57 protein-coding genes, 1 pseudogene, 1 riboswitch and 1 other annotated feature (2 of these 60 running past the window's edge) are annotated in these 57,671 nt (G+C 47.3%); of the genes and pseudogenes, 46 read left to right on the top strand and 12 right to left on the bottom strand.

Annotation, left to right across the window (positions count from 1 at the left end; genetic code table 11):
• Positions 1–418, top strand: partial view of a threonine--tRNA ligase gene (thrS, locus tag MHI30_RS15470; protein WP_020452538.1) — the final stretch only. The gene continues 1,514 nt to the left of window position 1, outside the view; 418 of the gene's 1,932 nt are visible here — the last part of the coding sequence; its start codon lies off the left edge, out of view; the stop codon is at positions 416–418.
• Positions 419–449: 31 nt separating this feature from the next.
• Here thrS and MHI30_RS15465 read toward each other — a convergent pair whose 3' ends face one another.
• The gene (locus MHI30_RS15465) at positions 450–1,262 is read right to left on the bottom strand and encodes an HAD family hydrolase (RefSeq protein WP_075751973.1); all 813 of its coding nucleotides are present in this window, start codon (positions 1,260–1,262) and stop codon (positions 450–452) included.
• Between the two features lie 259 nt (positions 1,263–1,521).
• Here MHI30_RS15465 and MHI30_RS15460 point away from each other — a divergent pair, with 259 nt between their 5' ends.
• The 3 genes from MHI30_RS15460 to MHI30_RS15450 all read left to right on the top strand — a co-directional run bounded on the left by MHI30_RS15460 (position 1,522) and on the right by MHI30_RS15450 (position 4,357).
• The gene (locus tag MHI30_RS15460; RefSeq protein ID WP_020452536.1) at positions 1,522–1,749 is read left to right on the top strand and encodes a DUF3923 family protein; all 228 of its coding nucleotides are present in this window, start codon (positions 1,522–1,524) and stop codon (positions 1,747–1,749) included.
• A gap of 126 nt (positions 1,750–1,875) precedes the next feature.
• Positions 1,876–3,657 (top strand): sensor histidine kinase, encoded by a 1,782-nt coding sequence (locus tag MHI30_RS15455; protein WP_075751974.1) that lies wholly within the window; start codon positions 1,876–1,878, stop codon positions 3,655–3,657.
• The gene (locus MHI30_RS15450) at positions 3,635–4,357 is read left to right on the top strand and encodes a LytTR family DNA-binding domain-containing protein (RefSeq protein ID WP_075751975.1); all 723 of its coding nucleotides are present in this window, start codon (positions 3,635–3,637) and stop codon (positions 4,355–4,357) included. The genes MHI30_RS15455 and MHI30_RS15450 overlap by 23 nt, the downstream gene beginning before the upstream one ends.
• A gap of 50 nt (positions 4,358–4,407) precedes the next feature.
• Here the strand turns inward: MHI30_RS15450 and MHI30_RS15445 are convergent, their stop codons facing one another.
• Complete coding sequence (locus tag MHI30_RS15445) at positions 4,408–5,958, bottom strand: alkaline phosphatase D family protein (RefSeq protein ID WP_075751976.1); 1,551 nt, start codon at positions 5,956–5,958, stop codon at positions 4,408–4,410.
• Positions 5,959–6,198: 240 nt separating this feature from the next.
• Between MHI30_RS15445 and lrgA the strand changes: the two genes are divergently transcribed.
• From lrgA to MHI30_RS15415, 6 genes are all read left to right on the top strand, one after another.
• Complete coding sequence (gene lrgA, locus MHI30_RS15440) at positions 6,199–6,612, top strand: antiholin-like murein hydrolase modulator LrgA (protein ID WP_075751977.1); 414 nt, start codon at positions 6,199–6,201, stop codon at positions 6,610–6,612.
• A 23-nt stretch (positions 6,613–6,635) separates the two neighbouring features.
• Entirely contained in the window at positions 6,636–7,319 is a 684-nt protein-coding gene (lrgB, locus tag MHI30_RS15435) for an antiholin-like protein LrgB (protein ID WP_075751978.1), read from the top strand.
• A 135-nt stretch (positions 7,320–7,454) separates the two neighbouring features.
• Positions 7,455–7,587 (top strand) — a sequence feature (ribosomal protein L20 leader region).
• A gap of 67 nt (positions 7,588–7,654) precedes the next feature.
• Entirely contained in the window at positions 7,655–8,173 is a 519-nt protein-coding gene (infC, locus tag MHI30_RS15430; protein WP_116523372.1) for a translation initiation factor IF-3, read from the top strand.
• 17 nt (positions 8,174–8,190) lie between these two features.
• A complete protein-coding gene (gene rpmI, locus MHI30_RS15425) occupies positions 8,191–8,391 on the top strand; it encodes a 50S ribosomal protein L35 (protein ID WP_003184267.1) in 201 nt (66 codons plus the stop codon).
• 32 nt (positions 8,392–8,423) lie between these two features.
• A complete protein-coding gene (gene rplT / locus MHI30_RS15420; RefSeq protein ID WP_003184266.1) occupies positions 8,424–8,783 on the top strand; it encodes a 50S ribosomal protein L20 in 360 nt (119 codons plus the stop codon).
• A gap of 124 nt (positions 8,784–8,907) precedes the next feature.
• The gene (locus MHI30_RS15415; RefSeq protein ID WP_075751979.1) at positions 8,908–9,171 is read left to right on the top strand and encodes a DUF1294 domain-containing protein; all 264 of its coding nucleotides are present in this window, start codon (positions 8,908–8,910) and stop codon (positions 9,169–9,171) included.
• Positions 9,172–9,186: 15 nt separating this feature from the next.
• Here MHI30_RS15415 and MHI30_RS15410 read toward each other — a convergent pair whose 3' ends face one another.
• Entirely contained in the window at positions 9,187–9,588 is a 402-nt protein-coding gene (locus MHI30_RS15410) for a sigma-w pathway protein ysdB (protein ID WP_075751980.1), read from the bottom strand.
• Positions 9,589–9,761: 173 nt separating this feature from the next.
• On the opposite strand from MHI30_RS15410, the gene MHI30_RS15405 reads away from it, so the two are divergent.
• The 11 genes and pseudogenes from MHI30_RS15405 (at position 9,762) to MHI30_RS15355 (ending at position 22,365) form a co-directional block, all read left to right on the top strand.
• Positions 9,762–10,847: a M42 family metallopeptidase gene (locus tag MHI30_RS15405; protein WP_020452527.1), complete on the top strand. Its 1,086-nt coding sequence runs from the start codon at positions 9,762–9,764 to the stop codon at positions 10,845–10,847.
• A 217-nt stretch (positions 10,848–11,064) separates the two neighbouring features.
• Complete coding sequence (locus MHI30_RS15400; protein WP_229078735.1) at positions 11,065–11,961, top strand: glycoside hydrolase family 43 protein; 897 nt, start codon at positions 11,065–11,067, stop codon at positions 11,959–11,961.
• Between the two features lie 260 nt (positions 11,962–12,221).
• A pseudogene (gene araA, locus MHI30_RS15395) lies at positions 12,222–13,704 on the top strand (L-arabinose isomerase).
• Positions 13,705–13,718: 14 nt separating this feature from the next.
• Complete coding sequence (gene araB / locus MHI30_RS15390; RefSeq protein ID WP_075751982.1) at positions 13,719–15,410, top strand: ribulokinase; 1,692 nt, start codon at positions 13,719–13,721, stop codon at positions 15,408–15,410.
• A gap of 15 nt (positions 15,411–15,425) precedes the next feature.
• Positions 15,426–16,112: an L-ribulose-5-phosphate 4-epimerase gene (gene araD, locus MHI30_RS15385; protein WP_075751983.1), complete on the top strand. Its 687-nt coding sequence runs from the start codon at positions 15,426–15,428 to the stop codon at positions 16,110–16,112.
• Between the two features lie 16 nt (positions 16,113–16,128).
• Positions 16,129–17,334, top strand: coding sequence for a sn-glycerol-1-phosphate dehydrogenase (locus MHI30_RS15380; RefSeq protein WP_075751984.1), 1,206 nt, complete (start codon positions 16,129–16,131; stop codon positions 17,332–17,334).
• A 23-nt stretch (positions 17,335–17,357) separates the two neighbouring features.
• Positions 17,358–18,635 (top strand): ABC transporter substrate-binding protein, encoded by a 1,278-nt coding sequence (locus tag MHI30_RS15375; RefSeq protein ID WP_142238594.1) that lies wholly within the window; start codon positions 17,358–17,360, stop codon positions 18,633–18,635.
• 30 nt (positions 18,636–18,665) lie between these two features.
• Entirely contained in the window at positions 18,666–19,610 is a 945-nt protein-coding gene (locus MHI30_RS15370) for a sugar ABC transporter permease (RefSeq protein WP_011198183.1), read from the top strand.
• Positions 19,610–20,452: a carbohydrate ABC transporter permease gene (locus MHI30_RS15365; RefSeq protein ID WP_009329343.1), complete on the top strand. Its 843-nt coding sequence runs from the start codon at positions 19,610–19,612 to the stop codon at positions 20,450–20,452. Before MHI30_RS15370 ends, MHI30_RS15365 begins: the two co-directional genes overlap by 1 nt.
• A gap of 35 nt (positions 20,453–20,487) precedes the next feature.
• Entirely contained in the window at positions 20,488–21,996 is a 1,509-nt protein-coding gene (locus MHI30_RS15360) for an alpha-N-arabinofuranosidase (protein WP_075751986.1), read from the top strand.
• A 93-nt stretch (positions 21,997–22,089) separates the two neighbouring features.
• Positions 22,090–22,365, top strand: coding sequence for a hypothetical protein (locus MHI30_RS15355; RefSeq protein WP_075751987.1), 276 nt, complete (start codon positions 22,090–22,092; stop codon positions 22,363–22,365).
• Positions 22,366–22,480: 115 nt separating this feature from the next.
• Here the strand turns inward: MHI30_RS15355 and MHI30_RS15350 are convergent, their stop codons facing one another.
• From MHI30_RS15350 to MHI30_RS15340, 3 genes are read right to left on the bottom strand one after another with little or no spacing between them, the layout of a single operon-like run.
• Positions 22,481–23,929, bottom strand: a complete 1,449-nt coding sequence (locus MHI30_RS15350; protein ID WP_075751988.1) for a PH domain-containing protein — start codon at positions 23,927–23,929, stop codon at positions 22,481–22,483.
• Entirely contained in the window at positions 23,916–24,395 is a 480-nt protein-coding gene (locus MHI30_RS15345; protein WP_075751989.1) for a PH domain-containing protein, read from the bottom strand. The genes MHI30_RS15350 and MHI30_RS15345 overlap by 14 nt, the downstream gene beginning before the upstream one ends.
• Before the next feature lie 10 nt (positions 24,396–24,405).
• Positions 24,406–24,999, bottom strand: a complete 594-nt coding sequence (locus MHI30_RS15340) for a TetR/AcrR family transcriptional regulator (protein ID WP_075751990.1) — start codon at positions 24,997–24,999, stop codon at positions 24,406–24,408.
• Between the two features lie 199 nt (positions 25,000–25,198).
• Between MHI30_RS15340 and cstA the strand changes: the two genes are divergently transcribed.
• Positions 25,199–26,995, top strand: coding sequence for a carbon starvation protein CstA (gene cstA, locus MHI30_RS15335; protein WP_075751991.1), 1,797 nt, complete (start codon positions 25,199–25,201; stop codon positions 26,993–26,995).
• A gap of 29 nt (positions 26,996–27,024) precedes the next feature.
• Here cstA and sspI read toward each other — a convergent pair whose 3' ends face one another.
• Positions 27,025–27,237, bottom strand: a complete 213-nt coding sequence (sspI, locus tag MHI30_RS15330) for a small acid-soluble spore protein SspI (RefSeq protein ID WP_023855460.1) — start codon at positions 27,235–27,237, stop codon at positions 27,025–27,027.
• A gap of 116 nt (positions 27,238–27,353) precedes the next feature.
• Between sspI and MHI30_RS15325 the strand changes: the two genes are divergently transcribed.
• From MHI30_RS15325 to pheT, 3 genes are all read left to right on the top strand, one after another.
• Complete coding sequence (locus MHI30_RS15325) at positions 27,354–28,100, top strand: RNA methyltransferase (RefSeq protein ID WP_075751992.1); 747 nt, start codon at positions 27,354–27,356, stop codon at positions 28,098–28,100.
• Positions 28,101–28,464: 364 nt separating this feature from the next.
• Positions 28,465–29,499, top strand: coding sequence for a phenylalanine--tRNA ligase subunit alpha (gene pheS, locus MHI30_RS15320; RefSeq protein WP_075751993.1), 1,035 nt, complete (start codon positions 28,465–28,467; stop codon positions 29,497–29,499).
• Positions 29,500–29,514: 15 nt separating this feature from the next.
• Positions 29,515–31,929, top strand: coding sequence for a phenylalanine--tRNA ligase subunit beta (gene pheT, locus MHI30_RS15315; RefSeq protein WP_075751994.1), 2,415 nt, complete (start codon positions 29,515–29,517; stop codon positions 31,927–31,929).
• A gap of 82 nt (positions 31,930–32,011) precedes the next feature.
• On the opposite strand, the gene MHI30_RS15310 is transcribed toward pheT, so the two are convergent.
• The 3 genes from MHI30_RS15310 to MHI30_RS15300 form a co-directional block, all read right to left on the bottom strand.
• On the bottom strand, positions 32,012–32,812 hold the full coding sequence (locus MHI30_RS15310; RefSeq protein ID WP_075751995.1) for a zinc-dependent metalloprotease: 801 nt from the start codon (positions 32,810–32,812) through the stop codon (positions 32,012–32,014).
• Between the two features lie 1,220 nt (positions 32,813–34,032).
• Complete coding sequence (locus tag MHI30_RS15305) at positions 34,033–34,407, bottom strand: MaoC/PaaZ C-terminal domain-containing protein (RefSeq protein WP_075751996.1); 375 nt, start codon at positions 34,405–34,407, stop codon at positions 34,033–34,035.
• A 140-nt stretch (positions 34,408–34,547) separates the two neighbouring features.
• Complete coding sequence (locus MHI30_RS15300) at positions 34,548–35,099, bottom strand: tautomerase enzyme (protein ID WP_237562593.1); 552 nt, start codon at positions 35,097–35,099, stop codon at positions 34,548–34,550.
• 178 nt (positions 35,100–35,277) lie between these two features.
• On the opposite strand from MHI30_RS15300, the gene MHI30_RS15295 reads away from it, so the two are divergent.
• A complete protein-coding gene (locus MHI30_RS15295; RefSeq protein ID WP_075751997.1) occupies positions 35,278–35,832 on the top strand; it encodes a PadR family transcriptional regulator in 555 nt (184 codons plus the stop codon).
• Positions 35,833–36,030: 198 nt separating this feature from the next.
• Here the strand turns inward: MHI30_RS15295 and rnhC are convergent, their stop codons facing one another.
• Complete coding sequence (gene rnhC / locus MHI30_RS15290; protein ID WP_075751998.1) at positions 36,031–36,972, bottom strand: ribonuclease HIII; 942 nt, start codon at positions 36,970–36,972, stop codon at positions 36,031–36,033.
• Between the two features lie 151 nt (positions 36,973–37,123).
• Between rnhC and zapA the strand changes: the two genes are divergently transcribed.
• The 13 genes from zapA to MHI30_RS15225 all read left to right on the top strand — a co-directional run bounded on the left by zapA (position 37,124) and on the right by MHI30_RS15225 (position 51,889).
• Positions 37,124–37,381: a cell division protein ZapA gene (gene zapA, locus MHI30_RS15285; RefSeq protein ID WP_020452506.1), complete on the top strand. Its 258-nt coding sequence runs from the start codon at positions 37,124–37,126 to the stop codon at positions 37,379–37,381.
• Positions 37,382–37,389: 8 nt separating this feature from the next.
• Positions 37,390–37,926, top strand: a complete 537-nt coding sequence (locus MHI30_RS15280) for a CvpA family protein (protein WP_075752499.1) — start codon at positions 37,390–37,392, stop codon at positions 37,924–37,926.
• Positions 37,927–38,069: 143 nt separating this feature from the next.
• The gene (polX, locus tag MHI30_RS15275) at positions 38,070–39,785 is read left to right on the top strand and encodes a DNA polymerase/3'-5' exonuclease PolX (RefSeq protein WP_075751999.1); all 1,716 of its coding nucleotides are present in this window, start codon (positions 38,070–38,072) and stop codon (positions 39,783–39,785) included.
• A gap of 16 nt (positions 39,786–39,801) precedes the next feature.
• Entirely contained in the window at positions 39,802–42,159 is a 2,358-nt protein-coding gene (locus tag MHI30_RS15270) for an endonuclease MutS2 (RefSeq protein WP_075752000.1), read from the top strand.
• A gap of 18 nt (positions 42,160–42,177) precedes the next feature.
• Complete coding sequence (locus MHI30_RS15265) at positions 42,178–42,582, top strand: DUF350 domain-containing protein (protein WP_003184198.1); 405 nt, start codon at positions 42,178–42,180, stop codon at positions 42,580–42,582.
• Between the two features lie 209 nt (positions 42,583–42,791).
• Positions 42,792–44,471: an AMP-binding protein gene (locus MHI30_RS15260; RefSeq protein ID WP_075752001.1), complete on the top strand. Its 1,680-nt coding sequence runs from the start codon at positions 42,792–42,794 to the stop codon at positions 44,469–44,471.
• A gap of 141 nt (positions 44,472–44,612) precedes the next feature.
• Entirely contained in the window at positions 44,613–45,215 is a 603-nt protein-coding gene (locus tag MHI30_RS15255; protein WP_003184196.1) for a TetR/AcrR family transcriptional regulator, read from the top strand.
• Positions 45,216–45,217: 2 nt separating this feature from the next.
• Complete coding sequence (locus MHI30_RS15250) at positions 45,218–45,994, top strand: enoyl-CoA hydratase (RefSeq protein ID WP_009329335.1); 777 nt, start codon at positions 45,218–45,220, stop codon at positions 45,992–45,994.
• A 31-nt stretch (positions 45,995–46,025) separates the two neighbouring features.
• Positions 46,026–46,799, top strand: a complete 774-nt coding sequence (locus MHI30_RS15245) for an electron transfer flavoprotein subunit beta/FixA family protein (RefSeq protein ID WP_003184191.1) — start codon at positions 46,026–46,028, stop codon at positions 46,797–46,799.
• 49 nt (positions 46,800–46,848) lie between these two features.
• On the top strand, positions 46,849–47,826 hold the full coding sequence (locus MHI30_RS15240) for an electron transfer flavoprotein subunit alpha/FixB family protein (protein WP_075752002.1): 978 nt from the start codon (positions 46,849–46,851) through the stop codon (positions 47,824–47,826).
• Positions 47,827–48,036: 210 nt separating this feature from the next.
• On the top strand, positions 48,037–48,351 hold the full coding sequence (gene trxA / locus MHI30_RS15235) for a thioredoxin (protein WP_003184189.1): 315 nt from the start codon (positions 48,037–48,039) through the stop codon (positions 48,349–48,351).
• A gap of 142 nt (positions 48,352–48,493) precedes the next feature.
• A complete protein-coding gene (gene uvrC / locus MHI30_RS15230; RefSeq protein WP_016885566.1) occupies positions 48,494–50,266 on the top strand; it encodes an excinuclease ABC subunit UvrC in 1,773 nt (590 codons plus the stop codon).
• A 64-nt stretch (positions 50,267–50,330) separates the two neighbouring features.
• Positions 50,331–50,510, top strand: a riboswitch (Lysine riboswitch).
• 149 nt (positions 50,511–50,659) lie between these two features.
• The gene (locus MHI30_RS15225) at positions 50,660–51,889 is read left to right on the top strand and encodes an aspartate kinase (RefSeq protein ID WP_003184185.1); all 1,230 of its coding nucleotides are present in this window, start codon (positions 50,660–50,662) and stop codon (positions 51,887–51,889) included.
• Between the two features lie 44 nt (positions 51,890–51,933).
• Here MHI30_RS15225 and MHI30_RS15220 read toward each other — a convergent pair whose 3' ends face one another.
• The gene (locus MHI30_RS15220; RefSeq protein WP_003184184.1) at positions 51,934–52,377 is read right to left on the bottom strand and encodes a YslB family protein; all 444 of its coding nucleotides are present in this window, start codon (positions 52,375–52,377) and stop codon (positions 51,934–51,936) included.
• A 301-nt stretch (positions 52,378–52,678) separates the two neighbouring features.
• On the opposite strand from MHI30_RS15220, the gene MHI30_RS15215 reads away from it, so the two are divergent.
• The 7 genes from MHI30_RS15215 to MHI30_RS15185 form a co-directional block, all read left to right on the top strand.
• Positions 52,679–53,287, top strand: coding sequence for a succinate dehydrogenase cytochrome b558 subunit (locus tag MHI30_RS15215; protein WP_075752003.1), 609 nt, complete (start codon positions 52,679–52,681; stop codon positions 53,285–53,287).
• Between the two features lie 33 nt (positions 53,288–53,320).
• Complete coding sequence (sdhA, locus tag MHI30_RS15210; RefSeq protein WP_020452492.1) at positions 53,321–55,084, top strand: succinate dehydrogenase flavoprotein subunit; 1,764 nt, start codon at positions 53,321–53,323, stop codon at positions 55,082–55,084.
• The gene (gene sdhB / locus MHI30_RS15205) at positions 55,081–55,845 is read left to right on the top strand and encodes a succinate dehydrogenase iron-sulfur subunit (RefSeq protein ID WP_075752004.1); all 765 of its coding nucleotides are present in this window, start codon (positions 55,081–55,083) and stop codon (positions 55,843–55,845) included. Before sdhA ends, sdhB begins: the two co-directional genes overlap by 4 nt.
• 63 nt (positions 55,846–55,908) lie before the next feature.
• Positions 55,909–56,379 (top strand): thioesterase family protein, encoded by a 471-nt coding sequence (locus tag MHI30_RS15200; protein WP_075752005.1) that lies wholly within the window; start codon positions 55,909–55,911, stop codon positions 56,377–56,379.
• A gap of 17 nt (positions 56,380–56,396) precedes the next feature.
• On the top strand, positions 56,397–57,095 hold the full coding sequence (locus tag MHI30_RS15195; protein ID WP_075752006.1) for an SDR family NAD(P)-dependent oxidoreductase: 699 nt from the start codon (positions 56,397–56,399) through the stop codon (positions 57,093–57,095).
• 175 nt (positions 57,096–57,270) lie between these two features.
• Positions 57,271–57,495 carry a spore germination transcription factor GerE gene (gene gerE / locus MHI30_RS15190; RefSeq protein WP_003184172.1) on the top strand — a complete coding sequence of 75 codons (225 nt, stop codon included), beginning with the start codon at positions 57,271–57,273 and terminating at the stop codon, positions 57,493–57,495.
• 163 nt (positions 57,496–57,658) lie between these two features.
• A protein-coding gene (locus MHI30_RS15185; RefSeq protein WP_003184148.1) for a MarR family transcriptional regulator crosses the window boundary here: on the top strand, positions 57,659–57,671 show its start. Its footprint extends 431 nt past the window's final position; the window shows 13 of its 444 coding nt (coding positions 1–13); its start codon is at positions 57,659–57,661; the stop codon falls past the right edge of the window.

Here is a 57,671-nt window from a genome sequence, read left to right as displayed (position 1 = left end):
TGTCGGAGAAGACGGAAAACCTCATCGTCCGGTCGTCATTCACAGAGGTGTCGTTTCCACAATGGAACGTTTTGTCGCTTTCTTAATTGAGGAGCATAAAGGCGCATTGCCGACATGGCTTGCCCCTGTTCAGTTCCAGGTCATCCCTGTATCGCCGTCCGTGCATCTTGACTACGCCAAAAAAGTTCAGGAGCGCCTGCAGCGTGAAGGGCTTCGCGTTGAAGTCGATATCCGTGACGAGAAAATCGGCTATAAAATCCGTGAAGCGCAGATGCAAAAAATCCCGTACATGCTTGTCGTCGGCGACCAGGAAGTTGAAAACGAAGCCGTCAACGTCCGCAAATACGGAGAGCAAAAATCAGAAACGGTTGCGTTTGCAGACTTCATTAAAAAAGCCGTTGCAGAAGCAAAGAAATAAACGAGAAAAAAGCATGATTCCCGCTCGGGAGTCATGCTTTTTTGCTTAGCTTGTCCGCTGTTTTTCCGCGGAGGATATCGAACAGTTCGCTCAAATGGCTGATTTCGTGATCAGGTGTAAGGTCAGTTTCATTCTTTTTGCCTTTGCGGTTGACCCAGACGGTTTGAATGCCTGCTCTGGAAGCCCCGAGAATGTCGGTGTTCAAGTTGTCTCCGACCATCACGGCATCATCCTTTGTTATGCCGAGGAGACTGAGGCAGTGTTCAAATATGCTTGGATCAGGCTTTCCTTTTCCGAATTCACCGGAAATGACGATTTCATTAAAATAAGGAGCAAGTTCAGGTACGCCTGCCAACTTCTCTTTCTGCAGGCTCGGATCGCCGTTTGTCAGCAAGAGAAGCTCTGCTTTTCCTTTCAGTTCATCTAAAACGGCAAATGTTTCTTCATACACGAAAGGGTTCTTTCGGCGCACTGCGGCGAAATATTCGCCGAGTTCTTCCCCGAAGGCGGGATCGTCGATATCAAACGCCTTCAATCCGTTTGTCCATGCGTTTTTTCTGTATTCAGGAACAATTTTGTTCAGTTTTTGAAAGCCTTCGCTGATCGGCTCGCTGAAGTTTGACCACAGGCCTTCAAATGGGTTGATGCCGATCATGACGGTGTATGGATATGTTTCATAAGACGTGTAAAGCTTTCGCGCTGCTTCGCGGACGGCTGCTTCAAATTCTTCCGCATGGAGTCCGTATTTTTCTTCAGCTTTAAGACACGTTTTGGAAAATGCTGTGCTGACGCTTTTTTCATCCCAGAGCAATGTATCGTCTAAATCAAAAAATACGGCTTTCATGATCTTCTCCTCTGCCATTAATTTATAGAATTCTCTTATTTATTTTACAATAGATCAAAGGGATGTGAAAGAAATGAATTTAAGAATGTGATGTAATGCAGTGTCAAAGTGTGAAAGCTTCTCGAATATGATAGAATGAAACGGGTTTCTATTGTTTGGAAATGCAGGGGATTTTTAAGATGCATCTTATGGTCATGATAACGGGCTCATATGCGGACGGAAGAAGCGGATACAGTGTAGAAATGGAAGGAATGGTTTTGTGAAAAAACGATGGATATTTTGGTGGATTTGCAACATATTTTGGATGGCCGTTTTTGTAATGGGGACGGCTCTCGTGTGGCTGAGAGATGTTGATGGCGCCGGTGTTACTCAAACGCCTGAGCTTAAATTAATAGCTTTTATCGTTTTATTGATTGCATTTATATTTCCATTCATTATTCAAGTTGTGTGGCTGATTGTTAATTTGAAAACGGGTAGCAGCAAATAAGGAAATGGCGGCAAACAATTGCTGCCTTTTTTATTTTGTAAAGCATGCCGCGTCAAAGTGTGAATAAAGAGAGGTATGATAGAATAAGAGCAGATTCCGATTCAGAAAGAAAGCAAGGGGAAGTACATGATTCAACTCATGATCATGATGCTGGAGAGAGTGGGGATCATCGTCATCCTGGGCTTTATGTTGGCCCATATGAAGGTGTTCCGTCAGTACCTTCAGCATCCGGAAGGGTATAAGGGAAAAGGGGTTCTCATCTTCATTTTTTCCCTGTTCAGCATCATCAGCAACTATACGGGCATTGAAATCCGGGAACATAAGATTTTGAACAATGATTGGATTTTTGCGATCGATCCGTCAAGCTCGATTGCCAATACGAGAATTCTCGGTGTCGAAATCGGCGGCCTGATCGGAGGGCCGTTTGTCGGAGCGGGTGTCGGGCTATTGTCAGGCATTCACCGTTTTTCACTGGGAGGGACGACGGCTTTGAGCTGTGCGGTTTCTTCACTGCTGGCTGGCGTCATTGCGGGTTATATCGGCAGCTTTTTCAGGAAACGGCATCAGATGGTGACACCAAGGGTAGCCGCTCTGGCGGGTATTTGTATGGAGGGTCTGCAGATGCTGATGATTCTCGTGCTTGCAAAACCGCAGGCTGAGGCTTTGGCGCTCGTCCAGATGATTGGCATTCCGATGATGATTGTCAACGGGACGGGCAGCTTTATTTTTCTATCGATCATTCAGTCTATTATCCGCAAAGAGGAACAGGCGCGGGCCGTTCAGACCCATAAGGTGTTTTCGATAGCGGATCAGACGCTTCCTTTTTTCCGCCGGGGACTGAATGAGGATTCCTGCAAAAGCGCCGCTCTCATTATTCACCGGATGACAGGGACCGATGCCGTATCGATTACGGACAGAGAGAACATTCTCGCTCATGTCGGAGATGGAGCAGATCATCATATTCCTTCAAAAAATCTGATCACCGGTTTATCGAAAAAAGTCATTCAAACCGGAAAGGTCATGAAAGTGAAGTCGCGCGATGAAATCGAGTGTGCGCACCGTTCCTGTCCGCTGCAGGCGGCGATCGTACTGCCGCTCTTCTCCAACCGCGAAACGATTGGCACGCTGAAGCTGTACTTTAAGCATCCGTCCGGTCTTAACCGCGTGACGGAAGAGCTCGCCGAAGGGCTTGCCATGCTTTTTTCCACTCAGCTAGAACTCGGTGAGGCTGAGCTGCAAAGCAAGCTTTTGAAAGATGCCGAAATCAAGGCACTTCAAGCGCAGGTCAATCCGCACTTTTTATTTAATGCCATCCATACGATTTCTGCTCTGTGCAGAACAGATCCGGAAAAAACGCGGAAACTCCTTCTGCAGCTGAGCGTTTATTTTCGTTCCAATCTGCAGGGAGCCAGGCAGCTGATGATTCCGCTCTCAAAAGAGCTGAATCACCTGGAAGCCTATTTATCATTGGAGCAGGCCCGGTTCCCTGGCAAGTATCATATTGATTTTCATATCGAGGACGGCCTTGAAAGCATGGAAATTCCTCCATTTATATTGCAGCTGCTCGTTGAAAACGCACTTCGCCATGCATTCCCGAGAAAACAAAAGGTATGCACGGTAAAAGTATGCGCTGTGAGAGTGCAGGACGGCGTTTTGATGAAGGTGTCAGACAACGGCAGGGGAATTGATCCAGAGCTGCTTGGACAGCTGGGACAGGCGCCCGCACCTTCAAAAGAAGGGAACGGGACGGCGCTTTACAATGTGAATCAGCGGCTTACCGGTTTGTTCGGGCACCAGGCTGCCCTCAAGCTTGCCAGCGAACCTTATAGAGGAACAGAGATATCCTTTAAGATTCCTTTTCAAACCGAAAGAGAGGGGAACAGAGATGCTCAAAGTATTAATCGTTGATGATGAAATGTTTGCGCGAGACGAGCTGAGATATTTATTAGAGCAGACCGAAGAAGTGGATACGGTCGATGAGGCTGAACATATCGAAGAAGCGTTTGACAAAATGGCGGATCACAAACCCGATATTCTTTTCTTGGACATCGATTTGTCTGGGGAGAACGGTTTTGACATTGCAAAGCGGCTGAAAAAAATGTCGGCGCCTCCGGCTGTCGTTTTTGCGACCGCTTATGATGAATATGCGCTGAAAGCATTTGAAGTGGATGCGGTCGATTATTTGACAAAGCCGTTTGATGAGGAGCGAATCAGACAGACGATCCAAAAATATAAAAGGATGCGCCCCGGCCATCAGGAGGGGCAGCGGCTTGCGAGCCGCCACAGGCTGGCTCTCAGCATTGACGAAGCGATCGTCATTCTCGATCCGGACGAAATCGTATACGCCGGGTTAGAAGACGGACACGTCACAGTGAAAACCTTTGATCAGGCATACACGGTTCACGATACATTAGTCGTTCTCGAACAAAAGCTTTCACAGACGGCGTTGATCAGGGTGCATAGAAGCTTTCTCGCAAATATGGATCATATTAAAGAAGTCAAACCCTGGTTCAATTCGACATACAACCTCCTGATGAAAGACGGCTCCACGATTCCTGTTAGCCGTACATACGCGAAAGAGTTGAAAAAACGGCTGCATATGGTGTGAAAAATGATCAGCGGCGGTGAAAGACTGAATTCGTCATTCACCGCCGTTTTTTAGCGCTGGAGCCCGGGCCGTCCCGCTTCAACGGCGAACGTGGCATAAGTTGAGACTGGGGCGCCGGGCCGTGTGATATAAGGAAGAACCTGAAAGTCGGCTTCGAGCTGCCGGGGCGTCAAGCGGCAGCGAACATAGCCGCGCTGCGCATTGTACAGTTTGACATGCGGGTTTCCGAGCCAGATTGGCGCCAATGAATCGGTCTCGCTGCCGTCAGCGTCTGAAGATATCGAAGTTGTGATCAGCTCGGTTCCGATTGTCGCTGAACCCGCATCGTCGAAGTTTTCCTTTAAGTCGGCGGCGGCATGTCTGTGAATATCTCCTGTCAGCACAACGGGGTTTTGGATGCCGTATGCCTTGTATGCGGAAATAAGCCTATCGCGGCAAGCGGGAAAACCGTCCCACTGGTCTGTGCTGTACTCAACTCCAGGGCCTGTATCGCGGTCGATTTGAGCCAGCACGACTTGCTGGACTAAAAAGTTCCACACCGTGTCAGACCGGCTCAAGCAGTTAAAAAGCCAGCGCTCCTGGTCAAATCCAAGTATGGAGCGTGACGGCTCAAGCCGTTCGGCCTCATTTGCCGGAAAATTATTGCGGTACTGCCGGGTGTCCAGAACATTGAATTCAGCCAGGTTTCCATAGCGAAACCGCCTGTACATCAGCATGTCATGCCCATTTGGAATCGATGTGCTGCGGATCGGGATATTTTCGTAGAAAGCTTGGTACGCCGCTGCGCGCTGCCGGAGAAAATCGTCCGGAGACGTGTTGTATTGCGAATGGATGCCGGCATAATTGTTTTCGACCTCATGGTCATCCATCGTCACAACCCAGGGAGCCAGCGCATGAATGGCCTGGAGGTCCGGATCTGTCTTAAAAAGAGAATATCTGAGTCTGTATTGGCTGAGTGTGACGGTTTTTGCGTTATGGGCAGCGGATAAAGTCACATCGCGGAAAAGATTTTTAGCATTAATGGCATATTCGTAAATATAGTCTCCGAGGAAAAAAACAACGTCCGGATGGTCTTCGGCCATATGCCGGTAAGCTGTAAAATATCCGTGGTACCAAGCTTGGCACGAGGCGAGAGCGAACGACATTCCCTTGATGTCGGCGTCCGGGGAAGGCGCTGTTTTTGTACGGCCTGTCCGGCTGATTTCCCGTCCCGCTTTAAACCGGTACCAATAATAGCTTCCCGGCTTTAAGCCGTGCACTTCCACATGAACGGAGTGGGCGAGCTCAGCGAGCGCAGAGGCCGTTCCGCGCTTCACCACTTTGCGAAAATGTTCATCTTCAGCTACTTCCCACTGAACAGGGACGGCTCTGCCGGGCATTCCCCCTAAACCGTCTTCGGCAAGCGGATCGGGGGCAAGCCTCGTCCAAATGACAACCCCGTCGGGATGCGGGTCACCCGAAGCCACCCCAAGCTTGAATGGATAATCTGCAAATCGGGGCGCGCCGGCGGCGATCGAAGCGTCTTCAGGCATCAGGCCGCGTCTTGCCAAAGACGCGAATTCGCCAGCCGGAACAAAGCGCCCTCCTCTTGAATGGTTCATGAGTCAGAGCCTCCTCATCAATCGTTTTCTCATTAACCACTATACGATCTGTTTTGCTCCATTAGCACATTCTGGAATTTAAATAATTGTGAAGAATGTGCAAAGCCTGAAGAATGATTTGCATTTCGGCGTCCCGTTTCTGCAATTGAAGGGCCGTATCCGGCAAGTTATTTTGAAAACGCTTTTTTGGCCGGGGCCTTTTTATATAATGAACCCAACACAGCCAAAGAGGTGAACGAAATGAAGGGTAAAAAAGAATATGGCTTTTTAACTCAGGCATTTATTTTTGCTGTTATTATGTTTGTTTCAAACGGAATCGCCGCGGTTCTGCCCATCCCGATTCCTCCGTCTGTCATCGGCTTGGTGATGTTGTTTGCATTGCTGTGTGCGAACGTGCTGAAGCTGGAACAAGTCGAATCGCTCGGCACGGCGCTCACTTCGCTGATCGGTTTTTTATTCGTTCCGTCGGGAATATCAGTGATGAACTCGCTCGGTGTCATGGAGAAATACGGATTGCCGATCGTCCTTGTGATATTCCTGGCTACCGTCATTCTGCTCGCAGCGACAGGCTTGTTTTCACAGTTCATTCTGTCTGCCGGCAAAAAGGACCGTCGGGACACCCGGGTTGAACCAGCCAAAAAAACAGCTTCTTGACTCAATAGGAGGTTATTAACGCTATGACACCTTATTTCGGTATCGTCGTTTCACTGGCCGCATTTGGCATCGGCACTTTTTTATTTAAAAAATCAAATGGTTTTTTCTTGTTCACGCCTTTGTTTGTCGCGATGATTCTTGGGATCGCGTTTTTAAAAATCGGCGGTTTTTCATATGAGGACTACAAGAGCGGCGGAGACATCATTAAGTTCTTTTTGGAGCCCGCCACGATTGCGTTCGCCATTCCTTTATACAAACAGGCGGAAAGCTTGAAAAAATATTGGCTGCAAATCCTTGGCGCCATTATTGCGGGCTCTGTCTGCTCGGTTGCTGTCGTCTATCTGATCGCAAACGCGCTCCACCTTGACGGAGCCGTCATGAAAAGCATGCTGCCCCAGGCCGCCACGACGGCGATTGCGCTGCCTTTATCAAAAGGGATCGGCGGCATTCAAGATATCACGGCCTTCGCCGTCATCTTTAACGCAGTGATCGTCTATGCGCTCGGCGCGCTTTTTTTGAAAATCTTCAAAGTGCAGCATCCGATCGCCAAAGGGTTGGCGCTCGGAACATCGGGACATGCCCTCGGCGTCGCCGTTGGAATTGAAATGGGGGAAGTCGAAGCGGCAATGGCGAGTATTGCAGTTGTCGTCGTCGGCGTCGTGACCGTGTTTGTCGTTCCGTTATGTGTCCAAATGATCGGCGGATAGAACCGGTGAAAGAAAAATAAAAAAATAGCATTGCTATTTCAAATGTGTCCTGATATAATAGCAAATGTTGTGATAAATTTTATATCTTGACTTGCAGGATTTGTTTATGTAAGATGGATAATGAATTGAATATATATCAACAAGCAGAAGCACCCGCTTCTCACCTGATTGACACATTCTTGTAGTTGGCAGGTTAAACGTACATTTCTTATTTTTCTATGCAATGTTCGCAGTGTGGGTGTTTCGATGCCCGCACTTTTTGTTTGCCTGTGGAATGCAAAGAAACGGTCAAAATGAGTTGTGAAATCAATTCAAAGATTCTATGGAGGTGGCTCATTATTAGCAAAGATCAATTGGTTAATGAGGGTATCCGTGCGCGTGAAGTTCGTTTGATCGGACAAAATGGCGATCAGCTTGGGATCAAATCCCGCCAGGAAGCACTGGAAATTGCGGGTCGCGCAAATCTTGACCTTGTGTTGGTTGCAGCGAATGCAAAACCGCCTGTATGCCGGATCATGGACTACGGAAAGTACAGATTCGAGCAGCAGAAGAAGGAAAAGGAAGCACGCAAAAATCAAAAAATCATTAACTTAAAAGAAGTTCGGCTGAGCCCTGGTATTGAAGAACACGATTTCAATACAAAGCTTCGCAACGCCATCAAGTTCCTTGAAAAAGGGGACAAAGTGAAAGCGTCCATCCGCTTTAAAGGCCGTGCGATCACGCATAAAGAAATCGGACAGCGCGTGCTGGACCGTTTCTCAGAAGCCTGCGCGGAAGTGGCGACTGTTGAAACGAAGCCGAAAATGGACGGCCGCAGCATGTTCTTGGTGCTCGCGCCTAAAACTGAAAAGTAATTAAGGAGGAAACATCCATGCCAAAAATGAAAACTCACCGCGGATCTGCGAAACGTTTTAAAAAGACAGGTTCCGGGAAACTGAAACGTTCTCATGCATATACAAGTCACTTGTTCGCAAATAAATCTCAAAAACAAAAGCGCAAACTTCGCAAAAGCGCAGTCGTAAGCGCCGGCGATTTCAAACGCATCAAGCAGCAGCTTGCCAACATTAAGTAATTCGGAAAAGGTATAATTAGGAGGGAAATCTAATGCCAAGAGTAAAAGGCGGAACTGTTACACGCAAACGTCGTAAAAAGGTTCTCAAATTAGCAAAAGGTTATTTTGGTTCAAAACATACATTATATAAAGTAGCTAACCAGCAGGTTATGAAATCAGGAAACTACGCTTTCCGCGACCGTCGTCAGAAAAAGCGCGATTTCCGCAAACTGTGGATCACTCGTATCAATGCTGCAGCACGCATGAACGGTCTTTCTTACAGCCGTTTGATGCACGGTCTTAAGCTTTCCGGTATCGAAGTAAACCGTAAAATGCTTGCTGACCTTGCTGTAAACGATTTGAACGCATTCAATCAGCTTGCAGACGCTGCTAAAGCGCAATTGAATAAATAATTGAAAAAAGGCCGGAACCCGGCCTTTTTCTTTTGTTGTTAGAAGCTTCTCGCGCGGGATGTGAAACGGTTCGGGAGGCCGGCCGCGAGCAGCCCAAACCGCGAAACAAGGAGAAATGAACAATATGACTCTCATATGGATTTACGCGATCCTCATAAACGGATACGGCTTTTTCTTAATGAAAGCAGACAAGCAAAAAGCGGTCACTGGGAAATGGAGGGTATCTGAGCGCCGCATCTGGCTCGTTGCGGCCGCTTTCGGATCCGCAGGCGTCTGGTTCGGGATGATGCGGTTCAGACATAAGACAAAACACCTTTCCTTCAGGCTTGGCATTCCTTTTTTGCTGGTCGTCCAAGCCGTTTTGACCTATTGTTATATGATGAATTAAAAAAGCAGACGAGGCTTATTGCTCTTCTGCTTTTTTGTTTCTCCACTTTTGAATGTTCGAATCCCAGTCGATTTTGCAATCGGGATAGTGCGCTTTAATGTTTTCTTCCAATTCCGCGAAGTCTTCTTCCGTGAAAGAGCCGAGTTTTTCTTCAGGTGCTTCCGTCCATACAAAAATCGTATGGATGAACAGCGGATGGTCTTTTGAAGGAATGTGTTTTTCTCCTTCGAAAAGCACGCCTTTAAATGTCAGCTTGAGATTTTTGCGTGCATTTTTCTGTTCGTCCAAAAAATAAAAGTGTTCTTTGGCCTGTGCTGATTTCAGCCTTCTGTCCGGGCTCCCCAAAAATTGAACGGCCCTGTACACGACGTAAACCAATAGCGCCAGCAAAGCCAGTCTCAATATGATGACAATCATGTTAAAACAGAACCTCCCTTGAACATAATTTTGAGTATATCCCAATATATACGAACCAGTTCCCGCAAGGTTTCATTTTTTAACCAAAAAAGCTGTACAGAATATTGGTCGTATTGAAAAGGGATGTTTCTGTATAATAGTAAATGAGGGTTAATTAAGGAGGCTGTATAGAGATGGCAAAGCTTGATGAAACATTGACGATGCTAAAGGAATTAACAGATGCAAAAGGAATTCCGGCAAATGAAAAAGAGCCCAGACAAGTCATGAAATCGTACATAGAACCGTTTGCCGACGAGGTTACGACAGACAGACTGGGAAGCTTAATCGCTAAAAAGACCGGACAGGCTGACGGACCGAAGATTATGATTGCCGGCCATCTTGATGAGGTCGGTTTTATGGTTACACGGATCGATGACCGGGGCTATCTCCGCTTTCAGACGGTTGGAGGCTGGTGGAGCCAGGTCATGCTGGCGCAGCGTGTGACGGTCGTGACGAAGAAAGGCGACATCACCGGTATCATCGGTTCAAAACCTCCTCATGTCCTGTCTCAGGAGGCAAGAAAAAAATCGGTCGATATTAAAGATATGTTTATCGATATCGGAGCGTCGAACAGAGAGGAAGCGATGGAGTGGGGCGTTCTTCCGGGAGACCAGGTCGTTCCTTACTTTGAGTTTACGGTGATGAATAATGAAAAAATGCTGCTTGCCAAAGCATGGGACAACCGTATCGGCTGCGCGATCGCGATCGATGTGCTGAAAAACCTGAAAGGAGCGGATCATCCGAATGTCGTCTACGGTGTCGGAACCGTACAGGAAGAGGTCGGACTGAGAGGCGCGAAAACCGCCGCGCATACGATCAAGCCTGATATCGCTTTCGGTGTTGACGTGGGAATCGCGGGTGATACGCCGGGTATTACCGAAAAAGAGTCGACAAGCAAAATGGGAAAAGGCCCGCAGATCATCCTTTATGATGCATCAATGGTGTCCCATAAAGGGCTTCGCGACTTTGTCACAAATGTTGCAGATGAAGCCGGCATTCCGTATCAATTTGACGCCCTCTCAGGCGGAGGAACAGATTCGGGATCGATCCACCTTACCGCGAACGGAGTGCCTGCCCTGTCGATCACGATCGCGACGAGGTATATCCATACGCACGCGGCCATGCTTCACCGGGATGACTATGAACATGCGGTAAAATTAATTACCGAGGTGATTAAGCGATTGGATAAAGAGACGGTTCAAAATATTACGTTTGACTGATGAAAGATGTGGCTGACAGCTTATTTTACAAGCTGTCAGCTTTTTTTTGTAATGCCAAAGACAGCGCTTACATATATAAACATTGTTCGGAAAATTGACAAAGAAAGGGAGGCATTGTTTTTTCATTTACAAGAACAGGAGTGTGATCTGAATGAAAAATGTGTTGCGGAGAATGTCTTTGACAGGATTGATGTTCGGACTGCTGCTGGCCTTTTTGATGCCTGAATCAGGCAAGGCTGCGTTTTGGGACACAAAGGGAGACAATTTCATCCATGATCCTTCCATTATTAAAGAGGGAAATACGTGGTATACATTTGGAACCGGGCTCGGTACAGGGCTGCGTGTCATTAAGTCAACAGACGGCAGAAACTGGAGTGCTGCCCCGAGTATTTTTCCAGCTCCATTGTCCTGGTGGAAGATGTACGTACCAAATCATGAACCGCATCAGTGGGCGCCGGATATCAGCTACTATAACGGCCGGTATTGGCTGTATTACTCGGTATCGTCTTTCGGTTCAAACACATCAGCGATAGGACTCGCATCGACAGACCGGATTTCATCCGGCCAATGGCGGGATGACGGGCTGGTCATCAGATCGACATCCGGTGATCAGTTTAATGCCATTGACCCTGATCTGGTCATTGACAAAGACGGAAATCCATGGCTCTCATTCGGTTCCTTTTGGACCGGCATCAAGCTGACAAGGCTTGATAAAAACACGATGAAGCCGACGGGAAGCCTGTATTCGATCGCCTCAAGGCCGAATAACGGCGGAGCGGTTGAAGCGCCGAACATTACCTACAAAGACGGCTACTATTACTTATTTGTCTCGTTTGACAGCTGCTGTAAAGGGGTGAACAGCACATATAAAATAGCGTATGGCCGTTCAACGAGCATTACGGGACCCTATTATGATAAAAGCGGCAAAAATATGATGAACGGCGGAGGGACGATCCTCGATTCCGGCAATGACCGCTGGAAAGGGCCGGGACATCAGGATGTTCTGAACAACTCGATCCTTGTCAGACACGCTTATGACGCACTGGACAATGGCGTATCAAAGCTGCTCATCAACGACTTGTACTGGGATTCCCAAGGGTGGCCGACTTATTAACAGATGACGGGCGATTTTTCCGCCCGGTTTTTTTGTTCTGAAATCTGTCAAAAAAAATAAAAAACATACTGGAAATTAAATTGACAGTTTTTTTCAAAATGATATAATGAAGTTGTTCGTACAAATATGTTTTTGAGTTTAGTTGTACGTACATATAGTCGCGATAAGTTTGAGAATAAGGTATATCCATGTTTTTTTGTAAGCGTTTTAATAGTTTGCTAATCTTTACACAGACACCATAAAGAAGAGGAGGAAGCTATTTGATTCAGACAAAGACGCATGTATTTTGGTTTGTGACAGGGAGCCAGCATTTATATGGAGAAGAGGCCGTACAAGAGGTGGAAGAGCATTCCAAAATGATCTGCAACGGATTAAATGACGGGCATTTAAGGTTTCAAGTCAAGTACAAAGCGGTGGCCACTTCGCTGGACGGCGTCAGAAAACTGTTTGAAGAGGCGAACCGGGACGAGGAGTGCGCGGGCATCATCACCTGGATGCATACGTTTTCACCGGCGAAAATGTGGATTCCGGGCCTGTCAGAGCTGAATAAGCCGCTGCTCCATTTTCATACCCAGTTTAACCGGGACATTCCGTGGGATAGAATCGACATGGATTTCATGAATATTAATCAGTCTGCACACGGCGACCGCGAATACGGCTTTATCGGAGCGAGATTGGGCATTCCGCGAAAAGTCATCGCCGGGTATTGGGAAGACAGAGACGTCAAACACTCGATCGACAAATGGATGAGCGCAGCGGTCGCATATATTGAAAGCCGTCATATCAAAGTCGCCCGATTTGGGGACAACATGCGCAATGTGGCGGTAACAGAAGGAGATAAGATTGAAGCGCAGATTCAGCTTGGCTGGTCTGTCGACGGATATGGAATCGGCGACCTCGTCACAGAGATCAATGCAGTATCAGAACAGAGTCTGAACGAGCTCGTCTCCGAATATGAGGAGCTTTATGAGTGGCCGGAAGGCGAAGAGGCAAGGGAATCCGTCAAAGAGCAGGCACGGATCGAGCTTGGATTAAAGCGCTTTCTTTCGAACGGGGGCTATACGGCCTTTACGACAACCTTTGAAGACCTCCACGGTATGAAGCAGCTTCCAGGTTTGGCCGTTCAGCGGCTGATGGCCGAAGGCTACGGTTTCGGAGGAGAAGGAGGATTGGAAAACGGCTGCGCTCGTCAGGATGATGAAAGTGATGGCCGGCGGAAAAGAAACGTCATTTATGGAGGATTACACGTACCATTTTGAACCGGGCAATGAAATGATTCTCGGCTCCCACATGCTTGAAGTGTGCCCGTCGATTGCCGAACACAAACCGAGAATTGAAATCCATCCGCTGTCAATGGGTGCAAAGGATGATCCGGCGCGGCTCGTGTTCGACGGAATTGCAGGCCCTGCGGTCAATGTCTCCCTCATCGATTTGGGCGGACGTTTCAGGCTTGTCATCAATGAAGTGGAAGCTGAGAAGGTTCCGCATGATATGCCGAATCTTCCGGTGGCGCGCGTACTTTGGAAGCCGCAGCCGTCTCTGAGAACATCGGCTGAAGCATGGATTTTGGCTGGCGGTGCGCACCATACATGCCTTTCGTATCAGCTTACAGCCGAGCAGATGCTCGATTGGGCCGAAATGTCGGGCATTGAAGCGGTGTTGATCAATCGCGATACGACGATTTTAAATCTTCGCAATGAACTCAAATGGAGTGAAGCTGCATATCGGCTTCGCAAGTTTTAAGGGGGTGAAGGCTTATCCCTTACACAATCGGAGTTGACTTTGGAACATTGTCAGGACGCGCTGTTCTCGTCGATGTCCGGACAGGTGAGGAAATCGCGACAGCTGTCAAAGAGTACACACACGGGGTGATAGACCGGGAGCTTCCCGTCTCAAAGCGAAAGCTTCCGAGGGACTGGGCGCTTCAGCATCCGGCTGATTACATTGAAGTGCTGGAGGAAACGATTCCGAGCCTTTTAAAGCAGTCGAAAGCGGATCCGAAAGAAATCATCGGCATCGGAATCGATTTCACGGCTTGCACGATTTTGCCCGTTGACGAGAACGGCACTCCTCTTTGCATGAGGGAAGAGTATGCGTCAGAACCGCACAGCTATGTGAAGCTTTGGAAGCACCATGCTGCCCAGGAGCAGGCGAATCGCTTGAATCAAATCGCGGAAGAAAGAAATGAACCTTTTCTTCAAACATACGGCGGGAAAATTTCTTCCGAGTGGCTCGTTCCAAAAGTGATGCAAATCGCGGAAGAAGCGCCTGATATTTATGATGCCGCAGCCGATATTATGGAAGCGGCCGACTGGATCGTCTATATGCTGTGCGGAACAAGAAAGCGCAACAATTGCACAGCGGGGTATAAAGCGATTTGGAACAATAAGAGCGGCTATCCTTCCGACGATTTCTTCGCAAGCCTGCATCCGAAGCTGAAAAATATCGTTCGCGAAAAATTAACGGAGGATATTTATTCTGTAGGCGAAAAAGCGGGCGGACTGACTGAAGAAATGGCCGGGAAAACAGGGCTTCTGGCAGGTACGGCGGTCGCTGTCGCAAATGTTGATGCGCATGTGTCAGTTCCTGCGGTCGGCATCACCGAGCCGGGCAAGATGCTGATGATCATGGGAACGTCTACCTGCCATATGCTGCTCGGTGAAGATGTCAGAATGGTGCCGGGAATGTGCGGCGTTGTTGAAAACGGGATTCTCCCGGGCTATGTCGGCTATGAAGCAGGCCAATCGTGCGTCGGCGACCATTTTCATTGGCTGATTCAACACTTTGTTCCAGAAGCGTATATGAAAGAAGCTGAAGCCGAAGGGATTTCCATTTTCGAACTGCTGTCTCAAAAGGCTGACCGTCTCCAAATCGGTGAAAGCGGTTTGCTTGCATTGGATTGGTGGAACGGAAACCGTTCAACACTCGTTGATGCCGATCTGACGGGCATGCTGCTCGGTATGACGCTTGCCACTAAACCTGAAGAGATATACCGTGCATTGGTTGAAGCGACTGCCTACGGGACGAGGATCATTATTGAAACGTTCAGACAAAGCGGCGTGCCGATCGAGGAGCTGTATGCCGCAGGAGGAATCGCTGAAAAAAATCCGTTTATCATGCAGATTTACGCGGATGTCACCAACATGGAAATCAAAATTTCCGGATCTCCGCAGGCGCCGGCTTTAGGTTCCGCGATATTCGGAGCGCTCGCGGCCGGAAGCATGAACGGCGGTTACGACCATATCGAAGAAGCAGTCGCACATATGGGCAAGATCAAGGATAAAACGTACAAACCAATTCCTGAAAACGTTTCCTTATACGATCGGCTTTATGCGGAATACAAGGAGCTTTACACGTACTTCGGAAAGCAAAACAATGTGATGAAACGCCTTAAAAAATTGAAAAACATCCAGTCCCTTAGTTCCGACACCGGTAAAGCGATGGCTTAGAGGGAGGAGAAAACTGTGCTGGAATCTTTGAAGGAACAAGTATTAAAAGCGAATTTGCAGCTTGAAGAATACCGGCTTGTCACCTTTACATGGGGAAATGTCAGCGGTATTGACCGGGAGAATGAGCTGGTCGTCATCAAACCGAGCGGTGTCAAATACAGCGATTTGAAAGTCGAAGATTTAGTGGTCCTGAATATGGACGGCGAGATTGTAGATGGGGATCTGAAGCCGTCTTCCGATACGCCGACACACCTCTATCTTTACCGGCAGTTTCAATCGATCGGCGGGATCGTCCATACGCATTCTCCGTGGGCGACAAGCTGGGCGCAGTCAGGGAAGGATATTCCGTCACTCGGAACGACTCATGCTGACTACTACCACGGTGACATTCCGTGTACAAGAGAAATGGATCCCGAGGAGATCAGAAGTCAATACGAGTTGAATACAGGAAAAGTGATTGCAGAGACGTTCCGGCATCTTGACCCCCTGGCGATGCCCGGCGTTCTCGTGAACAATCACGGGCCTTTTTGCTGGGGGAAAGACGCCTTGAATGCCGTACACAATGCTGTCGTCTTGGAAGAAGTCGCGAAGATGGCGTACCGCTCCCTGATGCTGAATCCGTCTCTTGAGCCGATTAAGAGCGCTTTGCAGGATAAGCATTATTTTCGCAAGCACGGGGCAGACGCGTATTACGGCCAATAGAGGAGGAAAGCTGTCAATGAAAGACTTGATCTCTTATGTGAAAGACACTATGGGAGCATGCGAATGCGGAGCCGTTCATCATCCGCTTACAGTCGAAAAAATCGCGATCGGCGGCAATGCCGTTGAGCAAGAATTGCCCGCTTTCGTGAAATCGGCTTCCTATAAAAAAGCCGCTGTCATTTATGATGAAACGACCGGACGAATAGCCGGCAAGCGGATTGCGGCTCTTCTTGAAGAAACGGCTGAAACGGTTCAGGTTTTGCTGGAAGCTAATGAAGCGGGCGATGTGACGGCGGATGAGCAAACATTGGTGAGTGCATTGATCGGTGTACCGATTGATGCGGATGTACTAATTGCGGCCGGAGCGGGCACGATTCACGACATCGTCAGGTTTTGCGCCTATCAGCGCGGCATCCCGTTTATTTCAGTTCCTACGGCTCCGTCGGTTGACGGTTTTACTTCAGCCGGCGCACCGCTGATTTTAAAAGGAAAGAAACAGACGGTTCAAACGACAGCGCCGATCGCGCTTTTTGCCGATTTGGAGCTCTTGTGTCAAGCGCCGCAGAACATGGTAGCCGCAGGTTTTGGCGATATGCTCGGCAAGGAGACGTCGCTTGCGGATTGGGAAATTTCCCGCTTGCTTGCCGGCGAGCCGTATTGTCCGGCCGCCAGCCGGCTCACGAGGGAAGCGCTTGATCAATGTCTTGACCGAAAAGATGACATCGCCGCCAAGACGCGCGATGGGATTAAGAAATTGATGGAATCGCTGATCCTTTCTGGTCTTGTCATGCTGGTTCTCGATCATTCAAGGCCGGCTTCCGGCGGTGAACACCATCTTTCCCATTACCTTGAAATGAAAGCGTTGGAGAATAATAAGCGGCAAGTGCTCCACGGTGCTAAAGTCGGCTGCAGCGCCATCATGCTGACTGACATTTACCGATCTCTTATCGGTGCAAGCCTGGGTGATCAACACGCTGAACACGCGATTCGCTCCGTTTATGAAAAGCTCCCTGACGGTAAGAAAATGGCAGAGTGGATGAGGCGTATCGGCGGGCCTGTATCATTCAAAGAACTCGATGTTGAAGAAGAGCTGGTGAGAGATGCGCTCGCATACGCCCATCAGCTCAGAGACCGGTATACAGGACTGAAAATCATCAATCAATACGGCCTTTTGCCGGGGCTATTAGGCAAAGGACCAGGCATGAAAGGGGTTAAAATGTGAAAAGGTTCCTTTCATCTATCTTTATGGTCACAGTCGCTGCATGTCTGCTTTTATCGGGGTGCAAGGCGAGTCCTGCCTCCGATCAAACGGACAGCACCGAACTGACATTTTGGACATTCAACGGCCTTCATGAACAGTTTTACGCTGAGATGGTGAAAGAATGGAACAAAAAGTATCCCGAGCGAAAAATCAAATTAAATACAGTGGTGTATCCGTATGGACAGATGCATGACAATTTATCAATCTCGCTTTTAGCCGGGAAAGGGGTTCCAGATATTGCTGATGTTGAGCTGGGGCGCTATTCGAACTTTTTGAAGGGCTCTGACATTCCTCTTACAGATTTAACGCCGCTTGTGGAGGATGAACGCGACAAGTTTGTTGAAGCGAGGCTGACGCTCTACAGCAAGAACGGCAAGCTTTACGGACTTGACACACATGTCGGAACAACCGTGATGTATTACAACATGGAAATGATGAATAAAGCAGGCGTTGATCCGGACGACATTAAAACATGGGAAGATTACAGGGAAGCGGGCAAAAAGGTTGTCAAAGCTCTCGGAAAGCCGATGACAACGATTGAAACGACCGACCCGAATTCATTTCTGCCGCTGGTTTCCCAGCAGGGATCCGGTTACTTTGATGAACAGGGGCGCTTGACATTAAACAATGAGACAAACGTGAAAACGCTCGAATTTTTAAAGACTTTAATTGAGAAAGACAAAATTGCCGTCACAACGCCCGGAGGCAATCATCACAGTGAAGAATACTACGGATTTATGAACCAAGGCGGCGCGGCGTCTGTCTTAATGCCGATCTGGTATATGGGCCGTTTTTTGGATTATATGCCTGACTTGAAAGGGAAAATCGCGATCAGACCGCTGCCGGCATGGGAAGAAGGGGGAGACCGCTCAGCGGGAATGGGCGGAACGGCCACCGTGATTCCAAAACAGGCGAAAGAGGTCGATCTGGCCAAGGATTTCTTGAAATTTGCCAAAGCGTCAAAAGAAGGCAACATCAAGCTGTGGACCGTGCTCGGGTTCGATCCGCTCAGATGGGACGTGTGGGACTCAGACGAATTGAAAAAACCAAATCAATATACAGAATACTTTCAAAACGGACAACACATCTTTTCCGTGCTTCTTGACATAAAGGATGAGATCAATCCGCTATACCTTACTGAGGATTATGCGAAGACTTCCGATCTCGTCAACAGAAACGTACTGTACGAAGCGCTCAAAACGAAGAGCAAAACACCGAAAGAAGCATTGGACAAAGCAGCAGCTGAAGTGAAAGGGCAATAGTCTTTCATTACTGTAAAGCGAGGCGATAACTTGAAGACTGTTAAAACAGATACAGTGCATTCGTTTCCGCCGGTGAGCAGAAAAAGAAAGATCAGACGTTTATTATATTCAGCAAAAGCCGCACCCTACATTTTTACAGCACCTTTTGTACTCTCCTTTTGCATATTTTTTCTTTATCCGCTTATCAGCGTCGTCATCATGAGCTTTCAAAGCATTCTCCCCGGGGAAGTCCGCTTCATCGGGACGGAGAACTATAAAGCATTAAACAATCCTACATTTTATACCGCACTATTCAACACCGTAAAATACACCTTTTGGACATTGCTGATTTTAATACCTGTTCCTCTTATTCTGGCAGTCTTTTTAGATTCTAAACTCGTAAAGTTTAAAAACGTGTTCAAATCGGCTTTATTCATCCCGGCTCTGACGTCAACCATTGTGGCGGGGATTATTTTCAGACTGATTTTTGGAGAAATGGATACATCGCTGGCGAATTCGATATTGGCTAAGCTCGGCGGTTCGCCGTACAACTGGCTGAACAACGAACATACCGGCATGTTTTTAATGGTGATGCTCGCATCCTGGAGATGGATGGGGATCAATGTCCTGTACTTTTTGGCGGGCTTGCAGAACGTTCCGAAAGAATTGTACGAAGCTGCCGAAATCGACGGGGCAGGCACGTTCAAAAAGTTTTACCATATTACGCTTCCGTTTTTAAAGCCCGTCAGCGTCTACGTGCTGACAATCAGCATCATCGGCGGCTTCCGAATGTTTGAAGAAAGCTATGTGCTGTGGCAGAACAACTCTCCGGGCAACATCGGCCTGACGATGGTCGGATACATTTATCAGCAGGGGCTTGCCTACAACAACATGGGCTACGGATCTGCGCTCGGTATCGTGCTCTTGATCATCATTTTCATTTGCAGCCTCATTTCATTAAAGCTGTCTGGATCATTTAAAAAGGAGGGCTATTAATGCGTCCTGCCGGAGGCCTCAACATTGCGAAAGTGGCTCTGTTTCTGCTGTTTGCGATATTAAGCTTTTTGTTTGTGTTTCCGCTCTTCTGCCTTGTGCTCGGCTCGCTCAAACCATCTTCGGAATTGCTGCGCTTCGGCCTGAATTTAAAGCTGAGCCCTGAAATCCTGAGCCTTGACAATTACACATACTTGTTTAACGGAGGAAGCATTTATTTTCAATGGTTTTCGAACAGCTTGATTCTCGTGGTGATATCCACCGTGCTGACGCTCTTGTTTTCTTCAATGGTCGGATACGGGCTTGCGGTCTACGACTTTAAAGGAAAAAATCTCTTGTTTGTAGCCGTGCTCCTGATCATGATGGTGCCGATCGAAATTCTCATGCTGCCTTTATTTAAAATGACGGTTTCTCTTCATATTGTCGACACATACGCCGGTGTGATCCTGCCGTTTATCGTCTCGCCTGTCGCCGTGTTTTTCTTCAGACAGTATGCGCTCGGCCTGCCGAGAGATTTGCTTGATTCCGCGAGAATGGACGGCTGCACAGAGTTCGGCATTTACTTCAGGATCATGGCGCCCTTGATGAAGCCGGCATTTGGAGCGATGATCATTCTTCAATCCTTAAACAGCTGGAACAACTTCTTATGGCCGCTGATCGTTTTGCGATCGAAAGAAATGTTTACGCTCCCAATCGGACTGTCCGCTTTGCTCAGTCCGTACGGGAACAATTATGACATGTTGATTTCGGGTTCTGTGCTGGCGATTCTGCCGGTGATTCTCATCTTCCTGTTCTTCCAGAAGTACTTTATATCAGGTTTGACGGCGGGCGGAATCAAAGGCTGATCCACTATATATCATCTTGAAAGGAATGGTTTAACATGACTGCACACAAAGCGAAGATGACGATTGACAAGGAATATAAGGTGGCAGAGGTTGATAAGCGAATTTACGGCTCCTTTATCGAACATCTCGGCAGAGCCGTTTACGAAGGCATTTATGAGCCTGATCATCCTGAAGCTGACGAATCGGGCTTTCGGAAAGACGTCATTAAATTGGTCAGTGAACTGAAGGTTCCGTTTATCAGGTATCCCGGCGGAAATTTTGTCTCGGGTTATAACTGGGAGGACGGGGTCGGTCCTGTCGAACAGCGGCCGACAAGACTTGATTTGGCGTGGGCGACAACCGAGCCGAACTTAATCGGTACGAACGAATTTATGGATTGGGCAAAGCTTGTCGGGGCTGAGGTGAATATGGCCGTCAACCTCGGAACGAGAGGAATTGATGCCGCACGCAACCTAGTAGAATATTGCAACCATCCGTCAGGATCGTACTACAGCGACTTGAGAAAATCCCACGGATATAAGGAGCCGCATAAAATTAAAACTTGGTGCCTCGGCAATGAAATGGACGGTCCATGGCAAATCGGCCATAAAACTGCAGCCGAATATGGAAGACTTGCTGCTGAAGCCGCGAAGGTGATGAAATGGACGGACCCGTCGATTGAGCTCGTCGCCTGCGGAAGTTCTGGAAGCGGAATGCCGACATTCATCGACTGGGAAACGACCGTGCTTGACCATACGTACGAACACGTCGAGTACATCTCGCTTCACTCGTATTACGGCAACCGTGACAATGATCTTCCAAACTATTTGGCGAGATCGCTGGACATGGATCACTTTATCAAAACGGTCGTCTCAGTCTGCGACTATATGAAAGCGAAAAAGAAAAGCAAGAAAACGATTCACCTTTCATATGATGAGTGGAATGTCTGGTATCACTCAAATGAAAAAGACAAAGAAGCTGAACGCTGGGCGAAAGCGCCGCACCTTCTTGAAGACATCTACAACTTTGAGGATGCGCTTCTCGTCGGCTGTATGCTGATTACGATGCTCAAACATGCCGACCGCGTGAAAATCGCCTGTCTGGCTCAGCTAGTCAATGTCATCGCGCCGATTATGACAGACAAAGGGGGAGAAGCGTGGCGTCAGACCATTTTCTATCCGTTTATGCACGCTTCCGTCTACGGCAGAGGAACGGTTTTGCAGACGGCGGTATCGTCTCCGAAGTATGATGCGAAAGACTTTACCGATGTGCCGTACTTGGAGTCCGTGTCTGTTTTCAATGAAGAAGCCGAGGAATTAACCGTTTTTGCCGTCAACCGCGCAACAGACGCCGGCCTTGAAATGGAAGCCGATATGAGAAGCTTTGAAGGGTACAGCGTCTCTGAGCACATCGTTCTGGAACACGAGGATCATAAAGCGACGAATGAAAAAGACCGCAACAATGTCGTCCCGCACAGCGGCGGAGACGCCAAAGTATGTGACGGCAGGCTGACGGCTCATCTTCCGAAGCTTTCCTGGAATGTGATCAGACTGAAAAAACGATAAATTGAAAAACCGGCCCGGCGAGGCCGGTTTTTTTCAGTTAAAAAAGGCTTCAGCAAATATGCCGAAGAATAAGATAAAACGGGAGGAGGATTTATGAAGTCGTTTTTTTCGGCTGCATACTGTATTTTGATGTACGCATTTTTAGCATACCTTTGGCTTCCGTTTATCACGGCCGTCTTTGATCAGACCCGGTTTCTCAATCACTCATTTTTAAAGGCGGGCGTCATCTTGATCGGCACCATTTTGTTTTTTTCACTGTCTCACCATTTCTCAGCTTCGCTTGTCAAAACAAATGTCAATCGAATCGCGGGGATCGCCGCTTTTTGTCTAGTCATGGCCGTTCATTTTTTTATCGTTCCGTTATGCTGACAGAAAAAAGGCGGATATCCGATGATACCCGCCAATTATGCCTTAAAAAGGCAGCAGATGAAGCTTGTGTCTATTTTATTCTTATTATTCCTATTAGTCGACTAGGTTTTGGGAATTATTCCTTTGTTTTAAGGACATGTTGATAAAGATCTGCTGCACTCTCTATTGGAATGTGGCTGATCGAAAACTTCATATTTTCTTTTCCTGAGGCAACGGCCAGCTTAATTGACGCTAAGTTTTTTCTCTCTTGCATAAATGTTTGGCTCAATGATGCCCATTGAATGCGCCCGCGTTTCATAATTGCCGTTTTCCGGGATAAAATGCCGTATTGCACAGTTAAAAACCGGCTGCTTTGATTCCAGCCAATCATCCGATACCCCATCCATCCCAGGCTGAATAATCCGAGCGGCAGAACTGCAGCCAGATTGTGATAGTCGGAAGGTACAAACAGCCATATCGGTATGGCAAAAAGACAGCCGGCTATAAATGGCATAACCATATAGTGAATTTTCGCTTCCTTTGTGAGCATGTGCAGATGGCCTCCTTTACGGTAACCGGTAAACGGTTCAAGCATGGATTGGGCCTTTTCTTTTTTAACAAAAGGAAGCAGGGTGACGTTTTTGCTGCTTTGCTCATTTGAACGACTGCGAATCACAACAGCTTTGATTGCTGCATACCCCAAGAAGCGGTGAATCGGACGCTCGATGATGAGAATGGCCTGTATCCGGTCTTGTCCGATCGTTCGTTTTTTCTTTTCAAACAGGCCTTGCTCAATCTCAATTTCTCCTTTGCTATTTTTCTTTAATGTGAATTGAAAATCACTTGCAAATGTGAGTAATAGCGAAAGCGCGAATGATAGAATAGCCATCAAGATCACCGTGATCATGATCCAGTTGGGGCCGAACCAGCCGGATAAGGAGGTGAACAAAGTGTCCCTGTCTCCTTCTTTCGATATATCCATATATTTTAGCAATCCCAGTAATAACAGCGTAAACACAATCCCGAATTTAGGCGATAGCAGGCTGTGTAAAATGAGATCATTTTTAGATAATTGAAACATTGAGTCTTCAGCATGTTCGCTCGGCCTGTCTTTTGCTTCTGCTTTTAAAGCCGTCCGAATGCGCTGTTCTTCTTCTTTTGAAATGCAGCTGAGCGTGATGCTGGATTCTTCTCCTCCGGCAAGTTCAATTGTCAAAGTCCGGGTGGAAAATAAATGATCATATACACGAATCGCAGAATCAATTGATTGTATACGATCCGGCTGCACCCACCTTTTCTTGACGACAAGCAAACCGGATTCAACATATATCGCTTTCTCATGTATTTGGTAGGTAAATGACCGCCATTTTAATACACCAGCCACGAAAAACAACATGATAAGGCATGAGCCTAAAGTGATATTGATGATAAAAGCGGGAATGTCGCCGCCCAGTTTATGAATACATAATACGAGCAGCGGAAACAACCAAATAAAGGACAAGGATTCCTTGATCGCTGTAGCGATAAAATAAAGGATGGAAACAGGATGGAGATGATGTTTGATTAATGTGTCAGACTTGTTCATCGCTTAACCTCGCATAGGCTTCAATATCTTTGCGGATCGAGTCGGCTGTTCCTTCGGCCAATCCCAGAATGTCGTGGCTGCCGGCTGCCGTTGATAAAGTCACTGTATATAAATTGTACTTTTTTAAAATAGGGCCTTGTTTTGCTTCGACATGCTGGACTTTCCCCATAGGAATTAATACTTTTCGTCTGAAAATGATCCCTTTATGAATTTGAATGCTTACTTCACTTAGGCGGTATCGCCATAAGTGATATTTCCACTTCGGCAAAAGATAAAGTTCAAACGGTACCGAGGCGACAGCTAAACATAATGTGACAGCCAATATCCATTTTGGCCAGCCGAATGTGATAGTAAAGTATAGCAATGCCAGAATCATGGATGTATACACACATAAAGTGATCACACCTTCAAGCTTCCGTACGGCAACAATTTTTCCGTCCAATTTCTTAAATTCACCAGTGCTCACGATAGCCCCCCTATTTAGTTATTTTTCTTGTTGCATAATCGAACGTATCGACAATTTCTGATATCATGTTTTCCTTGTCTGATATATCTTGATTTGCGATTTTGGTCCCAAGAGAATCGATGACGCTTCGGACGGTTCTGGCCATAATGTGCGGGGAAAACTTCCTGAAACTCCCTTCCATTTCCTGTCCCCACTTAAAAATTTCAATTAACGGCTCATATATTGATTCATCTTCATTCTGGTAAAACAGCTCGCCGGTTTCTGTTCGTAGGTTGGATACCACCTCAATGATTGCGGTCACGTAAGTTCGGTGTTCATACATGAATCTGAGATTTGATTCAATGTATGCGCGCAGTGTCGCCGGCGCACTGTCTGAACCATCCATGAATTTTTCCATATAAGGTGCGGCAAGTCCGTAGCAATACTCAACAACAGCCTTCATAAGCTGCATTTTATTTGGAAAATGATACGTAACGACTCCTTTGCTGATTTCCCCCTTTTTTGCGATATTGCCGATTGAGGCATTTGCATAGCCTTCTTCCACAAGCACTTGAATAGCGTCTTCAATAATTTGCAGCCGTCTTTTTTGTGATTTCGTATTCATGACTCAATTTTAGTACGATCGTGCTAAAGTGTCAATTAGAATATAAAATCAAACTGAGAGATCCGGGTGCTCGTCTATAACAAAAGGAAGCTGTCATAAAAAGCGAAGATAGGGGCCGGGCTTTTTTCGAAAAAAGATGATTGCGCTTACAAAAAATATGAGATATGTTAAAAAAGAAACAAAGGGGGGGAGGAATTGGATGAATGCAATAACAATTGTGATCGCTTCCATCTGTATTTTGGCGATCGCCTATCGTTTGTACGGAACATTTATGATGGTGAAAGTGTTGAAGGTTGATGATGACAAGCCGACTCCTGCCCATCTCCAGAAAGACGGCAAAGATTATGTGCCGACGAACAAATGGGTGTCGTTCGGCCACCACTTTGCCGCCATAGCAGCCGCTGGGCCGCTTGTCGGGCCGATCTTGGCGGCGCAGTTCGGCTACTTGCCGGGGCTGTTGTGGCTTTTGATCGGAGCGGTGATCGGGGGAGCCGTGCATGATATTGTCGTTTTATTTGCGTCCATGCGGAGGAAGGGAAAGTCGCTTTCAGAAGTGGCGAAAGAAGAGCTCGGTCCTGTTGCGGGATTTTGCACGGGGCTTGCGATGCTGTTTATTATTACGATCACGATGGCGGGGCTGTCGATGGTTGTGCTTCATGCGCTTGAACGCAATCCGTGGGGGACGTTCGCCGTTGCGATTACAATTCCGATCGCGATGGGGGTCGGTTTATTTTATAAAAAGACAGGCAATTTAAAATTAGCATCAACCGGCGGATTTATTTTGTTGATGGCGGGTGTCTTCATCGGACCGTCCATCGCGGAGACGCCGCTTGGAGACGCCTTGACGCTCGATACGAAAACGCTTGCTGTCGCACTTCCTGTCTATGCATTTTTTGCTGCGGCGCTCCCTGTATGGCTGCTGCTTGCGCCGCGCGATTATTTGAGCAGCTTTATGAAAATCGGGGTGTTTATCGCTTTGATTGCCGGGGTGTTTGTCGTCAATCCGGCGATTCCGTTTCCGGCGTTTACCGAGTTCACGGGCGGAGGGGGACCTGTATCGCCTGGTCCGGTCTGGCCGTTTATTTCAATTACGATCGCCTGCGGTGCGATTTCCGGCTTCCATGCGTTTGTCGGTTCAGGCACGACGCCGAAGATGCTTGATAAGTGGAGCGACATGAAATTCGTCGGCTTCGGGGCGATGCTCGTTGAGTGTCTTGTCGGCATCATGGCGCTGATCGCGGCAACGGCCTTGCAGCCGGGCGATTATTTTGCCATCAACAGTTCGCCTGAAGTGTTTCGGACGCTTGGCATGAATGTCGTCCACCTGCCTGAACTCAGCCGCGAAATCGGTCTCGATCTTGAAGGAAGAACAGGCGGAGCTGTTACCCTTGCCGTCGGCATGGCTTATATTTTTACGGATATTCCGTTTTTCAGCCATTTGGCCTCTTACTTTTTCCAATTTGTCATCATGTTTGAAGCTGTCTTTATTTTAACGGCGATCGATGCCGGTACAAGGGTGGCGCGTTATTTGATTCAAGACTTTTTCGGGGAAGTGTACAAACCGCTGAAAAAAACGGACTGGCTTCCGGGTTCGGTCGCAGCGAGCGCCCTTGCCTGTTTCATGTGGGGATATTTGCTGTACTCAGGCGATATCAGCTCGATTTGGGCGCTGTTTGGCGTATCCAACCAGCTGATGGCGTCCGTCGGTTTAATCATCGGAGCGACGGTCGTTTTAAAAATTGCGGACAAACGGCGTTATATGCTGACATGTCTCATCCCGCTCGCTTATTTGTATGTGACGGTCAACTATGCGGGATACTGGATGATCAAAAACGTTTATTTTAATGCGGAAGCTGCCGGTTTCAGCGTTTTAAACGGCATTTTATCGATTATTATGCTGCTGCTCGGGCTGGTGATCATGGCGGCTGCCATTAAAAAATGGACGGAGATTTGGCGCGATCCGGCATTGCGGATGGAGCCCTCTATTCCAGGATGAAAATAAACCGGGGCCGTTTGGCCGCCGGTTTATTTTGTTTTTAATCCTTGTTCCAATGTCTCGAGCATTTCGGTTTTGTCCGATTCAGTTGCGTGCTGCCAGATGACCTCGAACAACACACCTAATCCCGGAAGCATTTTTTCTTCACCGCTTTGGATCGCATCGACGATCGTGTGCTCAAGCTCTTCTTGCGAGTTTCCTGATACATTGGCAATAACGGCATGGCGCAAATTCAAATCCATCTTTTTTCACTCCATTTCATCATCTGATTTTCTATATTCTGCCTCGCTTTCGGGTTTATTATGTATCATTGATGAGATATAATGTGACTATTGCGAGACAAAGGAGTCAAAACGATTTGAAACGAATTGAATCAGCCAAAAATCAAAAAGTGAAGGATTGGAAAAAACTTCATGCGAAAAAAGAGCGGACAAAAACCAATACTTTCTTAATAGAAGGCGAGCATCTCGTTGAGGAAGCGCTGAAGACACCGGGTGTTGTGAAAGAAATCATGGTCGCAGACGAAGCGGATTTCCCGGCCGCGCTTGATGAGTCTGTTGCCCGCTATATTTTGAGCGCCGATGCTTTCTCTGCGATTGCCGAAACAGAGACACCCCAGGCTGTCGCCGCTGTATGCCGAATGCCTGAAAGCGGACCTTTTCAATACGAAAAGCTGCTGCTTGCGGATGCTGTGCAAGATCCGGGCAATTTAGGGACGATCATCCGGACGGCAGACGCGGCGGGGATTGATGCCGTTGTTATCGGACAAGGCACTGTCGACCCTTACAATGCCAAAACGCTCAGATCGGCTCAAGGCTCGCATTTTCACATTCCGATTTTAAAACGCGAGCTTTCAGAGCTGATTGAAGAGCTGAAGGGAAAAAGCGTCCCGGTTTACGGCACAGCGCTGCAAGATGCCGTGCCATTTAGGGAAGCGGAGCCGTCGCATTCATTTGCGCTTTTGATCGGAAACGAAGGATCTGGGGTCGATCCGGATCTCCTCGCACAGACTGACCAAAATCTGTACGTTCCGATCTACGGAAAAGCGGAGTCGCTGAATGTGGCGGCCGCAGCCGCGGTCCTTCTTTATCATCTCCGCGGATAACCGGTTGCACAGGACCATGTAATTCACTATAATGAATGTAATATGTTTAAAAACAGTGATAGAGGCTCCGTTTTTTCACATGCCGCCATTTAGGGAGAAAATGCCTTAGACTGCAAGCATTTTTATGGCAGGCCGGAAAAACGCTTCACCTCTTGAGTTGTCACCGGGACCGCGTCTCTCGAGGGATGTGTAAAGGTGAACCGGATTCATTCCGTTATGCCAATGAAGTAAGCAGCAAAGCTTTTTTTGCTTTGTTTTAAAAAAAGGGTGGTACCACGGCCACGATTCGTCCCTTTCATTATGAAAGGGGCTTTTTTTATTGCCTAAAATAACAGGTTGCTACATAAAAGGAGGAGTTTTTAAGATGCAGGAAGAGCTGAAACGGCTTGAGAAAGAAGCGGTTGAAAAAGTGGAAGCCGCTGGTTCATTAAAAGAAGTCAACGATGTCCGCGTTGCGTACCTGGGAAAAAAGGGACCGATCACGGAAGTGCTTCGGGGAATGGGAAAGCTGTCCGCTGAAGAAAGGCCGAAAATGGGCGCCTTGGCAAACGAAGTAAGAGAAAAAATTGCCGCGACGATTGCCGAAAAAAATGCCCGCCTTGAGGAAGAAGAGGTGAAAAGGAAGCTGAAAGAACAGACGATTGACGTGACGCTTCCGGGAAGCCCTGTAAAAACAGGAGCGCGGCATCCGCTGACGATCGTTATTGAAGAAATCGAAGACTTATTTATCAGCATGGGATATTCGGTGGAAGAGGGGCCTGAAGTGGAAACCGACTATTATAACTTCGAAGCGCTCAACCTTCCGAAAGAGCATCCGGCCCGCGATATGCAAGACAGCTTTTATATTACGGAAGATACGCTGATGAGAACGCAGACGTCTCCCGTTCAGACGCGCACGATGGAAAAGCATAAAGGCAAAGGCCCTGTCAAAATCATCTGCCCCGGCAAAGTATACCGCCGCGACAACGATGATGCGACACACTCCCATCAGTTTATGCAGATTGAAGGGCTTTGCGTAGACCGCGATATCAGCATGAGCGACTTAAAAGGAACGCTTGAAACAGTCGCGAAAAAGATGTTCGGCGAAGAGCGCGAAATCAGACTGCGTCCAAGCTTCTTCCCGTTTACAGAGCCGTCTGTCGAAGTCGATGTTTCCTGCTTTAAATGCGGAGGCAAAGGCTGCTCCGTTTGTAAACAAACGGGCTGGATCGAAATTCTCGGCGCCGGAATGGTGCACCCGAACGTGCTCGAAATGGCCGGATTCGATTCCAAACAATATCAGGGATTTGCATTTGGAATGGGTGTTGAACGGATCGCGATGCTGAAATACGGCATTGACGACATTCGTCATTTCTATACGAACGATGTCAGATTTTTATCTCAATTTAAACAGGCTTAAAGAGGAGGACGCGTGATGTTTGTTTCATATAAATGGCTGCAGGAATACGTGGATTTAGACGGGATGACTCCCGAGATACTCGCTGAAAAGATTACGAGAAGCGGAATTGAAGTGGAAGGCATCGAATATAAGGGAGAAGGAATGAAAGGCGTTGTCATCGGACATGTGCTGGAGCGCGAACAGCATCCGAACGCCGACAAGTTGAATAAATGCCTCGTTGATATCGGCGAAGAAGAGCCTGTCCAGATCATCTGCGGGGCTCCGAACGTGGACAGAGGGCAAAAAGTAGCCGTCGCCACGGTTGGTGCAGTACTGCCCGGCAATTTTAAAATCAAAAAAGCGAAGCTTCGCGGGGAAGTGTCTAACGGCATGATCTGCTCTTTGCAGGAGCTTGGCATTCAAGGCAAGCTTGTGCCGAAAGAATATGCGGAAGGCATCTTCGTCTTCCCGAATGATGCTGAAACCGGTGCGGACGCACTTCAAAGCTTGGCGCTCGACGATGCGGTTCTCGAACTGGGATTGACGCCAAACCGCGCCGACGCCATGAACATGCTCGGCGTTGCCTATGAAGTGGCTGCGATTCTCGGCCGCGAAGTCAAGCTTCCTGAGACGGCTTATCAGACAGGCGCCGAAAAAGCGGCGGACTATATTTCCGTCAAAATTGAAGATCCAGAAGCCAATCCTTTGTACGCGGCGAAAATCATTAAAGACGTCAAAATCGGCCCGTCGCCGCTTTGGATGCAGACGAAGCTGATCAATGCCGGCATCAGACCGCACAACAATGTTGTCGATATTACGAACTTTGTTCTGCTTGAATACGGTCAGCCCCTGCACGCGTTTGACTATGACCGCTTCGGCTCAAAAGAGGTCGTCATCCGCAAAGCGTACGAAAATGAAACGATAACGACGCTTGACGAACAAGAAAGAACATTGGCGCTTGAGCATCTTGTCATCACAAACGGTTCTCTTCCGCAGGCAGTCGCAGGCGTAATGGGCGGAGCGGACTCCGAAGTCCGCGAAGATACGGCGACAGTGCTGCTTGAGGCCGCGTATTTTAACGGCCAAACCGTTCGCAAAGCATCAAAGGACCTCGGTCTTCGCAGCGAATCAAGTGTCCGCTTTGAAAAAGGCATCGATCCTGCACGGGTGCGCCTCGCTGCAGAACGGGCGGTAGATTTGATCAGCCGGTATGCCGGAGGAACCGTCTTGGAAGGTACGGTTGAAGAAAACCACCTTGACATCAAAGAGAATGTCATCCGCCTTTCCGTTGATAAAGTGTCGAAGGTTCTCGGCATGTCCATCAGCAAAGAAGAAATGATCAGCATTTTTGAAAGGCTCGGCTTTGCAGTTGAAGACGCTGAACGGGAGCTGGTCGTGACGGTTCCGTCAAGGAGAGGCGATATTGCGATTGAAGAAGACTTGATCGAAGAGGTCGCAAGACTGTACGGATATGACAACATTCCGTCGACACTGCCGGAAGTAACAGGCTTTGCGGGCGGACTGACACCTTATCAGGACAAGCGCAGAAAAGTAAGACGCTTCCTGGAAGGAGCAGGGCTTTCCCAGGCGATCACATACTCATTAACAAACGATAAAAAAGCAACGGCTTACGCATTGGAAAAATCGTTTAAAACGATCCTTTCTCTGCCGATGAGCGAGGAAAGAAGCGTGCTGAGGCACAGCCTGCTTCCTAATCTGCTCGATTCGGTCGCATACAACCTGGCACGGCAGGCCGATTCAGCTGCTTTTTATGAGGTCGGTTCAGTTTTCTTGAAAGCCGAAGAACATACGAAACCGGTCGAAAAAGAACACGTCGCCGGAGCCGTGACAGGCCTGTGGCACAAAAACCTCTGGCAGGGCGAGAAAAAGCCGGTTGATTTCTTCGTCGTCAAAGGCATCGTCGAAGGTCTGTTGGAAAAGCTCGGTATCACCGAAGGCATCGAATTCGCTCAATCTGAAAGAAAAGAGCTTCATCCTGGGCGGACGGCCAATATTTTGCATAACGGCTCATTAGTCGGCTTCATCGGCCAGCTGCATCCGTCAGTTGAAAAAGAGCTGGATCTGAGCGACACGTATGTGTTTGAGCTGGACCTGCACGAGCTCCTTCGCTTGGATGTACCGGAGATCACGTATACACCAATTCCGAAGTATCCTTCTGTTACCCGGGATATCGCGCTTGTTGTAGACAAAGAAACAGCGGCCGGCCAGCTTGAGGACGTCATCAAAACAGCAGGCGGCAAATGGCTCAAAGAAGTCCATGTCTTTGACGTCTACGAAGGCGAGCACATGGAAGAAGGCAAGAAATCCGTCGCCTTCAGCCTGCAATATTTGAATCCTGAACAAACATTGACTGAAGAAGAAGTGACAAAAGTTCACGACCAAGTGCTAAAAGCGCTGGAAGATAAATATCAGGCTGTATTGAGAGGATAACCGGTTCCCAGCCCGATTTGGCACTGGCCGGCTGCAGTACAAAAAAGGCGTCTCCGCTTTATGCGGAGACGCCTTTTTATAACTATTGATACCAAACTTTATTTTTCTCGATCAGGCTGTTGTGTTCTGCATCCCAGACATCGACGGTGTATGCGTAATCGTAGTTCATAATGCAACGGATGCCGCTTCCTTGCGGATCATGCTCCACCCCGAAATTATGAGAAAATTCGTGTCTTTGTGCTTTTGCCGTATTTTCCGTTCCCAGGTCGAACGTGACGCTGAAAGCGGGACCGTCCGGCTTAACAGGGTATTGAAAAGCGATGCCGCCCGCTTCAAAATTGTCGTTATCTGTAAAGCCGGCTACGAATTGATAAGGCTGTCCTTCGAATTTGTCCGCCAGGTTGTCAAGAATGTCAGAGGCATTGCTTCCGGAAGAACTCCATGGGGCAACAGCTTCCACGACAAAATCAATATCGTGGTCGCGGTTAAACATTTCGTCCGCCTCTTCAACGATGTTGACGATTCTCGTTTTCCAGTCTTTGTGTTTCTGCCGGTACTGCTTATCAGCCACCGCCAGGACGCTTATCTTTTGCTTGCCCGTGCTTGCCTGAGTCGAAAATTTACCGTTGTTTACATTCTTTTTAAATGTGATCGTACTCGTTTCATTTCCTTTCTCATCCAGTACTTTTGTTTTGGTTGTTTTTTCAATGTGAACTTTGCCGGTTAAATCTTTAAAACCCTCCTTAGGTTTAGGCAATGCTTCCTTATGAATCCCTTTTGCTTCATGAGTATGCTCATGACCGCCCGTTTCCGCGACTCCGGTCGCCCCGGGTATTAAACTTGCAGAAAGCAATAAAGTAAAGAATAAAGACCGTTTTTTCATTTGAAAAATTCCCTCCTTAGTTTTTAACAGACTAAAGATTCGTCTAGTTAACTAGAAATCCCTTCTTTTCATCCAAAAAGAGGAAAATATGCACAGATTCTTATGACAAACCTTTCAATATAACCACAAATTTCGTTAAAATCCGACAAAAAATCTGCTGTTTGACAGGGTTTTTCTTACGGATCTATAGGCCTTTGTTTTGCTAATTTACTAATAAAATGCAATATTCTCCGATAAGATTGAGTCTCTTTGTGATGCCTGCGGGGATAGAAGCAAGATCAAGAGACAGAAACTGGATCGTTAAACAAAAAGAAAACAAGCCGGCTGAAGAAGGTTCTCCTGCTGCAAATGACAGTCAGGAGGAACATGGCGCTGCCTGTTCAAACGTTGTGTTGCATAGAGGATGGACAAGCCGACAGACTCTATGAATCTTTGACAAAAATAAGCTGCACAGTCGGCTTTGAAAAGAGGGGAATCTCACATCCAAGCATTTTTTCGTTTTAAATGTAAATCGATTAAGTCAGTGAAAAGGGCATTAGCTTAAATTAGCCGCGGTAAAATATGAAGGCCCTTTGTGCGAAATGCGGAAGGAGTTTTAATTAAAGACAAATAAGGTGATTGAAAGAATTTTAAAATCAGGACAGAGGATTTCGGGAAGGAGACAGTATATGTCTGCATGAATAGCAGGACGGTTTCATCGGACAATCGGTAAATGTTTGTCACGTATACCACGGGTTATATGCAGAAACCGGTGGTTTTGGAACAAGAGAAAAGCAGAAAAAGAAATAGATGGAATTAACATTTCTCCAGCTGCGGTACACATAATGGGCACTTTTATCATAGGACAGGGAGTGATACAGGTGAACAGTTCCGAAAATGCAAAATTTAATGCGGGAAAGTAACTGTCAACGTTTTAGATGGCGTTAACGGTGCGGCTTATGAAGCCGAGGAGCCGGAATATGGAAAAACATTTATGAAACGGCCAAAGGAGACTTTGCCAATGTTGAATCAGAAATAGGTTGCAAAATTAAATAAACAGAGGTTTTCGCATGGGAGGAATGAAATGAATACACTAAGTCTGCACTCTGCATTCACACACCTTTTGATGAGAAACCTTTTTACCTTGGTAAAGTATAAGGAGGCCTCTCGTTAGCGAAAGGCCTTTCACAGCTCAAAGATGTTTAGTTTTTCTTTTGGCTTTTTAAAGACATCATTTTAGTTTAGTTTCGAATGATTCCGCGACTTGTTCCTTTTAATACTTCCTTTCCATTTTGATTAGTATATACCGCTTTCATTTCAACCCTTTTCAATCCTTGCAACTGTTCAACATTTGTGAGAGTGATTTTGCAAGTGATGGTATCTCCGGTAAAAACCGGACGAATAAATTCACTTACCAATTCTTTGGCGATATAGTCAAAGTCGCCTCCAATTTTCGTCCCTATACTTGCAGTAAGTAAACCGTGAACCATTAGACGTCCTTTTTCATCAGGTTCTACATGGTGCTTACCTTGGTCACCAGAAATAATGCCAAACTCCAAAACATCTTTTTCAGTGAAAGTTCTTTCAAGTGTAAAAACGTCATTTGTTTTAATCACCTTGTCTCCTCCCCGGTATTTACTAATAATTAATAAATGACCATTCAAAGCAGGAATTCAGCAGTAAACCAAATGCAAATGATTACCGGTATACTGCCGCATTTTTGTCCCCGCTTCTTCGCTATGGGTAATACGAAATTTTACGAATTATTTTGAATATTTTTCTGGATTGCCTTTATTTTTTCCTCCGCAAACACGCCCGAATCCAATAAGTCTAGGATCGAAAGTACGCTACTGCGCGATCCCCAACTTCCTTCTTCAATGACTTGGAAAGTTACCCACCATGAAGGGGATGGCTCTGGAACTGCAAGAACTTTGGTTAAACTGGCAAGAATATTTTCTATGACCTGTTTACGAACTTTTTTAGGCCAATCACCCTCCATAACCAATAAGTTAATTACAATGACATCATGATCAGGTATGTCAGATAACAATTTGCCTCCAATAGCCATTTTGTCTGTTGGACGCTCTGTAAAGTGGACCTGAAAGCCTTCGCGCGCCGGAGGACAAAATTGCCCTACTTCTGGAACAAGCACAGCATCTGTCAGAGATTCAGCTAAAAGACGTCGGTGTTCAAGTGTAAACCGATTTTCCGAATAATTCACCGAGATAATAGTCATTTTCTTATTTCTCTCCTTTTTAAAACCGGGTGCAAAAAAGCTTTCTCTTGATTCGAAATTCGATTCCTGCATGAGATTGCTTCTCACAAATTTCACTTTACTACCGATATGAACCATCGTCAACACTAATTATTAAAAAAATATATATTTTTTTAATATATGACTGTAGGTGTAAACATAGCAGAAATGAATTATAATGATACCTGTCTTTTTTTATGGATATGCATTATTTTTTAGAGGAGGGAATCAGATGGCGAAACAGTCTGGAAAAACCAACACGATGTTCGCTGTATTAGGCATTCTAACATTAGGTCCTCATACGGGTTATGATATTAAACAACATATGGAAAAAAGCACTAGCTATTTTTGGAATGAAAATTACGGTCAGATTTATCCTAGTCTTGCTGAACTTCTGAAACGCAAGGATGTTTCTATGGAAGTAAAACGACAAATGGGAAAGCCGGATAAAAAAGTGTACATGATTACTGAACAAGGAAAACAAACTTTATGTGACTGGTTGTCCCAGCCGATGGAGCATGAAGTAATGCTGAAGAAGAATGACTTTTTGTTAAGGGTGTTCTTTGGCAGCAATGCCCCGACCGATAGCATTATTCAACATATAAGGGATCATAAAAGAAAGCTGGAAGAAGCCTTGCATGTTTTTGAGGTACTTGAAAATTGGCTCCGAAGCGAAGAACGTGAGAATCCAAATTTTAAATATTGGCTTCTCACCATTAATTATGGGAAAAGTCAGTTCAGCAGTTTAATTAAATGGTGTGATGAGAGCATTAAAGAAATAAAGTGATTCAGTGGGGATTGAAGTTACTAGAAAACATAAGGCAAGTTTGACGGTCGATAAAACAGCAAAAGGAATGGAATTTATGTCCAGGTGAACACCGAGCGGAAGGTCCTTGCTTCCCGGAAATCCGTGAATTTATCTTCAGCATCCTGCCAAAACCGCCGGGAACCCCTGATAGTCAGGAGTTCCCGCTTTTTGGTGTATTCAGTTTTTCGACGCCAGCCGCACCGCTTTCTGTGTGTTCGCAAAATGGCGTTTCGTGAAATGACCGAGCGCTGCTTCGCCGTGTTTCTTGATCAGCTTTGCCGCCGCTTCATCGACGAGCGGACCCGCTCCTTTCGGGAGCGTCATCCCGGCTTCTTTCGAAAGCTTATCCATCTCCATTAAAAATGAATAGCGTGCGATGATCGAAGCCGCTGCAACTGAAAGATGGATGCCTTCCGCTTTTGTGCTGAAATATGTACGTTCTTTGATGGCGGTTTTGCCTGCCAGATGCTTGAAGTAAACGGCCGGTTCGGCGAACTGATCGATTAAAATCGCTTCGGGCCGGGTTCCGTCCAATTTTTTGAGAAGGTTGCCGATCGCCTGGTTGTGGAGAAGGGCTTTCATTTTTCCCTGGCTCATCCCTTTTTCCTGCATTTCATTATACTTTTCGTTTCTCAAAACGAGCAGGCTGTAAGGAACTGTCTTGATTAAGTCGCGCGCGATCTGAACGATTTGCGGATCTTTTAGGTTTTTCGAGTCTTTAACACCGAGTTCCTTTAACAGCGGCAGCTTCGTCTTGTCAGCATATACGCATGCGACGGTGATCGGGCCGAAATAATCGCCTGTCCCGACTTCATCGGAGCCGATCACAGACATGGAACCGATGCCTTCAGGCGGCTGATAGACGGACGGGATGCTTTTTTTGGGTGCGGGCTTTTTGGCAGCCGGTGTTTCAGCATCCGCCGTCCAGCGCTCCGCTTCCTTTTCCGCGTTTTTTCCTTGGAACAGCACCTTCCCCGACCGGTATGCTGTAATGGTGCACCCTTGGGGTTTGGCCTGGAAAACCGCGCCCTGTACAGAAAGGGAAGTCATGTGAGGCCCGTAGTGGCTTTGCATCCGTTCAATAACAGACGGGGGAACTTTTAAAACAGAATGTGACACGTTCTAATCTCCTTTATTAGCTGCTTAAACAGGCTAAATCATTGTTTTTATAAGTGTATCATAACAGCGGAGGGCTCGTCTTTCCATTCAATCTCTAAACATGTTATGATATAGACTAGGATTCTCGCATAATTGGAATGGAGGAGAAACGTTGTCTGATGGTCAAAAAACGAAAACAACAGTTGACATCTACGGTCAGCAATTCACAATTATCGGCGATGAGAGCAAGAGCCATATGAGGCACGTTGCCTCGATTGTGGATGATAAAATGAGAGAAATCAACGAAAAAAATCCGTATCTTGATATAAATAAACTGGCCGTTTTGACGGCTGTAAATGTGGTTCACGATTATTTGAAGCTGAAGGAAGAGCTTGAGAGATTAAAAGGACAAATTAAAGAAAAGGATTGAACATCACGATGCTAGATATCATCATTATCATTTTGCTTTTGTCCGGTTTGTTTATTGGACTCAAAAGAGGGTTTATCCGCCAGTTTATCCGTTTGGTTACGTTTATCGCAGCGATCGCTGTGGCCGTAACCTATTACGGCGACCTTGCGCCTAAGCTCGGCTGGATTCCGTCTCCCGACTTTACGGGCGGCCAGTCTGCGCTGGCGTTTGTAAACGGAAGCCTTGAAGGCGCTTATTACAATATGATTGCGTTTTTGATTCTCTTTTTCCTGACGATTATCCTTTTGAGAATTGCCGCATCGTTTCTGGATGCCGTTGCAAGCATACCGGTTCTCAAACAGATCAACCAAGTACTCGGAGCCGTGCTCGGTTTTGCGGAAATCTATCTGTTCGTGTTTGTCGTTCTGTTCATCGGAACGCTTCTGCCGATCGATGTTCTGCAAAACATGATGGCCGGATCGGTGATGGCTGATTTGATCATTCATAAAACACCGTTTTTATCAAACATGTTAAACAATCTGCTGCATCAGTACGGATCTTTGTAAAAACTTCTCTGTTTGTAGGGAAGTTTTTTTTCGGGGCTCTTGAGAACCCCGGAAACTGTCGAATAGGCCTGTTTGTTGTAGGATCAGCCAAAAATTTGTATGATTGAAGCAGGATGAACGAGGGGAAACAAGAGGTGAACAGCATGCATAAAAAAGATATCATTAAATTGCTTGAAACGATTGCGATATATATGGAACTAAAAGGGGATAACCCGTTTAAAATCTCCGCTTTCAGAAAGGCTGCGGCAGCTCTTGAACAAGACGACCGGAGCCTCTCGGAAATCGATGATATGATGGCCCTGTCCGGGATCGGCAAAGGAACGTACGCCGTCATCAAGGAATATATGGACACGGGAGCGTCCGGAACGCTGGAACGATTAAAGGAAGAGGTTCCGGAAGGACTTGTCCCGCTTTTGAAGCTGCCGGGTCTTGGCGGCAAAAAAATCGCCAAGCTGTATCAGGAGCTCGGCGTCTGTGATGCGGCGTCTTTAAAAGAGGCATGCGAACAGCAAAAGGTTCAGGGGCTTGCCGGATTCGGCAAAAAAACGGAAGAAAAAATCCTGCAGGCTTTGGGTGAAGCGGGGAAACGCCCTGAACGGTACCCGATCGCGGTCGCTTTGGCCGTCGCTGACATCATCGAAGAGCAGCTTGAAGGGCTCCAGGGCCTCATCAAGTTTTCGCGGGCCGGAAGCCTGCGCCGCGCCAAAGAAACGGTGAAAGACCTCGATTACATTATGGCTGTCACTGATCCGGAACTTGTCCGGGAAGGGCTCTTAAAGCTTTCGAACATCAAGGAGGTCATTGCCGCAGGAGATACGAAAGTGTCTCTCACATTTGCGTTTGAATACGAAATCAGTGCGGATTTCCGGCTGGTGACAGAGGAACAGTTTCCAACGACGCTCCATCATTTTACCGGATCAAAAGACCACAATATCAAAATGCGCCAGCTTGCCAAAGAAAAAGGCGAAAGAATCAGTGAATACGGCGTCGAAACCGTTGAAACTGGAGAAATTAAAACTTTCTCAAGCGAACAAGAGTTTTTTGCCCATTTCGGGCTTCCGTTTATTCCGCCCGAACTGCGGGAGACAGGAAGAGAAGTCGAGGACTATCGCGATGACATCGGACTCGTTTCCGCCGAGGATATCCAAGGAGACCTTCATATGCACTCGGCTTGGAGTGACGGAGCTTTTTCGATCAGGGAAATGGCGGAAGCCTGCATGGCAAAAGGGTACCGCTATATGGCGATCACAGACCATTCCCAGTATTTAAAAGTCGCAGGCGGTTTGACGCCTGAGCGCCTGCGCATGCAGGCGAAAGAAATTGATGAACTGAATAAGGAATTGACCGATTTTCATATTTTTAAAGGCGTGGAAATGGACATCCTGCCTGACGGAACGCTTGATTATGACGATGAGCTGCTGGCGGAAATGGACCTTGTCATTGCTTCGATCCATTCAAGCTTTTCACAGCCGCAGCACGTGATCATGAAGCGGCTTGAAACCGCGCTGATGAATCAGCACGTTGACATTATCGCTCATCCGACCGGCCGTCTGATCGGAAGAAGGGCAGGTTATGAAGTCGATATTGACCAGCTGATCGAGCTTGCGAAAAAAACGAATACAGCTTTGGAGCTGAACGCAAATCCAGCACGGCTCGATCTCAGGATGGAACACTTGATGAAAGCGAATGCTGCCGGAGTGACACTCGTTATTAATACGGATGCCCACAACACAGCGATGCTTGATGATATGAAAACGGGCGTTACGGCAGCGAGAAAAGGATGGACGCCAAAGGCCAATGTATTAAATACCCGCTCCTTTGAAGAAGTCCAGGCATTTTTGTCGCGCCATCGATCTTAAGGAGGTTTAATGGACGTTGCAGCAAAAAGCGCTATCAGCACTTGAATTTCATAAAGTAAAAGAACAGCTCACAGAGCATGCGGCATCTTCTTTAGGGAAGGAAATGCTTTTGGAACTCAAACCTTCCCGTTCGCTCGAAGAAGTCAAAAAGCTGCAGGAAGAAGTCGATGAAGCAGGAACCGTCCTGCGTTTAAAAGGAAGCGCCCCTTTCGGCGGCCTTACGGACATTAGAAAAGCGTTAAGAAGGGCAGAAATCGGCAGCATTTTAAGCCCGGCGGAATTGACTGAAATATCGGGTCTGCTATACGCAGCAAAACAGATGAAGCACTTTCTTGAAGGCCTGTTCGAAGACGGGGTTGAGATTCCTTATCTTCATCAATATGCAGAAAAGCTCATACCGCTTTCCGAATTGGAAAGGGACATCAATTCGTGTATCGATGATCATGGGGAAGTGCTTGATCATGCATCAGAGACGTTAAGGGGAATCAGGACCCAGCTGCGGACGCTTGAATCAAGAATCAGGGACCGGCTGGAATCGATGCTGCGTTCTTCATCTGCGCAAAAAATGCTGTCGGATACGATCATCACGATTCGCAACGACCGCTTCGTCATTCCTGTCAAACAGGAGTACAGATCAAGCTACGGAGGAATCGTGCACGATCAGTCTTCTTCCGGTGCGACATTGTTTGTCGAGCCTCAGGCGATTGTCGATATGAACAATGCGCTTCGCCAGGCAAAAGTAAACGAAAAACAGGAGATTGAACGGATTTTGCGCGTCCTGACAGAAAAGACGGCAGAGCACACAAATGAGCTCTTTCACGATGTCAAAGTGCTTCAGACGCTGGACTTTATTTTTGCAAAAGCAAAATATGCAAAAGCGACAAAAGCGGTTAAACCGGCTGTCAACGCTGACGGCTATGTCCGCCTGATTCAAGCCCGCCACCCGCTTTTGCCCCTGGATGAGGTCGTTCCGAATGATATTGAGCTCGGCGGAGAGTATACGACAATTGTCATCACGGGCCCGAACACGGGGGGGAAAACGGTGACGCTCAAAACGCTCGGGCTTTTGACCATGATGGCGCAGTCGGGATTGCACGTACCGGCGGAAGAAGGATCAGAGACCGCCGTATTTGATCAAGTATTTGCCGATATCGGCGATGAACAGTCAATCGAACAAAGCTTAAGTACGTTCTCGTCGCATATGGTCAACATCGTCGATATTTTGAAAGACATGACGGAAAACAGCCTTGTGCTTTTTGACGAGCTCGGTGCCGGAACAGACCCGCAGGAAGGCGCGGCCCTTGCGATCAGCATCCTTGACGAGGTGTGCCAGACAGGCGCACGCGTCATTGCCACGACCCATTACCCGGAGCTGAAGGCATACGGCTACAATCGCGAAAATGTCATTAATGCAAGCGTCGAATTTGATATCGATACACTATCACCGACATACAAGCTTTTAATCGGAGTGCCCGGCCGAAGCAATGCGTTCGAAATCTCGAAGCGCCTCGGGCTGCCTGATTACCTGATCGCCCGCGCAAAAGCGGAGATGACGGCCGAACATAATGAAGTTGATACGATGATCGCATCGCTGGAAGACAGCAAAAAGCGCGCAGAAGCGGAGCTCAAGGAGACCGAAGCCATCCGCGCGGAAGCTGAAGCCCTTCACCGCGACCTGCAGCAGCAGATCAGCGAATGGCAGGAGAAAAAAGACAAGCTCTACGAAGAAGCGGAGCAAAAAGCGGCTGAAAAAGTCAAAGCAGCGATGAAAGAAGCAGACGACATCATCCAGTCGCTCCGCATGATCAAAGAAGACCATAAAGCATTTAAAGACCATGAGCTGATCGAGGCGAAAAAGCGCCTTGAAGAAGCTGTGCCTTCGTTTGAAAAAGCGAAAAAGCCGGCTCAGAAAAAAACGGACAAGCGCGAATTAAAACCGGGCGATGAAGTCAAAGTTTTAACCTTTGGCCAAAAAGGGACGCTGCTCGAAAAAACGGGTGCGGCCGAATGGAATGTGCAAATCGGCATCCTGAAAATGAAGGTCAAGGAAAAGGATCTGGAATTCCTGAAATCGGCACCCGAACCCGAGAAACAAAAAACGATCGCCGCCGTCAAAGGGAAAGGTTATCACGTCTCGCTCGAACTCGACCTTAGGGGGGAGCGGTATGAAAATGCGCTTCACCGGGTTGAAAAATACTTGGATGATGCGGTGCTTGCGGGCTATCCGAGAGTCTCGATCATTCACGGAAAAGGAACCGGCGCCCTCCGAAAAGGCGTCCAGGACCTATTGAAATCCCACCGCAATGTGAAAAACTCCCGGTTCGGCGAAGCGGGAGAGGGAGGATCAGGAGTCACCATTGTCGAATTAAAATAATAAAGGGAGTCTAAAAGGATGAAAGAGTTTTGGGAGAACAACCTTGTGGAAATCGCCGCGTACTACAGTGTTTCCGTTTTGTGTCTTGTGATATTTTTATCTGTGTTTGAACTCGTCACCACGTATAAAAATTGGGAGGAGATTCAAAAAGGAAACATGGCGGTTGCGATGGCAACAGGCGGAAAAATTTTAGGCATCGCCAACGTGCTGCAAAAATCGATCAGCCAGCATAATTCCCTGCTGCAAATGATGGGGTGGGGGCTGTTCGGTTTTATCCTGCTTTTGATCGGCTACTTCATTTTTGAATTTCTGACGCCGCGCTTTAAAATTGACAAGGAGATTGAAAACGACAACCGCGCAGTCGGCTTCATTTCATTCGTCATTTCAGTAGGCCTGTCATTTGTCGTGGCTTCGGGTATCTAAAGGGGATCAACATGGAGAAATTAGCGAAAGTCCTGTTTTTTACAGCTGGGGTATTTGTGGTTATCGGCCTGATTTATATGATCTTTTATGCTTGAAAAAGGTGTCCTAAAAAAGGGGCGCCTTTTTAAAAATGAAAAAATATCATTACTTTCTGAATATTGTTTTGATATACTCAAATCAAGAATATATTGTTTAAAAGGGGGGAGCTTATGCAGACTGAAAAACCGTGGCTGCGTCATTATCCCGAACAAATTCCTCACGAGCTGCAATTTGAAGATCAAACACTCCATTCCATCCTGCAACAATCCGCCCAGCAGTTTTCAGAAAAAACAGCGATTCATTTTCTCGGAAAAAAACGTTCGTACCGGGAAGTTTACGAGGATGCTTTAAAAATGGCAGATTACCTGCTGTCGCTCGGCATTCAAAAAGGAGACAGAGTATCGATCATGCTGCCGAACTGCCCGCAGGCGGTTATCGCGTATTACGGCGTTCTTTTCTCCGGCGGCATCGTCGTCCAGACAAATCCGCTGTATACGGAAAGGGAGCTTGAACATCTGCTTCATGACAGCGGGGCAACCATCATCATTACGCTCGACATGCTGTACCCGGCGGCATATAAAATGAAAGCGCTAACAAGCATTAGGCACATCATTGCGACAAGCATAAAAGATTACCTGCCTTTCCCTAAAAATCTGCTGTACCCGATCGTTCAAAAAAAAGAGAATCAAATGTCCGTTGAGATCAATGAAAATGAGACGACCCACCTCTTCCGCACCATCATGAAACGCCCCGTTCCAAGCGGACCGCCCGGTATTGAAATTGATCCGGCCCACGACATTGCCGTCCTGCAGTATACCGGAGGAACGACAGGCACGCCAAAAGGCGTCATGCTCAGCCACCGCAACATACTAGCCAACATGGAGATGTGCGCCGCCTGGTTTTATCAATTGAATAAAGGGGAGGAGAAGGTGCTGGGGATCGTTCCGTTTTTTCACGTCTACGGAATGACGGCCGTCTTGAATTTCACGATCAGGCAGGGGTATGAAATGATCCTGCTGCCGAGATTTGACGCGCGCGCAGCGCTGAAAACGATCGATAAAGAAAAGCCGACGATATTTCCGGGGGCGCCGACGATTTATATCGCCCTGTTGAACCATCCCGACCTTCACCAATACGATCTGTCATCGATTAAGAGCTGTTTGAGCGGATCTGCGGCGCTTCCTGTTGAAGTCAAACAGCAGTTTGAAAAGGTGACGGGCGGAAGGCTTGTCGAAGGTTATGGAATGTCTGAAACGTCGCCGGTCACTCACGCCAATTTTATTTGGGATTTGAATAAAGCGGGCAGTATCGGGTGTCCTTGGCCTGGTACAGACGCTGCTATCTATTCGGAAGAAACCGGCGGTTTTCTCGGGCCTTATGAGCATGGAGAAATCGCTGTCAAAGGACCGCAGGTGATGAAAGGCTACTGGAACAATGATGAAGAAACCGCTCAGAGTCTAAGGGACGGCTGGTTTTTTACCGGAGACATCGGCTACATGGATAAAGACGGCTTCTTTTATATCGTCGACCGCAAAAAAGACGTGATCATTGCCGGGGGATACAACATCTACCCGCGCGAAATCGAAGAAGTGCTCTACGAGCATGAAGCCGTTCAGGAGGCGGTCGTTGCCGGCATCCCTGATGAATACAGGGGGGAAACGGTTAAGGCTTTTGTTGTGCTGAAAGATCATGTTACAATAACGGAGAAGGAATTGGACGAATATGCCAGATCGCGTCTCGCTCCTTATAAAGTGCCAAAAGTATACGAGTTCAGGGACGAACTTCCGAAAACGGCGGTCGGAAAGATTTTAAGAAGAGCGCTCGTTCAAGAGGAAAAGACCGGCGTCTGAAAAAGCAAAGTCTGCCGTCGATTTTGACGGCATGCTTTTGTGATGCGATTTACTTTTAGCTTCTTGACAAAGCGTCCATTTTTATTTACGATTAACTCATGAATGAGTATTCATTCATTAATTTGAAAGGAACGAAGCCAATTGAAACAAAAGAGACCAAAGTATATGCAGATTATCGACGCAGCTGTCATTGTGATTGCAGAAAACGGATACCATCAGGCGCAGGTTTCAAAAATCGCCAAGCAGGCCGGGGTGGCGGACGGCACCATTTATCTTTATTTTAAAAACAAAGAAGACATTCTCATCTCATTATTCAAAGAGAAAATGGGACAGTTTATCGAGCAGATGAGCGAAGAAATGACAGCGAAAAATTCGGCGACAGAAAAGCTTTCGCTGTTCATCAAAAAGCACTTTGAACTGCTCAGCAGCGATCGCCACCTCGCGATTGTCACCCAGCTTGAGCTGAGGCAGTCGAATCTTGAGCTGAGGCTGAAAATCAATGAGATTCTCAAAGGGTACTTAACGATCCTGGAAGACATCATCACCGAAGGAAAAGAAGCTGGAGAATTTAAAAGCACGCTTGACGTCCGCCTTGCGAAGCAGATGATTTTCGGTACGGTGGATGAGACGGTTACAACCTGGGTGATGAATGATCAAAAATACGATCTCCCAAACCTGGCAGACAGCATTCATGAATTGCTGATCCACGGGTTCAGCAGCCAAAAGACGAAGGAGGAGGAATAAAAATGGCAGCATTATCATACGCCGTAGACGGCCATGTTGCGACGATTACGATTCAGCACCCGCCGGCAAATGCGCTATCGACGCAAGTGCTTGAAGATCTTTCGGCATGCCTTGATGAACTTTCAGAACGTCAGGATGTCAGAAGCGTCGTTATTCACGGGGAAGGAAGATTTTTCTCGGCAGGCGCTGATATTAAAGAGTTTACATCATTGATGGACGGGTCTGATTATGCAAATTTGGCTGATAAGGGCCAGCAGATTTTCGAAAAAGTAGAATCTTTTCCAAAACCGGTGATCGCCGCGATTCACGGGGCCGCTCTTGGAGGCGGTCTTGAGCTAGCGATGGCATGCCACATCCGGATTGCCGAGGAAAGCGCAAAGCTCGGCCTTCCCGAACTGAATCTCGGAATCATTCCCGGCTTTGCGGGAACGCAGCGCCTTCCCAAGTATGTGGGCACCGCCAAAGCGCTTGAAATGATCGGGACATCAGAGCCGATATCCGGCAAGGAAGCTTTTGAATACGGTCTTGTCACGATTTTGGCGGCGAATGAAGAAGAAGTGCTGCAAAAGGCAAAAGAGCTCGCACAAAAATTCGCTGAAAAAAGTCCGCAGACGATGGCTTATGTCATTGAACTCCTGAATTCGAGCAAAGTGTATTCGTATGAAGGAGGCCTCAAGCTAGAAGGGAAATACTTCGGCGAAGTGTTCCAATCCGAGGATGCGAAGGAAGGGATTCAGGCATTTCTTGAAAAGCGGAAGCCGCATTTTAAAGGGAAATAACAAACGTGAAAACAAAGGGGATGAACAGAACATGAACATTTATGTCTTAATGAAGCGCACGTTTGATACAGAGGAGAAAATTCAGATCGAACAAGGGGAAATCAACACGGACGGAGCGGAATTCATCATCAATCCGTACGATGAGTACGCCATTGAAGAAGCGCTCCAGTTGAAAGAGAAGCACGGCGGTGAAATTACGGTCGTGACAGTCGGCGAGGAAGAAGCTGAAAAAGAACTCAGGACGGCTCTGGCGATGGGGTGCGACAAAGCCGTTCTGATCAACATTGAAGACGACGTGGAAGAAGCGGACCAATATACGGCTTCAGCCATCCTTTACAACTATTTGAAAGACCGCGAGTACGACATTATACTCGGCGGGAATGTGGCGATCGACGGGGGATCGGGACAGGTTGCGCCTCGTTTGGCCGAACTGCTGGGCATTCCTTGTATTACGACGATTACAAAGCTGACGGTAAACGGCGGAGATGTTGAAGCGGAACGCGACGCCGAGGGCGATCTTGAAGTGATCCAAACATCGCTTCCAATCGTAGCGACTGCACAGCAGGGGTTGAACGAGCCGCGTTATCCGTCTCTTCCGGGAATCATGAAGGCAAAGAAAAAGCCTCTCGAGGAGCTTGAGCTTGATGATCTCGACATCGACGAAGAAGACGTGGCTGCGAAAACAAAAACGATCGAACGGTTCCTGCCTCCGAAAAAAGAAGCCGGGAAAATCCTTGAAGGGGAGCCGGAGCAGCAGGCGGCAGAACTTGTATCACTGCTGAGAAGCGAAGCAAAGGTCGTATGAAGCCGAAGGGAGAAATAACACGGTCATTAAAATACAGGGGGAAATGGACATGAGCAAAAAAGTTATCGTATTGGGAGAGTTCAGAGACGGTTCGTTGAGGAATGTGACTTTCGAAGCGATAGCCGCAGGAAAAACGGTTGCCGAAGGGGGAGAGGTGATCGGCGTACTGTTCGGTGAAAGCGTTTCAAGTCATGCGGCAGAACTGATCCATTACGGCGCTGACAGAGTGCTTACAGCCGAAAACCCGCTCTTGAAAAACTATACGTCTGACGGCTATGTTCAAGCCTTGTTGCCGATCATAGAACGCGAGAATCCGGACGTCATCATTTTCGGACATACGTCAATGGGAAAAGACTTGTCGCCGAAGCTTTCAGCCCGTATGGGAACAGGGCTGATATCGGATGCCGTCGATGTCGAAGTGGCCGGCGGCAACATCGTGTTTACAAGGCCGATTTACTCGGGCAAAGCGTTTGAACGGATCATTTCCGAAGATGAAACGATTTTTGCAACGATCAGACCGAATAATATCGCCCCGCTCGACAAAGATGAGACGCGGACGGGAGAGGTCGATAGCATCGAAGCGGATATTCGGGACATCAGAACGGTTATCAAAGACATTGTCAAAAAAACGTCCGAAGGCGTCGATTTGTCTGAAGCGAAAATCATCGTAGCCGGAGGCCGCGGCGTCAAAAGCGAGGAAGGCTTTAAACCGCTGCAGGAGCTTGCCGACGTACTGGGCGGCGCGGTCGGCGCTTCAAGGGGAGCCTGTGACGCAGACTACTGCGACTATTCGCTTCAAATCGGCCAGACCGGCAAAGTCGTGACACCAGACTTATATATTGCCTGCGGCATTTCAGGAGCAATTCAGCACCTCGCAGGGATGTCAAACAGTAAAATCATCGTTGCCATCAACAAAGATCCGGAAGCCGATATCTTTAAAATTGCCGACTACGGGATCGTCGGCGACTTATTTGAAATTGTTCCGCTGCTCACGGAGGAATTTAAAAAGCTGAGCGTCAGCACTTGATCAAAAGCCGGCCTGAATGGCCGGCTTTTACATAGGCACATTTCCGCCTTCTGCAAAATAACATGGGATATGGACATTTTCAGAAAGGCTAAAATCCCGATGTGTAAAACTGTGCAGATAGGGAAACGTATAATCAAGCATTATGTTAGCGTGAACCAAAGGGAGATGCTATACTAAAAAGCATAATTTCACAATTGGAGGAATGAAAGAATGGCTATCGTAAAAGCAACTGATCAAACATTCTCATCTGAAACAAGCGAAGGCGTAGTTCTTGCCGACTTTTGGGCTCCTTGGTGCGGACCTTGTAAAATGATCGCGCCGGTACTTGAAGAGCTTGATCAAGAAATGGGAGACAAACTGAAAATCGTAAAAATCGATGTTGACGAAAACCAAGAAACTGCCGGCAAATACGGCGTGATGAGCATCCCGACTCTCCTCGTACTAAAAGACGGCGAAGTGGTCGAAACATCTGTCGGCTTTAAACCGAAAGAAGCGCTTGAAGAACTGGTCAACAAACATTTGTAAAATAGAAACCTGTGAAAAAGGCGATTCCAAAGGGATCGCTTTTTTCTTACAAGTCATCTTCTTTCTCCATTTGTGGCGAACGTACGGTCGGTCATGGTAAACTTAAATGAAGGAAAAACGCCGAAATAAGGAAGGATTTTTGATGAACAAAAAAATCAAAGAAAAGCTGGCCCTTCTTCCGGATCAGCCTGGCTGCTACTTGATGAAAGACAGGCAGGATACCGTCATCTACGTCGGGAAAGCGAAAATCTTAAAAAACAGGGTCCGCTCCTATTTCAGCGGGTCCCATGATGCCAAAACACAGCGTCTTGTCAGTGAAATTGAAGACTTCGAATACATTGTCACATCCTCGAACATCGAAGCGCTCATTCTTGAAATGAATTTAATCAAAAAGTACGACCCGAAATATAACGTGATGCTTAAAGATGATAAAAGCTACCCGTTCATTAAAATCACGAACGAGCGGCATCCGAAGCTGATTGTCACAAGGAAGGTCAAAAAAGACAAAGGCCGCTATTTCGGGCCGTACCCCAATGTCCAGGCTGCGAGGGAAACAAAAAAGCTGCTGGACCGCCTCTATCCGCTCAGAAAGTGCGCCAAGCTGCCTGACCGCGTCTGTTTGTACTATCATCTCGGACAATGTCTGGCGCCATGCGTATATGATGTGTCTGAAGAGACAAACAGACAGCTCACAGAAGAAATTACCCGCTTTTTAAAAGGCGGCTACAATGAAGTGAAGAAAGAGCTTGAAGCAAAAATGCTCGAAGCCTCGGAAAACCTGCAGTTTGAACGGGCGAAAGAATTCCGCGATCAAATTGCCCATATCGAGTCAACGATGGAAAAACAGAAAATGATGCTGAATGACATGGTTGACCGCGATGTATTTGCCTATTCGTATGACAAGGGCTGGATGTGCGTCCAGGTCTTCTTCATCAGGCAGGGCAAATTGATTGAAAGAGATGTCAGCATGTTTCCTTTATACAGGGAAGCAGACGAGGAATTTCTGACATTCATCGGGCAATTTTACTCCAAAAACAACCATTTTCTTCCGAAGGAAATTTTGGTGCCTGACAGCGTCGACAAGGACATGATTGAGGAGCTTTTGGACGTGAATGTGCGCCAGCCGAAAAGAGGAGCGAAAAAAGACCTGCTGCTCCTTGCCCATAAAAATGCAAAGCTCGCTTTGAAGGAGAAGTTTTCGCTCATTGAACGGGATGAAGAGCGGACGATCGGCGCGATTGAAAAGCTCGGAAAAGCGCTGGACATCTACACGCCATACAGAATTGAAGCGTTTGATAACTCAAATATTCAAGGAACGGACCCTGTTTCGGCCATGGTTGTATTTCTCGATGGAAAACCGCATAAAAAAGAGTACCGCAAATATAAGATCAAGACGGTTGAAGGTCCTGACGACTACGGATCAATGCGCGAAGTCATCAGAAGAAGATATACAAGGGTGCTGAAAGAGAATCTGCCGCTGCCTGATTTAATTTTGATCGACGGCGGAAAGGGGCAGGTGTCTGCCGCCCTTGACGTTCTGGAAAATGAACTGGGTCTCGATGTCCCTGTTGCCGGTCTGGTGAAAGACGATAAGCACAGAACATCCAACCTTTTGATCGGCGATCCCCTTGAGATCGTCCAGCTTGAGCGGAACAGCCAGGAATTTTACCTGCTTCAGCGCATTCAGGACGAAGTGCACAGGTTTGCGATCAGCTTCCACAGGCAGCTCAGGGGAAAAAGCGCATTTCAATCGGTGCTGGACGGCATACCGGGCGTCGGCGAACAGCGGAAAAAACTGCTGTTAAAACATTTCGGTTCCGTTAAGAAAATGAAGGAAGCGAGCGCCGAAGATATCCGCAAGCTCGGCATACCTCTGAAAACGGCGCAGCTGATCGAAGAGGCATTGAAAAAATAATGTTGAACTTTTAAAAAGAATCTGATAGAATTTGTACTAATTTCATAATAAGATCGTGTGATATGGTGAAGATAGAGGTGCGAACTTCAAGAGTAGGCTTGATGAGGAAGATGGATTCCGATGAAGAAAGCCGAAAGGGGAGCGTCGCCGAAGCGGGGAAAAATCCACTCGTTTTTCCTGCTGGCTTTACATTGAATAAATGTGAGGCTGTCAAGAAATCATTTCTTGGAGAGCTATCTCGTTGTTTAAGATCATCGGCATTTTTGTTGGTTAAAGCAATGAGGGAATTCTCTCGTTGCTTTTTTTGTGCAAAAAAAACCGTACAGGCCGCCGGTCAAGCTTTCCTCTTCATACATAAACAAACACGAACGAAAACAAAAAGGGTGGTATTTGATGGGTCTCATCGTCCAAAAATTTGGCGGAACTTCCGTAGGGTCAGTGGAAAAAATATTGAATGTCGCAAACCGCGTCATCGAAGAAAAACAGCGCGGTCATGATGTTGTCGTCGTCGTTTCGGCGATGGGCAAATCGACGGACTCCCTCGTCGCGCTTGCCAAGGAAATCACCGAGCAGCCGAGCAGCAGGGAAATGGACATGCTGCTGACAACAGGAGAGCAGGTGACGATTTCGCTGTTGACAATGGCTTTGCAGAACAAGGGGTATGATGCGGTTTCCTATACAGGCTGGCAGGCCGGCATCGAAACCGAAAATATTCACGGCAACGCAAGAATTACGAACATTGATACAGCCAAGCTGAAAGAGCGCCTGAATGAAGGGAAAATCGCCGTTGTCGCCGGATTCCAGGGCGTCACAGCGGAAGGCGAAATCACAACGCTCGGCAGAGGCGGATCAGATACGACAGCCGTTGCCCTCGCAGCAGCCCTGAAAGCTGATAAATGCGACATTTACACCGATGTGCCGGGGGTTTTCACGACGGATCCCCGCTATGTGAAAACAGCGCGGAAGCTGGCCGGAATCTCCTACGATGAAATGCTGGAGCTTGCCAATCTTGGAGCAGGCGTCCTTCATCCGAGAGCTGTTGAATTTGCGAAAAACTACCAGGTGCCTTTGGAAGTCCGTTCAAGCACCGAAAAAGAAGCCGGCACATTAATCGAGGAGGAATCATCAATGGAACAGAATTTAATCGTAAGAGGCATTGCATTTGAAGATCAGATCACACGCGTGACCGTATGCGGCCTGGCGAGCGGCCTGACGACGCTGTCAACGATTTTTACAACGCTCGCCAAACAGAACATCAACGTTGACATCATCATTCAATCGGTGACAGGCACAAGCAAAACGTCGATTTCTTTCTCAGTGAAAACGGAAGACTTAAAACGGACGGTTGAAGTTCTCGAAGAATACAAAGACGCGCTCGACTATGAACAGATTGAAACGGAAAACAGGCTTGCCAAAGTGTCGATCGTCGGTTCTGGCATGATCTCCAACCCGGGAGTAGCAGCGGAAATGTTCGCTGTGCTGGCGGAAAAAAACATCCAGGTCAAAATGGTCAGCACATCCGAAATCAAAGTTTCGACTGTCGTCAACGAAGGCGATATGGTGAAAGCCGTTGAAGCGCTGCATGATGCTTTTGAACTGTCGAAGCAGACAGCAGTCATTTAAAAAGAAAAAGGCGGGACTTTTGCAGTCTCCGCCTTTTTGCATAGTTATGCCGGGTCTTTCAAATCCCATTTCACCGTTAAAACCACTTTTCCGGCTCTTTTTTTCACCTGTTCATAAGATTCGGCAATTTGTTCGTTCATCAGCTGGATTTGCTCGGCGATAAACCCGGCTTCAAGCTGAAAGCAGGGCTCCTTTTGATACTTGAGGCGGTTTGAAACCAGCGGGCCTTCGAGTTCAAACTCAAGCTCCTGTTTTTTTGAATGGACGATCGCAAGCGTTCCCCAGCCTGCATCCTGAAAGAAAGCGGGAAGATCCTCCCGGGATTCAAGCGGGAACTTGCGGGCGAGCTTTTTTCCCGCCCAGTACATCATATCTGCGTAGTCTTGTCCCAGCATATCGGGAAGCAGCACTTCCCTGATCAACTCATAGCCATATGCGGAGACTTCCAGCTCTTTTAATTGCGCTAAGTTTGCTTCATATTTATTCATATCCAATGTCTCCCCTCTTTTCTCCGTTTATTATAGCTTAAATGGGGTGAAAGATTACAGCGGAGACATGCATTTAGGAAGAAAAAAATCTGATATATTTATATTTTGATAAAATAAAATTTTCTAAAATATGATTAAATTTTAGAAAATTTCAATTTATGTACGCGTTTTCTTGACGCCTATTTCTCATAGGAGTAAAATGAAATTGTCATAAAAACTTAACAAAGTGCGATATTTGAAACAGGACGGGGGATAGGAGACCTTTCATTTTTACTGCACTTTTCAACTAGGGGGTAAAGCAATGGCCGGGAACAGAGAGTTTGTTTATCGAAGACTGCATTCTTTGCTTGGCGTCATACCGGTGGGCATATTTTTAATCCAGCATTTGGTTGTCAACCATTTTGCGGCAAGCGGAGAAGAGGCGTTTAATAACGCCGCTCATTTTATGGAAAACCTGCCGTTCAGGTACGCTTTGGAAATCTTCGTGATTTTCCTTCCGCTGATTTATCATGCTGTTTATGGAGTATACATAGCTTTTACAGCGAAAAACAATGCGAACAGATTCGGATTTTTTAGAAACTGGATGTTCGTTCTGCAGCGGATTACAGGAATCATTACCTTGATTTTTGTCAGCTGGCACGTGTGGCAAACACGGATTGCCGCCCAAATGGGGGCAGAGGTGAACTTTGACATGATGGCTGATATTTTGAGCTCCCCGATCATGCTCGGCTTTTACATTGTAGGTGTCCTCTCAACAATCTTCCACTTTTCAAACGGTTTATGGTCGTTTGCTGTCACTTGGGGAATCACCGTTTCTCCCCGCTCACAGCGAATCGCCACGTTTGTGACAATGGGAGTCTTTGTTGTGCTGTCCTATGTAGGGCTGAGAGCGATTTTGGCATTTGTGTAAAAGAACTAGATTACTAGAGGGAGTGGGGCAGGCATGAGCAATTCAAGCATCATCGTTGTCGGCGGAGGACTTGCGGGTCTGATGGCGACCATTAAAGCTGCGGAAGCAGGAACAAATGTAAAACTATTTTCGATCGTTCCCGTTAAGCGCTCACATTCCGTATGTGCGCAGGGCGGAATCAACGGAGCGGTCAATACAAAAGGTGAAGGCGACTCCCCTTGGGAGCATTTTGACGATACCGTTTACGGTGGCGACTTTCTGGCCAACCAGCCGCCGGTCAAAGCGATGTGTGACGCGGCGCCGTCGATTATTCATTTGCTTGACCGCATGGGCGTCATGTTTAACAGAACACCTGAAGGGCTGCTTGACTTCCGGCGCTTCGGGGGAACTCAGCATCACAGAACGGCATATGCGGGGGCGACGACCGGACAGCAGCTCTTGTACGCGCTGGATGAGCAGGTTCGCCGCTTTGAAGTCGAAGGGCTTGTTTCGAAATATGAAGGCTGGGAGTTTCTCGGAGCTGTTCTTGATGATGACAATGCGTGCCGGGGCATCGTCGCCCAAAATCTGACGACGATGGAAATCGAGTCGTTCCGTTCAGACGCGGTCATCATGGCGACCGGGGGACCGGGCATCATCTTCGGAAAATCGACGAACTCGATGATCAATACCGGATCAGCCGCTTCGATCGTTTACCAGCAGGGGGCTTACTATGCGAACGGAGAATTCATCCAGATCCACCCGACCGCCATTCCGGGAGACGACAAGCTCCGTCTGATGAGCGAATCGGCGCGCGGTGAAGGCGGACGAGTCTGGACGTACAAAGACGGCAAGCCTTGGTATTTCCTCGAAGAGAAATATCCGGCATACGGAAACCTTGTGCCGCGTGATATTGCGACTCGTGAAATATTTGATGTATGCGTCAGACAAAAGCTCGGCATCAACGGCGAAAACATGGTTTATCTCGATCTTTCCCATAAAGATCCGAAGGAATTGGACATCAAGCTGGGCGGAATCATTGAAATCTATGAAAAATTCATGGGTGACGATCCGCGCAAGCTGCCGATGAAGATTTTCCCTGCGGTCCACTACTCAATGGGCGGACTCTGGGTCGACTACAATCAGATGACCAACATTCCAGGACTGTTTGCCGCAGGAGAATGCGATTATTCAATGCACGGCGGAAACCGCCTGGGCGCGAACTCGCTCTTGTCAGCCATTTACGGCGGCATGGTGGCAGGTCCGAAAGCCGTTGAATACATTCAAGGTCTTGAAACATCCGCAGAAGATCTGTCTTCTTCCGTTTTCGACAGCTGCGTCAAAAAGGAAGAAGAAAAGTGGGCTGACATTATGAAAATGGACGGCAATGAAAATGCTTATGTCCTTCATAAAGAGCTCGGCGAATGGATGACAGACAACGTGACGGTTGTGCGCCACAATGACAAGCTGCTGAAAACGGATGAAAAAATCCAAGAGCTTGCAGAGCGCTACCAAAACATCAATATCAACGATACGGCAAAATGGAGCAACCAGGGCGCCGTATTCACGCGCCAGCTGCACAACATGCTGCAATTGGCACGGGTGATCACGCTCGGTGCATACAACCGGAATGAGAGCCGCGGCGCCCATTATAAACCGGATTTCCCTGAACGTAATGACGAGGAATGGCTGAAAACAACAATGGCGAAACATGCAGGCGATTTTGAAGCCCCGAAATTCCATTATGAGGATGTCGATGTTTCATTAATCGCACCGCGTAAACGGGATTACTCGAAGAAAAAGGTGGCGAAATCATGAGTGAAAATAAGACAATCAAGTTTATCATCACTCGTCAGGATACATCGGATTCTAGTCCTTACCAGGAAGAGTTTGAAATTCCATACCGTCCGAATATGAACGTCATTTCCGCTTTGATGGAAATCAGAAGGAACCCGGTTAATGCAAAAGGGGAAAAAACGTCGCCGATTGCTTGGGATATGAACTGTCTCGAGGAAGTGTGCGGCGCTTGCTCGATGGTGATCAACGGCAAGCCGAGACAGTCCTGTACAGCGCTGATCGACCAGCTTGAGCAGCCGATCCGCCTTGAACCGATGAAAACATTCCCGGTTGTCCGTGACCTTCAAGTGGACCGGAGCCGCATGTTTGATTCATTAAAGAAAGTCAAAGCATGGGTGCCGATCGACGGCACATATGACCTCGGACCGGGACCGAGAATGCCGGAAAGAAGAAGGCAGTGGGCGTATGAGCTGTCAAAATGCATGACTTGCGGCGTATGTCTTGAAGCTTGTCCAAACGTGAACGATAAAACAAACTTTATGGGACCTGCGCCGCTCTCGCAAGTCCGCTTATTCAACACCCATCCGACAGGCGCGATGAACAAATCGGAACGGCTTGAAGCGATTATGGGGGACGGCGGACTGGCCGAATGCGGAAATTCGCAAAACTGCGTGCAGTCATGTCCGAAAGGCATCCCGCTCACAACCTCAATCGCTGCGTTAAACAGGGATACGACCGTTCAGGCGTTTAAAAACTTCTTCGGAAGCGACAACACGGAATAACACGAAAAAACGCACCTCTTCAAGCCGAAGAGGTGTTTTTATGACCAAAGGGGATGAAAAACAATGAAGCTGCCGGGATATATTGAAGAACCGTTTGACACATGGTGTCAGTCATTTTCTTTTTTTGATGAAGTATCCGTCCGTTTTTCAGAAACGGACATGTTCGGTCATATGAACAATGTCACACCGTTTGTCTATTTCGAGGAAGCGAGGATTTCCTATTTCAAGCACCTGGGCGTCATGGACCGCCTTTCAGACGCGAAGAGCGCGGCAATTCCCGTCGTGGCGAGCCAGCAATGCGATTATTTTCAGCAGGTCATGCTTCATGAACATTTGAAAATCGGCGTCAAAACAGCATCTGTCGGCAACGCCTCCCTCATCCTTCACTATGCGGCGAAAAATGGGGAAGACGGCCTTTGCTTCACAGGGAAGGCGGTTATGGTGCAAATTGCGAAAGATACGGGCAAACCGGTGAAATGGACAAATGAACAAAAAGCAAAACTGCTTGGCAATGACTCATTTCCTGAGAAATAATTGACAAGGAGAGGAAAATGAAAAAATCGATGATCATCGGCGCGAGTTCCGGAATTGGCAAAGCGCTTGCCAAGCAGCTGTCAGCCGCGGGAGTGGAAGTCGGTCTTGCAGCAAGACGGTATGAACTGCTAGCCAAATTGCGTGACGACCTCCCTGGACCTTCATACATTAAAAAGGTCGATACAGCCGACAGCGAACGCTCGCCTATACTGTTGAGAGAACTGCTTGATGAGATGAATTGGGCAGACGCAGTCTTCATCTGTTCAGGTGTTGGATATTTGGAAAGCGAAATGGATTGGAGCAAAGAAAAGGAAACGATCGATGTAAATGTGACGGGATTTGTGTCCTGCTCGAACGTGTTGATGGAGCATTTTATCAAAAACGGGAGAGGGCATTTAGTCGGCATTTCATCCATTGCCGCGCTGAGAGGAAACGGAGGAGCCGTCACCTACGCCGCTTCAAAAGCATTCGTTTCTAATTACTTAAAAGGGCTCCGGCAAAAAGTGAAAAAACTTGGGTGTGATGAAATCGTGGTCACCGAAATTCAGCCAGGCTTCGTGGACACGGCACTTGCAAAAGGTGATCACCTGTTTTGGACGGCTTCGTCCGAAAAAGCGGCTGCACAAATCATCAGCCCTGTGCAGAAAAAGAAAACGCACGCATATATTACGAAGAGATGGCGGCTGATCTCCTGGATTTTAAAATGTCTTCCTTAGAAGTTCAGCCCTGAAACGATGCCTGTATCATGATTTGAAAAATAGGTGTTTGAGGGAACCCTTTTCTCCGTCAGAAACGTCACCGACCTTGCGTATGTTTCATATGATATCACGACTATATCGAAACCCATTCGTTTCAGATCAGCTCTCACCTTAGCAAGGAGGGTTACAATACTTGAAGGAGAAAGAGTTTCAATCAAAGCCGCTGCTAACAAAAAGAGAAAGAGAAGTGTTCGAATTGCTCGTTCAAGACAAGACAACAAAGGAAATCGCAAGCGAGCTCTTTATAAGTGAAAAGACTGTACGTAATCACATTTCCAATGCAATGCAAAAATTGGGAGTGAAAGGCCGTTCGCAAGCTGTTGTTGAACTTCTTCGAATGGGTGAGCTAGAGCTCTAAATTGAGCCGGTGTTCCTTCTTGTATCAAGAAGGGAACCGGTTATTTGTTTTTTCAAGAGCAATTTGTATATTCATGTTGAAGTCTTGCAATTTGTGTAGAAAAGAAGGAAAATAGACTCAAGTGTTTTGAAAACAAAACAACGAGTCGAGCGAGGTAGAGAAAATGAATTCGAATG

The sequence above is a fragment of the Bacillus sp. FSL L8-0528 genome, from assembly GCF_038593085.1.
GTDB classification, from domain to species: domain Bacteria; phylum Bacillota; class Bacilli; order Bacillales; family Bacillaceae; genus Bacillus; species Bacillus paralicheniformis.
Note: the sequence above shows the minus strand (reverse complement) of the source record. Positions and strands in the feature narration are given on the sequence as shown.

What these genes read in the sequence shown, in the direction of transcription:
- MHI30_RS15280 (WP_075752499.1), top strand. Translation starts at nt 37,390, where the DNA reads ATGCTAGATATCATCATTATCATTTTGCTTTTGTCCGGTTTGTTTATT.
- uvrC (WP_016885566.1), top strand. Translation starts at nt 48,494, where the DNA reads ATGAACAAAAAAATCAAAGAAAAGCTGGCCCTTCTTCCGGATCAGCCT.
- MHI30_RS15410 (WP_075751980.1), bottom strand. Translation starts at nt 9,588, where the DNA reads ATGATTGTCATCATATTGAGACTGGCTTTGCTGGCGCTATTGGTTTAC.
- MHI30_RS15400 (WP_229078735.1), top strand. Translation starts at nt 11,065, where the DNA reads ATGCCTGAATCAGGCAAGGCTGCGTTTTGGGACACAAAGGGAGACAAT.
- MHI30_RS15215 (WP_075752003.1), top strand. Translation starts at nt 52,679, where the DNA reads ATGGCCGGGAACAGAGAGTTTGTTTATCGAAGACTGCATTCTTTGCTT.
- cstA (WP_075751991.1), top strand. Translation starts at nt 25,199, where the DNA reads ATGAATGCAATAACAATTGTGATCGCTTCCATCTGTATTTTGGCGATC.
- MHI30_RS15455 (WP_075751974.1), top strand. Translation starts at nt 1,876, where the DNA reads ATGATTCAACTCATGATCATGATGCTGGAGAGAGTGGGGATCATCGTC.
- MHI30_RS15350 (WP_075751988.1), bottom strand. Translation starts at nt 23,929, where the DNA reads ATGAACAAGTCTGACACATTAATCAAACATCATCTCCATCCTGTTTCC.
- MHI30_RS15405 (WP_020452527.1), top strand. Translation starts at nt 9,762, where the DNA reads ATGGCAAAGCTTGATGAAACATTGACGATGCTAAAGGAATTAACAGAT.
- MHI30_RS15240 (WP_075752002.1), top strand. Translation starts at nt 46,849, where the DNA reads ATGAGCAAAAAAGTTATCGTATTGGGAGAGTTCAGAGACGGTTCGTTG.
- pheT (WP_075751994.1), top strand. Translation starts at nt 29,515, where the DNA reads ATGTTTGTTTCATATAAATGGCTGCAGGAATACGTGGATTTAGACGGG.
- MHI30_RS15310 (WP_075751995.1), bottom strand. Translation starts at nt 32,812, where the DNA reads ATGAAAAAACGGTCTTTATTCTTTACTTTATTGCTTTCTGCAAGTTTA.
- sdhA (WP_020452492.1), top strand. Translation starts at nt 53,321, where the DNA reads ATGAGCAATTCAAGCATCATCGTTGTCGGCGGAGGACTTGCGGGTCTG.
- MHI30_RS15415 (WP_075751979.1), top strand. Translation starts at nt 8,908, where the DNA reads ATGACTCTCATATGGATTTACGCGATCCTCATAAACGGATACGGCTTT.
- lrgB (WP_075751978.1), top strand. Translation starts at nt 6,636, where the DNA reads ATGACACCTTATTTCGGTATCGTCGTTTCACTGGCCGCATTTGGCATC.
- pheS (WP_075751993.1), top strand. Translation starts at nt 28,465, where the DNA reads ATGCAGGAAGAGCTGAAACGGCTTGAGAAAGAAGCGGTTGAAAAAGTG.
- MHI30_RS15195 (WP_075752006.1), top strand. Translation starts at nt 56,397, where the DNA reads ATGAAAAAATCGATGATCATCGGCGCGAGTTCCGGAATTGGCAAAGCG.
- MHI30_RS15300 (WP_237562593.1), bottom strand. Translation starts at nt 35,099, where the DNA reads ATGCAGGAATCGAATTTCGAATCAAGAGAAAGCTTTTTTGCACCCGGT.
- MHI30_RS15340 (WP_075751990.1), bottom strand. Translation starts at nt 24,999, where the DNA reads ATGAATACGAAATCACAAAAAAGACGGCTGCAAATTATTGAAGACGCT.
- MHI30_RS15445 (WP_075751976.1), bottom strand. Translation starts at nt 5,958, where the DNA reads ATGAACCATTCAAGAGGAGGGCGCTTTGTTCCGGCTGGCGAATTCGCG.
- MHI30_RS15200 (WP_075752005.1), top strand. Translation starts at nt 55,909, where the DNA reads ATGAAGCTGCCGGGATATATTGAAGAACCGTTTGACACATGGTGTCAG.
- MHI30_RS15225 (WP_003184185.1), top strand. Translation starts at nt 50,660, where the DNA reads ATGGGTCTCATCGTCCAAAAATTTGGCGGAACTTCCGTAGGGTCAGTG.
- MHI30_RS15450 (WP_075751975.1), top strand. Translation starts at nt 3,635, where the DNA reads ATGCTCAAAGTATTAATCGTTGATGATGAAATGTTTGCGCGAGACGAG.
- rpmI (WP_003184267.1), top strand. Translation starts at nt 8,191, where the DNA reads ATGCCAAAAATGAAAACTCACCGCGGATCTGCGAAACGTTTTAAAAAG.
- MHI30_RS15220 (WP_003184184.1), bottom strand. Translation starts at nt 52,377, where the DNA reads ATGAATAAATATGAAGCAAACTTAGCGCAATTAAAAGAGCTGGAAGTC.
- MHI30_RS15250 (WP_009329335.1), top strand. Translation starts at nt 45,218, where the DNA reads ATGGCAGCATTATCATACGCCGTAGACGGCCATGTTGCGACGATTACG.
- MHI30_RS15380 (WP_075751984.1), top strand. Translation starts at nt 16,129, where the DNA reads ATGAAAGACTTGATCTCTTATGTGAAAGACACTATGGGAGCATGCGAA.
- MHI30_RS15360 (WP_075751986.1), top strand. Translation starts at nt 20,488, where the DNA reads ATGACTGCACACAAAGCGAAGATGACGATTGACAAGGAATATAAGGTG.
- sdhB (WP_075752004.1), top strand. Translation starts at nt 55,081, where the DNA reads ATGAGTGAAAATAAGACAATCAAGTTTATCATCACTCGTCAGGATACA.
- trxA (WP_003184189.1), top strand. Translation starts at nt 48,037, where the DNA reads ATGGCTATCGTAAAAGCAACTGATCAAACATTCTCATCTGAAACAAGC.
- MHI30_RS15295 (WP_075751997.1), top strand. Translation starts at nt 35,278, where the DNA reads ATGGCGAAACAGTCTGGAAAAACCAACACGATGTTCGCTGTATTAGGC.
- MHI30_RS15465 (WP_075751973.1), bottom strand. Translation starts at nt 1,262, where the DNA reads ATGAAAGCCGTATTTTTTGATTTAGACGATACATTGCTCTGGGATGAA.
- lrgA (WP_075751977.1), top strand. Translation starts at nt 6,199, where the DNA reads ATGAAGGGTAAAAAAGAATATGGCTTTTTAACTCAGGCATTTATTTTT.
- MHI30_RS15265 (WP_003184198.1), top strand. Translation starts at nt 42,178, where the DNA reads ATGAAAGAGTTTTGGGAGAACAACCTTGTGGAAATCGCCGCGTACTAC.
- rplT (WP_003184266.1), top strand. Translation starts at nt 8,424, where the DNA reads ATGCCAAGAGTAAAAGGCGGAACTGTTACACGCAAACGTCGTAAAAAG.
- MHI30_RS15245 (WP_003184191.1), top strand. Translation starts at nt 46,026, where the DNA reads ATGAACATTTATGTCTTAATGAAGCGCACGTTTGATACAGAGGAGAAA.
- sspI (WP_023855460.1), bottom strand. Translation starts at nt 27,237, where the DNA reads ATGGATTTGAATTTGCGCCATGCCGTTATTGCCAATGTATCAGGAAAC.
- MHI30_RS15365 (WP_009329343.1), top strand. Translation starts at nt 19,610, where the DNA reads ATGCGTCCTGCCGGAGGCCTCAACATTGCGAAAGTGGCTCTGTTTCTG.
- polX (WP_075751999.1), top strand. Translation starts at nt 38,070, where the DNA reads ATGCATAAAAAAGATATCATTAAATTGCTTGAAACGATTGCGATATAT.
- MHI30_RS15355 (WP_075751987.1), top strand. Translation starts at nt 22,090, where the DNA reads ATGAAGTCGTTTTTTTCGGCTGCATACTGTATTTTGATGTACGCATTT.
- MHI30_RS15375 (WP_142238594.1), top strand. Translation starts at nt 17,358, where the DNA reads ATGGTCACAGTCGCTGCATGTCTGCTTTTATCGGGGTGCAAGGCGAGT.
- MHI30_RS15260 (WP_075752001.1), top strand. Translation starts at nt 42,792, where the DNA reads ATGCAGACTGAAAAACCGTGGCTGCGTCATTATCCCGAACAAATTCCT.